This window comes from Albidovulum salinarum (genome assembly GCF_025673475.1).
GTDB lineage: Bacteria > Pseudomonadota > Alphaproteobacteria > Rhodobacterales > Rhodobacteraceae > Albidovulum > Albidovulum salinarum.
In genome coordinates this window covers 1-55,393 of the sequence record NZ_JAOVQO010000007.1, presented here as the reverse complement: position 1 = coordinate 55,393, position 55,393 = coordinate 1, and the positions used below count along the sequence as shown (strand labels likewise).

At 68.0% G+C, this 55,393-nt stretch carries 52 protein-coding genes and 1 tRNA gene (1 of these 53 cut by a window edge); 22 read left to right on the top strand and 31 right to left on the bottom strand.

Annotated features, from left to right (window positions below; genetic code table 11):
• Together OEZ60_RS08725 and xylF are read right to left on the bottom strand one after the other, a co-directional pair.
• Positions 1-1,256, bottom strand: partial view of a sugar ABC transporter permease gene (locus OEZ60_RS08725; protein ID WP_263335152.1) — the 5' portion only. It extends 97 nt beyond the left edge of the window; 1,256 of the gene's 1,353 nt are visible here — the first part of the coding sequence; its start codon is at positions 1,254-1,256; its stop codon lies beyond the left edge, outside the window.
• 77 nt (positions 1,257-1,333) lie between these two features.
• Positions 1,334-2,353, bottom strand: a complete 1,020-nt coding sequence (gene xylF, locus OEZ60_RS08720) for a D-xylose ABC transporter substrate-binding protein (RefSeq protein WP_263335151.1) — start codon at positions 2,351-2,353, stop codon at positions 1,334-1,336.
• 207 nt (positions 2,354-2,560) lie between these two features.
• On the opposite strand from xylF, the gene OEZ60_RS08715 reads away from it, so the two are divergent.
• Together OEZ60_RS08715 and OEZ60_RS08710 are read left to right on the top strand one after the other, a co-directional pair.
• Positions 2,561-3,844, top strand: a complete 1,284-nt coding sequence (locus tag OEZ60_RS08715) for an ROK family transcriptional regulator (protein WP_263335149.1) — start codon at positions 2,561-2,563, stop codon at positions 3,842-3,844.
• Positions 3,841-5,361, top strand: a complete 1,521-nt coding sequence (locus OEZ60_RS08710; protein ID WP_263335148.1) for a CRTAC1 family protein — start codon at positions 3,841-3,843, stop codon at positions 5,359-5,361. The genes OEZ60_RS08715 and OEZ60_RS08710 overlap by 4 nt, the downstream gene beginning before the upstream one ends.
• On the opposite strand, the gene OEZ60_RS08705 is transcribed toward OEZ60_RS08710, so the two are convergent.
• Complete coding sequence (locus tag OEZ60_RS08705; RefSeq protein ID WP_263335146.1) at positions 5,358-6,668, bottom strand: cytochrome-c peroxidase; 1,311 nt, start codon at positions 6,666-6,668, stop codon at positions 5,358-5,360. The two genes, OEZ60_RS08710 and OEZ60_RS08705, sit on opposite strands and share 4 nt — an antisense overlap.
• Before the next feature lie 136 nt (positions 6,669-6,804).
• Between OEZ60_RS08705 and OEZ60_RS08700 the strand changes: the two genes are divergently transcribed.
• Entirely contained in the window at positions 6,805-7,641 is an 837-nt protein-coding gene (locus tag OEZ60_RS08700) for a YihY/virulence factor BrkB family protein (RefSeq protein WP_263335145.1), read from the top strand.
• On the opposite strand, the gene OEZ60_RS08695 is transcribed toward OEZ60_RS08700, so the two are convergent.
• The 5 genes from OEZ60_RS08695 to OEZ60_RS08675 all read right to left on the bottom strand — a co-directional run bounded on the left by OEZ60_RS08695 (position 7,635) and on the right by OEZ60_RS08675 (position 16,151).
• Entirely contained in the window at positions 7,635-11,171 is a 3,537-nt protein-coding gene (locus OEZ60_RS08695) for a translocation/assembly module TamB domain-containing protein (RefSeq protein WP_263335143.1), read from the bottom strand. The genes OEZ60_RS08700 and OEZ60_RS08695 overlap by 7 nt on opposite strands.
• Positions 11,171-12,901: an autotransporter assembly complex protein TamA gene (locus OEZ60_RS08690; protein ID WP_263335142.1), complete on the bottom strand. Its 1,731-nt coding sequence runs from the start codon at positions 12,899-12,901 to the stop codon at positions 11,171-11,173. Before OEZ60_RS08690 ends, OEZ60_RS08695 begins: the two co-directional genes overlap by 1 nt.
• A gap of 216 nt (positions 12,902-13,117) precedes the next feature.
• The gene (locus OEZ60_RS08685; protein WP_263335140.1) at positions 13,118-14,152 is read right to left on the bottom strand and encodes an ABC transporter substrate-binding protein; all 1,035 of its coding nucleotides are present in this window, start codon (positions 14,150-14,152) and stop codon (positions 13,118-13,120) included.
• Entirely contained in the window at positions 14,122-15,489 is a 1,368-nt protein-coding gene (locus OEZ60_RS08680; protein ID WP_263335139.1) for a sensor histidine kinase, read from the bottom strand. The genes OEZ60_RS08685 and OEZ60_RS08680 overlap by 31 nt, the downstream gene beginning before the upstream one ends.
• Positions 15,486-16,151 (bottom strand): response regulator transcription factor, encoded by a 666-nt coding sequence (locus OEZ60_RS08675; RefSeq protein ID WP_263335137.1) that lies wholly within the window; start codon positions 16,149-16,151, stop codon positions 15,486-15,488. Before OEZ60_RS08675 ends, OEZ60_RS08680 begins: the two co-directional genes overlap by 4 nt.
• Before the next feature lie 124 nt (positions 16,152-16,275).
• Here OEZ60_RS08675 and OEZ60_RS08670 point away from each other — a divergent pair, with 124 nt between their 5' ends.
• The 5 genes from OEZ60_RS08670 to OEZ60_RS08650 are packed head-to-tail and all read left to right on the top strand — an operon-like array spanning position 16,276 to position 20,873.
• Entirely contained in the window at positions 16,276-17,244 is a 969-nt protein-coding gene (locus OEZ60_RS08670; protein WP_263335135.1) for a Bug family tripartite tricarboxylate transporter substrate binding protein, read from the top strand.
• Complete coding sequence (locus OEZ60_RS08665) at positions 17,241-17,684, top strand: tripartite tricarboxylate transporter TctB family protein (RefSeq protein WP_263335133.1); 444 nt, start codon at positions 17,241-17,243, stop codon at positions 17,682-17,684. Before OEZ60_RS08670 ends, OEZ60_RS08665 begins: the two co-directional genes overlap by 4 nt.
• Positions 17,685-17,693: 9 nt before the next feature.
• Positions 17,694-19,214 (top strand): tripartite tricarboxylate transporter permease, encoded by a 1,521-nt coding sequence (locus OEZ60_RS08660; RefSeq protein ID WP_263335132.1) that lies wholly within the window; start codon positions 17,694-17,696, stop codon positions 19,212-19,214.
• Positions 19,214-20,578 (top strand): DUF1446 domain-containing protein, encoded by a 1,365-nt coding sequence (locus OEZ60_RS08655; RefSeq protein ID WP_263335131.1) that lies wholly within the window; start codon positions 19,214-19,216, stop codon positions 20,576-20,578. Before OEZ60_RS08660 ends, OEZ60_RS08655 begins: the two co-directional genes overlap by 1 nt.
• A complete protein-coding gene (locus tag OEZ60_RS08650) occupies positions 20,571-20,873 on the top strand; it encodes a DUF4387 domain-containing protein (protein WP_263335129.1) in 303 nt (100 codons plus the stop codon). The genes OEZ60_RS08655 and OEZ60_RS08650 overlap by 8 nt, the downstream gene beginning before the upstream one ends.
• 72 nt (positions 20,874-20,945) lie before the next feature.
• Here the strand turns inward: OEZ60_RS08650 and idi are convergent, their stop codons facing one another.
• From idi to OEZ60_RS08635, 3 genes are read right to left on the bottom strand one after another with little or no spacing between them, the layout of a single operon-like run.
• Positions 20,946-21,473, bottom strand: a complete 528-nt coding sequence (gene idi, locus OEZ60_RS08645; protein ID WP_263335128.1) for an isopentenyl-diphosphate Delta-isomerase — start codon at positions 21,471-21,473, stop codon at positions 20,946-20,948.
• Positions 21,470-21,970 carry a protein-export chaperone SecB gene (gene secB / locus OEZ60_RS08640; RefSeq protein ID WP_263335126.1) on the bottom strand — a complete coding sequence of 167 codons (501 nt, stop codon included), beginning with the start codon at positions 21,968-21,970 and terminating at the stop codon, positions 21,470-21,472. The genes idi and secB overlap by 4 nt, the downstream gene beginning before the upstream one ends.
• Positions 21,971-22,029: 59 nt before the next feature.
• Complete coding sequence (locus OEZ60_RS08635) at positions 22,030-22,509, bottom strand: FxsA family protein (protein ID WP_263335125.1); 480 nt, start codon at positions 22,507-22,509, stop codon at positions 22,030-22,032.
• Between the two features lie 120 nt (positions 22,510-22,629).
• Here OEZ60_RS08635 and OEZ60_RS08630 point away from each other — a divergent pair, with 120 nt between their 5' ends.
• Genes OEZ60_RS08630 through OEZ60_RS08620 form a run of 3 tightly spaced genes read left to right on the top strand, consistent with a single transcriptional unit; the run spans position 22,630 to position 24,787 of the window.
• Positions 22,630-23,286, top strand: a complete 657-nt coding sequence (locus tag OEZ60_RS08630) for a Tim44/TimA family putative adaptor protein (protein ID WP_263335123.1) — start codon at positions 22,630-22,632, stop codon at positions 23,284-23,286.
• Positions 23,286-24,209, top strand: a complete 924-nt coding sequence (mltA, locus tag OEZ60_RS08625) for a murein transglycosylase A (RefSeq protein WP_263335122.1) — start codon at positions 23,286-23,288, stop codon at positions 24,207-24,209. The genes OEZ60_RS08630 and mltA overlap by 1 nt, the downstream gene beginning before the upstream one ends.
• Complete coding sequence (locus OEZ60_RS08620) at positions 24,206-24,787, top strand: Smr/MutS family protein (protein ID WP_263335120.1); 582 nt, start codon at positions 24,206-24,208, stop codon at positions 24,785-24,787. The genes mltA and OEZ60_RS08620 overlap by 4 nt, the downstream gene beginning before the upstream one ends.
• Here OEZ60_RS08620 and OEZ60_RS08615 read toward each other — a convergent pair.
• From OEZ60_RS08615 to regB, 12 genes are all read right to left on the bottom strand, one after another.
• Positions 24,784-25,917, bottom strand: a complete 1,134-nt coding sequence (locus OEZ60_RS08615) for an alpha/beta hydrolase (protein ID WP_263335119.1) — start codon at positions 25,915-25,917, stop codon at positions 24,784-24,786. The genes OEZ60_RS08620 and OEZ60_RS08615 overlap by 4 nt on opposite strands.
• A gap of 47 nt (positions 25,918-25,964) precedes the next feature.
• Complete coding sequence (hslU, locus tag OEZ60_RS08610) at positions 25,965-27,266, bottom strand: ATP-dependent protease ATPase subunit HslU (protein ID WP_263335117.1); 1,302 nt, start codon at positions 27,264-27,266, stop codon at positions 25,965-25,967.
• Entirely contained in the window at positions 27,263-28,354 is a 1,092-nt protein-coding gene (locus OEZ60_RS08605; protein WP_263335115.1) for a hypothetical protein, read from the bottom strand. Before OEZ60_RS08605 ends, hslU begins: the two co-directional genes overlap by 4 nt.
• Complete coding sequence (hslV, locus tag OEZ60_RS08600) at positions 28,347-28,904, bottom strand: ATP-dependent protease subunit HslV (RefSeq protein WP_263335113.1); 558 nt, start codon at positions 28,902-28,904, stop codon at positions 28,347-28,349. The genes OEZ60_RS08605 and hslV overlap by 8 nt, the downstream gene beginning before the upstream one ends.
• A gap of 110 nt (positions 28,905-29,014) precedes the next feature.
• Positions 29,015-29,335 (bottom strand): thioredoxin, encoded by a 321-nt coding sequence (gene trxA, locus OEZ60_RS08595; protein ID WP_263335112.1) that lies wholly within the window; start codon positions 29,333-29,335, stop codon positions 29,015-29,017.
• Positions 29,336-29,392: 57 nt separating this feature from the next.
• Positions 29,393-32,755 (bottom strand): double-strand break repair helicase AddA, encoded by a 3,363-nt coding sequence (addA, locus tag OEZ60_RS08590; RefSeq protein ID WP_263335110.1) that lies wholly within the window; start codon positions 32,753-32,755, stop codon positions 29,393-29,395.
• Positions 32,752-35,697 carry a double-strand break repair protein AddB gene (gene addB, locus OEZ60_RS08585; protein WP_263335109.1) on the bottom strand — a complete coding sequence of 982 codons (2,946 nt, stop codon included), beginning with the start codon at positions 35,695-35,697 and terminating at the stop codon, positions 32,752-32,754. Before addB ends, addA begins: the two co-directional genes overlap by 4 nt.
• Positions 35,690-36,391 carry a nucleotidyltransferase family protein gene (locus OEZ60_RS08580; RefSeq protein ID WP_263335108.1) on the bottom strand — a complete coding sequence of 234 codons (702 nt, stop codon included), beginning with the start codon at positions 36,389-36,391 and terminating at the stop codon, positions 35,690-35,692. The genes addB and OEZ60_RS08580 overlap by 8 nt, the downstream gene beginning before the upstream one ends.
• On the bottom strand, positions 36,367-37,386 hold the full coding sequence (locus tag OEZ60_RS08575; RefSeq protein WP_263335106.1) for an aminoglycoside phosphotransferase family protein: 1,020 nt from the start codon (positions 37,384-37,386) through the stop codon (positions 36,367-36,369). Before OEZ60_RS08575 ends, OEZ60_RS08580 begins: the two co-directional genes overlap by 25 nt.
• Complete coding sequence (gene tsaE, locus OEZ60_RS08570) at positions 37,379-37,897, bottom strand: tRNA (adenosine(37)-N6)-threonylcarbamoyltransferase complex ATPase subunit type 1 TsaE (protein ID WP_263335104.1); 519 nt, start codon at positions 37,895-37,897, stop codon at positions 37,379-37,381. The genes OEZ60_RS08575 and tsaE overlap by 8 nt, the downstream gene beginning before the upstream one ends.
• A 51-nt stretch (positions 37,898-37,948) precedes the next feature.
• Positions 37,949-39,547, bottom strand: coding sequence for a PAS-domain containing protein (locus OEZ60_RS08565; RefSeq protein WP_263335102.1), 1,599 nt, complete (start codon positions 39,545-39,547; stop codon positions 37,949-37,951).
• 107 nt (positions 39,548-39,654) lie between these two features.
• Positions 39,655-41,016: a sensor histidine kinase RegB gene (gene regB / locus OEZ60_RS08560; protein ID WP_263335401.1), complete on the bottom strand. Its 1,362-nt coding sequence runs from the start codon at positions 41,014-41,016 to the stop codon at positions 39,655-39,657.
• A gap of 141 nt (positions 41,017-41,157) precedes the next feature.
• Between regB and OEZ60_RS08555 the strand changes: the two genes are divergently transcribed.
• From OEZ60_RS08555 to OEZ60_RS08545, 3 genes are all read left to right on the top strand, one after another.
• Positions 41,158-41,790, top strand: coding sequence for an SCO family protein (locus tag OEZ60_RS08555; RefSeq protein WP_263335100.1), 633 nt, complete (start codon positions 41,158-41,160; stop codon positions 41,788-41,790).
• A 57-nt stretch (positions 41,791-41,847) separates the two neighbouring features.
• Entirely contained in the window at positions 41,848-42,402 is a 555-nt protein-coding gene (locus tag OEZ60_RS08550) for an ActR/PrrA/RegA family redox response regulator transcription factor (protein ID WP_263335098.1), read from the top strand.
• A gap of 100 nt (positions 42,403-42,502) precedes the next feature.
• Positions 42,503-42,817, top strand: a complete 315-nt coding sequence (locus tag OEZ60_RS08545; RefSeq protein WP_263335097.1) for an H-NS histone family protein — start codon at positions 42,503-42,505, stop codon at positions 42,815-42,817.
• Here the strand turns inward: OEZ60_RS08545 and OEZ60_RS08540 are convergent.
• Positions 42,814-43,695 carry a LysR family transcriptional regulator gene (locus OEZ60_RS08540; protein WP_263335095.1) on the bottom strand — a complete coding sequence of 294 codons (882 nt, stop codon included), beginning with the start codon at positions 43,693-43,695 and terminating at the stop codon, positions 42,814-42,816. The two genes, OEZ60_RS08545 and OEZ60_RS08540, sit on opposite strands and share 4 nt — an antisense overlap.
• A gap of 98 nt (positions 43,696-43,793) precedes the next feature.
• Here OEZ60_RS08540 and OEZ60_RS08535 point away from each other — a divergent pair, with 98 nt between their 5' ends.
• Entirely contained in the window at positions 43,794-43,946 is a 153-nt protein-coding gene (locus OEZ60_RS08535; RefSeq protein WP_263335093.1) for a DUF1127 domain-containing protein, read from the top strand.
• Positions 43,947-43,950: 4 nt separating this feature from the next.
• Here the strand turns inward: OEZ60_RS08535 and OEZ60_RS08530 are convergent, their stop codons facing one another.
• Positions 43,951-44,553 (bottom strand): HD domain-containing protein, encoded by a 603-nt coding sequence (locus tag OEZ60_RS08530; RefSeq protein ID WP_263335092.1) that lies wholly within the window; start codon positions 44,551-44,553, stop codon positions 43,951-43,953.
• Positions 44,554-44,720: 167 nt separating this feature from the next.
• On the opposite strand from OEZ60_RS08530, the gene OEZ60_RS08525 reads away from it, so the two are divergent.
• The 3 genes from OEZ60_RS08525 (at position 44,721) to OEZ60_RS08515 (ending at position 47,117) form a co-directional block, all read left to right on the top strand.
• Positions 44,721-45,050, top strand: coding sequence for a hypothetical protein (locus OEZ60_RS08525; protein WP_263335090.1), 330 nt, complete (start codon positions 44,721-44,723; stop codon positions 45,048-45,050).
• Between the two features lie 120 nt (positions 45,051-45,170).
• Entirely contained in the window at positions 45,171-46,565 is a 1,395-nt protein-coding gene (ahcY, locus tag OEZ60_RS08520) for an adenosylhomocysteinase (RefSeq protein ID WP_263335088.1), read from the top strand.
• Positions 46,566-46,775: 210 nt separating this feature from the next.
• On the top strand, positions 46,776-47,117 hold the full coding sequence (locus OEZ60_RS08515; protein WP_263335087.1) for a DUF2853 family protein: 342 nt from the start codon (positions 46,776-46,778) through the stop codon (positions 47,115-47,117).
• A 206-nt stretch (positions 47,118-47,323) separates the two neighbouring features.
• On the opposite strand, the gene OEZ60_RS08510 is transcribed toward OEZ60_RS08515, so the two are convergent.
• The 5 genes from OEZ60_RS08510 to tsaD are packed head-to-tail and all read right to left on the bottom strand — an operon-like array spanning position 47,324 to position 50,518.
• Entirely contained in the window at positions 47,324-47,716 is a 393-nt protein-coding gene (locus OEZ60_RS08510; protein WP_263335085.1) for a DUF1761 domain-containing protein, read from the bottom strand.
• A 60-nt stretch (positions 47,717-47,776) separates the two neighbouring features.
• On the bottom strand, positions 47,777-48,190 hold the full coding sequence (locus OEZ60_RS08505; protein ID WP_263335083.1) for an EVE domain-containing protein: 414 nt from the start codon (positions 48,188-48,190) through the stop codon (positions 47,777-47,779).
• A complete protein-coding gene (locus OEZ60_RS08500; protein WP_263335399.1) occupies positions 48,190-48,459 on the bottom strand; it encodes a YciI family protein in 270 nt (89 codons plus the stop codon). The genes OEZ60_RS08505 and OEZ60_RS08500 overlap by 1 nt, the downstream gene beginning before the upstream one ends.
• A 2-nt stretch (positions 48,460-48,461) precedes the next feature.
• The gene (locus tag OEZ60_RS08495) at positions 48,462-49,427 is read right to left on the bottom strand and encodes an NAD(P)H-dependent glycerol-3-phosphate dehydrogenase (protein WP_263335080.1); all 966 of its coding nucleotides are present in this window, start codon (positions 49,425-49,427) and stop codon (positions 48,462-48,464) included.
• Complete coding sequence (gene tsaD, locus OEZ60_RS08490) at positions 49,424-50,518, bottom strand: tRNA (adenosine(37)-N6)-threonylcarbamoyltransferase complex transferase subunit TsaD (protein ID WP_263335397.1); 1,095 nt, start codon at positions 50,516-50,518, stop codon at positions 49,424-49,426. Before tsaD ends, OEZ60_RS08495 begins: the two co-directional genes overlap by 4 nt.
• Positions 50,519-50,590: 72 nt before the next feature.
• On the opposite strand from tsaD, the gene OEZ60_RS08485 reads away from it, so the two are divergent.
• From OEZ60_RS08485 to OEZ60_RS08470, 4 genes are all read left to right on the top strand, one after another.
• Positions 50,591-51,313, top strand: a complete 723-nt coding sequence (locus tag OEZ60_RS08485; RefSeq protein WP_263335078.1) for a uroporphyrinogen-III synthase — start codon at positions 50,591-50,593, stop codon at positions 51,311-51,313.
• A gap of 87 nt (positions 51,314-51,400) precedes the next feature.
• Complete coding sequence (locus OEZ60_RS08480) at positions 51,401-52,873, top strand: COG4223 family protein (RefSeq protein WP_263335076.1); 1,473 nt, start codon at positions 51,401-51,403, stop codon at positions 52,871-52,873.
• 7 nt (positions 52,874-52,880) lie between these two features.
• Positions 52,881-54,368, top strand: a complete 1,488-nt coding sequence (locus OEZ60_RS08475; RefSeq protein ID WP_263335075.1) for a heme biosynthesis protein HemY — start codon at positions 52,881-52,883, stop codon at positions 54,366-54,368.
• Positions 54,369-54,539: 171 nt separating this feature from the next.
• Positions 54,540-54,615: transfer RNA gene (locus tag OEZ60_RS08470), tRNA-Thr, on the top strand.
• Between the two features lie 193 nt (positions 54,616-54,808).
• Here the strand turns inward: OEZ60_RS08470 and istB are convergent.
• On the bottom strand, positions 54,809-55,393 hold a 585-nt coding region (gene istB, locus OEZ60_RS08465; RefSeq protein ID WP_263335074.1), incomplete at its 5' end, for an IS21-like element helper ATPase IstB.

Genomic DNA, 55,393 nt, shown 5'->3' with positions numbered 1-55,393 from the left:
ACGCCCACCATCGCCATGCCCGATTGCAGCGACTGCATGATCAGCGCACCGAGAATGGCGCCGTAGATCGTGCCTATTCCACCCGAAAGCGCTGTGCCACCGATCACCGCAGCGGCGATGACGCGGAGCTCGTCGAGCGTGCCGATGTCGTTGGTGTGGTTCTGCAAACGCGCTTGGGCGACGATCGCCGAGAGCGCGCAGAGAAAGCCCATGAGCGCGAAGACCTTGACCGTCAGGAGCCGGGTGTTGATGCCCGAAAGCTCCGCCGCGTCGGGATTGCCGCCGGTGGCGAAGATGTAGCGCCCGAACCGGGTGCGCCGCGCGATCATGGTCATCGCGATGGCGAGAAGGATCAGGATCAGGACCGAGATCGGAAGGCCGAAGACCTCGCTGTAACCTTCCGGCATGGTCTCGCCGCGGGCCGCGAAGATGCGGCGCAGACGGCCGGCCGGGACCTCGTAGGAATTCAGGATCGCGACGAAGCCGAAGATCGCGCCGGCATAGATCGCCGACATCATCACCTCGGCCCAGATCGGCTTGACGCGGAAGTCATGCGCCAGCTTGGCCTTGCGGCCCTGGAACTGCGCCCAGATCGCGAGCGCCGCGGCGATCGCGGCAACGATCCAGGAGGCGGTCGCGCCGAGCGTGCCCTCGGAGCCGCCGAACAGCAGGAAATTCTTGTCGAGCGGCCCGAGCGTCTGGCCGGAGGTCATGTACCAGCCGACATTGCGCCAGATCAGAAGGCCGCCGAGCGTCACGATGAAGGCCGGGATGCGCTGGTAGCCGATGAACCAGCCGTTGAAGGCGCCGACCAGCGTGCCGGTGGCGAGCCCGGCGACCATTGCCATCGGCGCCACCATCGGATGGCCGAAGCCGAGCCCCATCACGGTCGGCACCAGCCAGACCTGCATCAGCCCCATCACCGCCGAACAGAGCGCGAGAAGCGCACCAACGGAAAGGTCGATGTGGCGTGTGACGATGACGAAGACCATACCGGTCGCCATGATCGCGACCGAGACCGTCTGGATCGTCAGGTTGAAGATGTTGCGCGCCGACAGGAACGCGCCGTCCGAGAGCCAGGCGAAGGGGTTCGCGGTGAACTCCGGCTGCAGCCGGAACCCGGTCCAGCCCTGGAAGCCGAGGCAGATCACCACGAAGGCGCCGATCATGCCGAGAAGTCTGGTGTCGATCTCCAGCGTTTCGAGAAGGCTGCGCTGGCGGATTTCATGGGGGGCGTGCTTGGCCACGTCGGACATGTCCGTTCCTTCTGAAGATGGGCCCGAGAGGGCGGGCCCCGGCCTCGGGGGCCGGAGCGCGCCTTTGCATCAGGGGATCAGTTGCAGGGTGCCGGACCAGCGCTCACGCCCTGGCAGAGCGCGTCCTTGCTGATCCATCCGGCATCGACCACGACCGAAAGGTTGTCCTGCGTCACCGGGATCGGCGCGAGGAAGACGGCGTTCATCTCGTTGCCGCCGGGCGTGGTGAACTTGACCGCGTTCGGGATCGCCTCCATCGCGGTGCCGCCGGCGAGCGCGACGGCGATCTCGCCCGCCGCCTTGCCAAGTTCGCGCGCGTCTTTCCAGACAGACACGGTCTGGGTCCCGGCCGCGACCCGGTTCAGCGCCGCATGATCGCCGTCCTGGCCCGAGACCGGGATTCCGGCCATGCCCTGCGCGGTCAGCGCCGACACGACGCCGCCCGCCGTGCCGTCGTTCGAGGCGACGACCGCATCGACTCCGTTCGAAGTCTCGGTGAGGATCTGCTCCATGTTCTTCTGGGCGTTCGCCGGCAGCCAGCCATCGGTATAGGCCTCGCCGGCGATGGTGATGTCGCCGCTGTCGATCGCCGCCTGCAGCACTTCCTGCTGGCCGCCCCTGAGGAAGTCGGCATTGGGATCGGTGGGCGAGCCCTTGATCATCACATAGCGGCCCTTCGGCATCTTCTCGAAGACCGCGCGTGCCTGCATCCGCCCGACCTCGATATTGTCGAAGGTCAGGTAGAAGGCGCGCGGATCCTCGATCAGCCGGTCATAGGCGACGACCGGGATGCCCTCGTCGGCCGCGGCCTGCACTGCGGGCACCACGGCCTGGGTGTCCTGGCCGAGGATGATCAGAGCGTCGACGCCCTGCGCGATCAGCGCCTCGATGTCCGAAAGCTGCTTGGCCGAGGACGATTGCGCATCGGCCGAGACATAGGTGGCTCCGGCCGCGTCGAGCGCGGCCTTCATCGCCGCCTCGTCGGTCTTCCAGCGCTCCTCCTGGAAATTCGACCAGCTCACACCGACGGTCTGCGCCCAGCCGGATGTGGCAAAGCCGGCCGTCAGGACGACGGCCGCGAGAAAGGTTTTCGTCATTGTCTCCTCCCTTGGACGGGCCTCACGCCCGGATCGGCGGGTGCGCCGAACTTCCTCAAGGCTGCCGCGAATAAATTCGCTTGTCAAATTAAAATAAGTTCGACAAAGTACATATGTGAAACAAAACTGCCAGATCCATCGCGAAATCGCCAAGAATTTGGCTGAAGGGCCGCTAATTTGGCTATTTTTAGTTAGGCGTGCTAATTAATGACCGAGGGCGACACCCGGAACAGCCAGCGCATGGGGCCTGATTCGCTCGGCTGCGGCCCGCATATCCCGGCGCTGTCGGAATCCTCGCGGCCGCTGCGCCAGCAGATCTTCGAACGGGTGCGCGCCGCGGGCTCGATCCCCCGGGTTCAGGTCGCCAAGGAGCTGGCGATCAGCCCCGCGACGGTCACCACGCTCACCTCCGAGCTGATCGAGATGGGGCTCGTCGAGGAGATCCAGGCTCCGCGCGACGGCGAATCCGGTCGTGGCCGGCCTGCCGTGGCGCTGGGCGTGCGCGCGTCGGCGCATCTCGTGGCGGGGATCAAGCTCGCGGAGCGCGAGAACACCGCCGTAATCGTCGACTTCGCCGGCAACCTCATTGCCGACCTCGCGGCTCCGCGGCAGTCGCAAGTGATGGAATTGCCAGCGCTGGTCGAAACGATCGACGATTTGCTCGCGCGGATCTGTGCCAAGGCCGGAATCACCCGCGATGCATTGAGCGCCGTCGGCCTCGGCGTGCCGGGTTTCGTCGATGCCGCAGACGGGGTGGCGCATTGGTCGCCGATCCTCGTCGCGCGGCATGTGCCGCTTGCCCGCGCGGTCGAGGCGCGGCTCGGCCTGCCGGTCCGGGTCGACAACGACGCCAACCTCGTGACGCTCGCCGAGCTCTGGTTCGGCGCCGGGCGGCGGCTCTCGGATTTTGCGGTGGTGACGATCGAGCATGGCGTCGGCATGGGCTTTGTCCTCAACCACCGGATCTATCGCGGCGCCCGCGGGCTCGGGATGGAGCTTGGCCATACCAAGGTGCAGCTCGACGGCGCGCTCTGCCGCTGCGGCCAGCGCGGGTGCCTCGAGGCTTATGTCGCCGACTACGCGCTCGCCCGCGAGGCGACGACCGCGCTGAACTGGACCAGCCGCGAGACGCAGTCGACGAACATGCTGCTCGAAAGCCTCTATGATCATGCCAAGGCGGGCAACGCTGCGGCGCGCTCGATCTTCCATCGCGCCGGGCGGTTTCTCGCGCTCGGGCTCGCCAATGTCGTGAACCTCTTCGATCCCGAGCTGATCATCCTGTCGGGTGAGCGGATGCGCTACGACTACCTCTACGCCAACGAGACTCTGGCCGAGATCCAGGCGCTGGCGCTCAACACCGGCCGTCCCGCCCCGAAGATCGAGATCCATGCCTGGGGCGATCTCCTCTGGGCACATGGCGCGGCGGCGCTCGCGCTCTCGGCGGTGACCGAGGGATTGCTGGCGCCGGGCCGCGAGATCGCGGCGCAATGAGGGCGCTGCTGACCGCGCTGGTTTTCGCCTTTCCGGCCGGTGCAGAGCCTGTTTTCGTCGACCGCGCCCTGGGCTTGCCCGCGCCGCATGTCTATGACGGCGGCTGGGAGCATTTCGTCGGCGGCGGGGTCGCGGTCCTCGACTGCAACGCCGACGCACGGCCCGATCTCTTCGCCGCCGGGGGGGCGAACCCGGCGCGGCTCTTCGTCAACAGTACGCCCGGTCCCGGGCAGCCGATCACCTTTTCTAGGGGCGCGCTGGCTGAGATGACCGGAGTAACCGGCGCCTATCCACTAGATATCGACGGCGACGGCTGGCTCGACCTCGCCGTGCTGCGGGTCGGGACTGACCAGCTTTTGCGCGGCGCGCCGGATTGCCGCTTTACCGATGCGACCGCCGACTGGGGCCTTGCGCCGCGTGACGCCTGGACCACCGCGTTCTCTGCGACCTGGGAGCCGGGGCAGGATTTGCCGACCCTCGCCTTCGGCCATTATGTGGACCGGGCCAATCCCGAGGGGCCGTTCGGAGCCTGCGATACATCCGACCTCTACCGGCCCAAAGGCCACCACTACGGCCTGCCCGAGGTGATCGCGCCCGGTTTCTGCGCGCTGTCGATGCTGATCAGCGACTGGCGGCGGATCGGTGTGCCCGAACTGAGGATCTCCAACGACCGCCACTATTATGTACGCGGCGGCTACGAGCAGATGTTCCGGCTCAACCCGCTCGTCGAGCGGCAGGAGGATTGGCCGAAGGTCTCGCTCTGGGGCATGGGAATCGCCAGCGGCGACGTGACCGGCGACGGGCTGCCGGAAGTGATGTTGACCTCGATGGGCGACCAGCTCCTGCAGATCAACACCGGCACGGGGTTCACCGACGCGCCCTATGAGATCGGCACCTATGCCCATGTCCCGTTTCTCGGCGACGACGGCAGGCCCTCGACCGGCTGGCATGCCGAGTTCGGCGATATCGACAACGACGGGCGCGCGGATCTCTTCATCGCCAAGGGCAATGTCGACCAGATGCCGTCGAATGCGATCAACGATCCGAACAACCTCCTGATGCAGGGGCCGGACGGACATTTCACCGAAGCCGCGGAGGCGGCGGGGATCGCCACGACCGAGCGCTCGCGCGGCGCGGCGCTCGCCGATCTCGATGGCGACGGGCGGCTCGACATCGTCGTCGTCAACCGCCGCGCGCCGATGGAGATCTGGCAAAACGCCACCGAAATCACCGGGCATTGGGCCGGAGTAGAGCCTGTTTTTGCCCAGAACACCCGAGCGGTCGGGGCGTGGCTGGAGGTCCGGACCGGTGACGGGGAACAGGCGCGCGAGGTGACGGTCGGCGGCGGTCACGCCGGTGGACAGGCCGGGCCGGTGCATTTCGGGCTCGGCGACGCGACCACTGCAGAGCTTCGCATCATCTGGCCGAACGGGACCCAGTCGGAGTGGGCTTCGATCCCTCTCGACCGGGTCACCCGGGTCGCGCCCGACGGACGCGGTCTTAAGCTCGGGCTCTAGCGCTCCACCGGCAAACCGCTTGGAACCGTCCCCGGTACGCCGAGCCGGCCCTTGATCGCGGCGGGATCACTGAGGGTGTCGAGAAAGGCGAGAATCGCAGCAATCTCCTCGGACGAAAGCGTCCGGCCCGGCTGCACCGCGGCTTCGATCTCAGCCACCTCGTCGGCCGAGCCGAGCACGGCCCAGTCGGGCTTCGTCGCGTCGAGACCGGGCAGAACCGCCTGACTGCGATCGTAGTCACCGAGCCCCACGGCGGGATCGGCATGATGCGCAAGGAAGGCCGCAAGGTCCGACCACGCCCCGGCATGGCCCCAGGGCCCGGTCGCGGTGACATTGCGCAGGGACGGCGTGCGGAACGCATAGGCGTCTTCGGAACGGTTCGTCACCCGCATCCGGCCGGTATCGCGGGAATGGCGCTCGAACCGTTCGGCCTTGCCGGGACCGAGTTGCGGCTCTCCCATCGCGTGAAAGCCGTGGTCGGTCTGGAACGGTCCGGAATGGCACTCGGAACACCCCGCGTCTCCGTAGAACAGCGCCATGCCCTCGGCCGCGCGTTCGGCAAGCGGCGCCCCTCCGCGCAGCATCCTGTCAAAGGCGGAATCGTCGGCCCGCCATTCGACGGCGATGAAGCCTGCGATGGCATTGGAGATATCGGTGAAGGCGATCTCTCGACCCGCCGCGATCTCCGGATAGGCAGCGGCGAACATCTCGCGATAGGCGGGAATTGCCGCGACGCGCTTCGACAGGATGTCCCAGGCACCGCCTTCCCCGGTGATCAGGCCCTCGCGCACCGCGGTCGAGACGTCGTTCTCTTGATAATGCCCCGCCATCTCGTCGGCGGACAACACCGGGAACATCGTCTGTGCCGACAGAACCGAGGCGAAGCCCGCGACCATCTCCTCCTCCAGCGGGGTCCTGAACCCGGAGGGTCGCGACGGATCGGCCTCGATCCGGCCGTCGTGAAAGAGCACGGTGAACTCGCGCGCGCCAAGATTGAAGAGCGCCGGCGCATTCCGGGGAATCCGTTGTTCCGGCGGATTCTCAGGATCGGCGCGGCGATCGGGGCCGAGGCCGATCCCGCCCTCGCCAAGTCCGAGCGAGAGCCCGTCGGAGGTCGCGAACCGCGGATGGTGGCAGGTCGCGCAGGAGATGTTGCGGTTGCCCGACAGGATCGGATCATAGAAGAGCAACTGGCCGAGCCGGGATTCCGCCTCCGGCACCAACAGGAAATCGGCATCTGACACCGGCGCCGGCATCTCGGCACGCACGGCCGTCGCGGCGAGGGCGAGTACAGCGGCAAGGCGCATGGCGAATCCTCCCGTTGCCAGTGATACCGGAGGGCGCGCGCTGGCGATACGGCCGCCAGCGGCGATCCGGCCTGCGGGTTGCCGACGGGCTCGGGACGGGCGAACATACCGGTGCGGCGGCAGAACGGGGACGACGATGGCCACCACCACGGTCTACATCATGCAGCTGATCCTCGCGGTCTGGAACGCGATGGATGATCGCCATCTCGGGCTGATCGCGGCCGGCGTCGCCTTCTACATGATGTTCGCGCTCTTCCCCGGCATGGCTGCCACGATCGCGATCTGGGGCTTCTTTTCCGACCCGGCGGTGATGCGCGAATACCTCGGTTCGGTGAGCCACCTGATCCCGGCCGCCGCCTATGGGCTGATCGAGGCGCAGCTCAATTCCTTGCTTCTCGCCACGCCGAAGACGCTTGGCTGGACCACGGCCATCTCGCTCGCCATCGCCTTTTATTCGATCCACAACGGCGTGGCGGCGCTCATCTCCGGGCTCAACGCGATCCATGTCCGCCGGCACCGGCCAGGCCTCATGCGCTGGCTGGTCTCCATCGGTATGACGTTCGCTCTGATCGCGGTCTTTCTCACCGCGCTCGCGACCGTCGTGATGGTGCCGGTGATCCTCAATTTTCTCGAACTCGGTCCGGTCGAGGGGTTCATCCTGCGCTACCTGCCCTGGACGGCGATGTTCCTCGTCGTTCTCATCGTGCTCGGCCTCTTCTACCGCTGGGGGCCGACGATGGACACGGCACCGCATTCGTGGATCACGCCTGGCGGGTTGCTCGCCGCGATCCTCTGGGCCGCGGCGTCGATGGCCTTCTCGGTCTACCTGGAGAATTTCGGCGCCTATAACCGGATCTACGGTTCGATCGGCGCGGCGATCGCGCTTCTGATGTGGCTCTATATCTCGGCCTTCATCGTGCTTCTCGGCGCGGCGGTGAACGAGGAACACGACCGGCTGAGACGCCTTCAGTAATCGCGCTCCCAGAAGACGCCGATGCCGGTTCCGCCCTTGGAATCGACCGAACCGCGCGCCTTCAGGCCTTTCCGGATCTCGAAGTTGAGGTTGATCTCGCTCTTGCCACCCGAGCCGATCTCGACATCGGTGTAGAGCCGCTCGGAGACGTATTTCCCGGCGCGAAGCGCACCGGTGCCGTCTTCCGCCGCCGTCACGTCGAGATCGTCGAGCCCGATGCCGCCGCGCAGCCGAGACACCAGGCCTTCGCCGCCACCCCCCGCCAGCGTGGCGATCGCCGAAGCGAGCTGCGCCGCCTGGAAGGGCGAGAGATTGTCGAGGCCGCGCCCGAACAGAAGCTGCGCCACGACCTCTTCCTCGGGCAGCTCGGGCGAGGAGAGGAAGTGGATCTCTGGTTCGGAGGCCTCTCCTTCGATCACGATCGTCGCGGTGATGCCGTCGCTTTCGCTCGACGCCGCGAAGCGGACATAGGGGGTCAGCGCGCCCTGCAGCTCCACCAGTCCCTCGTCGATGCTGAACCGCTTGCCGAGAATGTCGAGCCGGCCGCGGATGAGATCGAATCGCCCCGACGGCACGATATTGGCGGTGGTTCCGGTCAGCCGCAGCGTGCCGCCCAACTCGGCATCGAGTCCGCGGCCGCGCACGAAGATCCGGCCCGGGGCCGAAACCGTGAGATCGACATTGTAGACCGGCCCGCCTTCGCGGCGCTCGCTGGACGGACCAGCCATCTTCCGGGTGTCGCGCACCGCGGCGGGATCGTTGACATGGCGCAGCCCGGTAAGGGTGGGTCGGCTGCCGAAACCGGTCGAAGGGATGCGGACCTCGGTGCGGTCCAGGTTGATCGCCCCGGCGATCGTGGCGCCGCCGAGGAACGGGCCGGCGATCGAGACAGTGCCGTCGATGAAGGTCTCGTAGAGATCGGGATCGCGAAGCCGGACGCCGGCAAGCCGGAGCGCGAGATCGCCCTGGAAGGGCGGCGTCAGCGCCACCGGGCCCGAGACTTCGATCCGCCCGCCGCCGCGGACATTGGCGCCGCCCGAAAGGTTGGCGCGGCCTCCGGCGAGATCGGCGGCGACGTCGAGCCCTTCCATCTCGAACCCGAAGGTCGGGGCCACGAGCCGGGCGCCGGACAGGGCGATCCGGCCCTGGAGGGATTCAAGGCGGACCGGGCCGCTCAGGCGCAGGTCGAAGCTGACCGGCCCGTCGATGTTGCGCGGCGCGAGAAGCGGGTTGAGGATCGCCGATTGCGTACCGCCCCGAATGCCGACGTCGGCGGTGCTGAGGTCCCGCGCGATGCGCCCGGCGATCTCGGCCGACGTGGCGCCAGGACCGTTGCCGGAAAGGTCGACATCGTATCCGTCGGCGGATTCGGTGACGCGGCCCTCGAGGGTCAGGGGGCCGGGGAAGCCGGGCGCCAGAAGCGCCATGTCGTTGAGCCGTGCCGCGATGTCGACCCGCCGAACGTCATCCTCGATGCTGCCCGTCGCCTCCAGCCGGAGCTGCGGGTTGTCGAGTTCGAACGTATCGATTTCGACCCGGCCTTCCTCCTCGGCGATCGACAGGCTGAGTGTCGAGGCGCCCGCAAGAAGGCGGTCGGCAGTGGGCTCGCCGATACCGAGGCCGCTGGCCGAGGCGTCGAGCGTGATCTGGCGGCGCTTGCCGGTCCCGATGAGCCGGGCGTCCGCTTTCATCGCGCCGCGATACTTCGCCCCGAGTGCGCCAAGATCGGCGAAATCGAGTGTCGCGGTCACGTCGCTCGCCTCGCTGCCCAGATGGCCCGAGGCCGAGGCGATCAGCGTGGTGGCGGACAGGTCGAGGCTGCGTATCTCGATCCCCTCGGTGCCGCGGCTGACCGAGGCGGTGACCGTGGCGAGGCCTTCGAGCAGCCGGTCGAGCTCGGCCTGGCCGGCGCTGAGATTGCGCCCCTCGATCCGGCCTTCGAGGTCGAAGACCCCGGAAAGAAGACCGGTGGAACCCGAGACCTCGAGGTTCGCCGCCCCGCCGAGCTGACGCCCCGCGAGGCCGGAGAACCGGCCCATGTCGGCGACCTCGGCGGTGACCCGACCGCCGAGCGTGAGGCCCTTGTCGGTGGTCTCGATGTTGAAGCCGCCGCTGGCGCCGTAGCCCTGCCCCTCCACGTCGAAGGACGGGATGGAGAGAGGCTCACCCCCCTGCCAGTGAAACATGATCTTGCCGGCAAGATCCGGTCCGACGGCACTGGCGAGTGCCGGATCGGTGGGTTCGATCCCGTTGGCCGCGAACCCGACATGACCGCCGACGCGGGTCACGCCGACACCGTCCGAACCGGGCCGGCCGATCCGCCCCGATCCGTCGAGCGAGACCGCGGCAATGGTCAGGTCGGCGCGGCGAAGACCATGAAGGTCGCCAGTGAGTTTCCAGCCGTCGCCCCTTTCCGCGCTGTAGCGCAGGCTGAGTTCGGCGGCGCGCAGATATGTCTTCTGGCCCGGCAGCGGCAGCAGCACCTCGCTGCCGTCGGTAAGGCCGATCCGGGTGGTCAGCGCCATCTGCAACGGCAGACCCGAGGGGGCGAGCGAGAGCCGGCCGCTGACATCGACACCGCGTGAACCGATCACCAGCCGCGTCAGGTCAAGCTGGCCGGAGGGTGCGCGCCTTCCCTCGGCTTCGAGTGTGACATCGGGGCCGAAGAAGTCCTGGTATTCCGGCAGGAGCAGCGGCGCGATGTCGCCGCCGAGTGCGGCCCGGAACCGCCGCTCGGCAACGCCGTCTTCCGTGGCCACGGCAAGCAGCTCCACCTGGCCCTTGAGGCGCGGCGCACCGTCGGTCGAGAGCGTGATGTCGGTGCGGAAATCGTCGATGATGCCATCGCCGGCGATCGCAAGCTCGATCGAGGGCTTGCCCGGGAGCCCGATCAGGTTGGCGGCGATCCCGTCCGCGGCCTCGGCGACGAGCAGGTCGAGCGTCGCCTTGCGGGTCTCGTTGGCATAGCTGCCGGTCAGCGAGACCCTGCCCTCGCGCCCGTCGATCCGGGTGACGTTCAGATCAGCCGAGTCTTCGCCGCCAGCAAGCTGCATCGTCCCGTCGAGCGAGACTTCGGCGGCGGCGCCGAACAGCGCCTCGCCGAGCACCACGCGGTCGGCGTGGAGCTTGCCGATCGACACGCTGACCGGCAGTTCCGGCAGCGCGAAGCCCGAGGCCTCGGTCCGGCTCTTGCCCGACGAGGGCCGACGCGGCAGCTCGATCACCTCGGCGGTCATCTCGCTGATCTCGACCCGGCCCCGCAGGAGGGCGGACCGTTTCCAGCCGATCGCGCCGCCACGGATCGTCAGCCACACGCCATCGGCATCGGCGATCGTCATCTGATCGAACGTCGCGCGCGAGGACAGCGCGCCGGCGAAACCGTCGATCCGCACGGTGCGGCCGAGGCCGGAGAGGTTGTCCTCAAGAAAGCCGGTCAGGAAGTCGCGGTCGCGCTCGGGGCTCTCTTCCTCCTGTGCCGGGGCGGCCAGAGGCAGGAGCGCGACCAGAAGGGAAAGAAGAAGCCGCCGCATCAGAAGGCCTGCCCGATGCCGACGTAAAGCTGAACACCGCCACCCGTGCCGCCCGAGACCGGCAGGCCGACATCGAACCGGATCGGCCCGATGCCGGTGTCGTAGCGCACGCCGAGACCGGCGCCGGCATGCCAGTTGCCGGTGCCGCCAAAAAGCCCGTCGTCGCTGATGTAGCCGGCATCGTAGAAGGCCACGCCGCCGATCTTCTCGGTGATGCCGGCGCGCACCTCTCCCGAGAGGCCGGCGAAGCTCAAGCCGCCGGTCTCGATCGTCGTGGTGGGCGAGGTCGGTACCGACACGCCGAGCGACTGGTAGGGCTGGCCGCGTACGGTGCCGCCGCCGCCAGAGAAGAACAGGTAGCCAGGAGGCGTCTCGGCGAGCGCTGAACCAACCACGGTGCCGAGCTGAACCCGGCCGGCAAGCACGACCCGGTCCTTGGCGCCGAAACCGCGATAGGTGCGCGCGTCACCCAGGAAATAGGCGCCCGAGCCGGTGCTGCCCATGCCGTAGAACGGGGCGAGATCCGCATCGAAAAAGTAGCCCTTGCGCGGGTCGAGCGGTTCGTCGCGATTGTCCCAGGTGAGTGAGAGCGGCAGAGCGAACGCGCTGAAATCCAACTTGTTGCCGAAGGGATCGGTCACGCGCGAGGCGATATAGGACAGCCCGGCCTCGGCGCTCAGCCTGTCGCTCAGCACGCGCGTCAGGCCGAAGGTCACTTCAAGAGTATCGACGTCGAGGTCGAGAAGCTCGGTGCGTTCCGCGCGTGCTTCGAAGAACGCGGTGGCATCTGTCACCGGGGTCGCGGGCCGGTCGATGCGGACGCCGAGATTGTAGCCGGGGCTGACGTCCTGGCCGCCGATCTGATCGACTGCGCCTTCGAGGCGCAGCCGCTCGCCGCCGCCGAAAAGGTTGCGGTGCAGCCAGTAGCCAGAGAGATTGAGGCCGTCGCTCGTGGAGGCTTCGGCACCGAAGCCGAAACGGCGCAACGGCGCCTCGGCGACGACCAACGCCGCGTCGAGCGTGTCTCCGGGGCCAAGCGTTTCGGCTTCGGTCAGGGCGACGGTGCGGAAGACACCAGTCCGGCGCAGCCGCGTCGCGACGGTGTTCATCTCTGCGGGGTCGTAGACCTCGCCGGTCGGGAAGCCGGCGATCCTTTCGATCCGGCGGGGATTCATCCGCTCGTAGCCCGATATCGTCATCTTGCCGAAACGGACGCGCGGTCCGGGGGCAAGCAGGATCTCGGAGTCGACCGACGCTTCGCGGTGGTCGGCGATGACGGTCTGGTCTGCGACCCCGGCCTTGGCGTGGCCGACGTTGCGCCAGCCTTCGACGCCGGCCTCTGCGGCGGCGACGATGGCGGTGGAGCGGGCGGGCTCTCCGTCACGATAATCGGGCGGAAGCTTGGTGCCCGGCGCATAGGGGCGCATCCGCGCCTTGGCAAAGCGGAACTGCGGGCCGGGTTCCACGGTGATGCGGATCTCGCGGATCGTCTCGGGCGCGTCGAGCGGCGCGATCCTGGCGGCCTCCTGGCCGTCGACGGCGATCCGGATCACGCCGGAATAGCGTCCCTCGGCGTAGAGCGTGCCGAGAAGCCGACCGTAATCGGCGCGCGCGGCGGCGAAGAGCGCCTGGGCGTCGCCCTGCTTTTCGCGCTCGGCCTGCAAGACAAGCGATGCCGCGCGGAGCGCGTCGGTCAGGCTCTCGTCGGCGCCCGGCGCGGCAAATACCACGCGGTCAAGCGCGTGCGCCGGAAGGGAGGCAGTCAGAAGTGCCAGCCCGCCGATCGCCCATCGGCCATTCCGCAAGAGCCGCCCTGCCTGTCGCCTCACCCGTTTCCCCACACCCGAAAGCCTTACCTGCACATTCCTTGCAGCAATCATCGGCGATTTCCAGCGCAGTCCGACAACGCGCGCGTCTTTTGGCGCATCCGCTGCCACTGTGCGCGGTCAGTTCTGCTGAAGCGCCGCAGCCCATTCGTCCAGGAACGCCTGCCGCTTGATCGCGTCGAGGAAGACCAGAAGGCCGGGGTCGAGGCGCATCGGCCGGAGATGCGGGCCACGCGACAGCGCGACCTCGTCGATCGGCGGCAGGCCGGCCTCCTCGCCGACGAGCCGCCGGCCCTCGGCGCCGAGAAGGAAATCGAGAAACCCGCCGCCCAGCGCGGGATCGGGCGCGCCGACCGGGATGAGCCCGGTGCGCAGGAGCGTCAGCGTGTAGTCCTCCAGCTCGACCACCGCCGCGTCGTCGTCGCTGGCGAGCCGCGGCCCGGCATAACTGCCGAGCACATTGTAGGCGAGCGCGAGCCGGCCCTGTTCCAGGTCCGTGATCATCGCGTTCGACGAGGTGTAAAGCCGTGGCGCGAGGCCGCCCATCACCTCGGCGAGGCGCCAGAAACTGTCGGACTGCCGCGCGTCCTGCGTGGCGAAAAGGTAGCCCGCACCGGAGAGTTCGGGATCGTAGGTTCCGATCCGGCCGCGGAACCGCTCGGGATCGTCGCGCAGCATGTCGATCAGGTCGCGCCGAGTCTGCGGCAGGGAAAGGCCGCCGATCGCCCGGCGCGAGGCGATCAGCACGACGTTTTCCTGTGCGAAGGCAAAGAGCCGGTCCTGCCAGTGCGCCCAGCCCGGCAACGCATCGGTGGCGGCAGAGCGGTAGGGAGCAGCGAAGCCGTCATTGGCAAGTTTCATCTGCAGATCCATTGCCGAGGAGATGACGAGGTCGAAGGCCGCGCTCTCGTCATGGATCGCGGCGAAGACCTCCTGCGAATTGGCGACCGTGTAGTGGACTTCGACATCCGGAAAACGCTTCTGGAACGCCGCGATCACCGGTTTCAGGACGCCCGTGTCGGTGGTCGACAGGATTGCCAGCTCGCGTCGTTCGGTGCCGGGCGCGGGAAAGCGTACCTCTTCCTCGACGGTGAATCCGGCGGCCGAGCCGGCGATGCCGAGGATCAGGCCGAGGGCAAGTAGAGCCGCGCGCATGTGCCGCCTCCTTCGCGTTCGGTGAGGTCAAAACGCCCGCCATGGGCTGCGGCGACCTCGGCGACGATGGTCAGGCCGAGGCCAGATCCGATCACGTCGCGCGCGTTCTCTCCTCGCGCGAAGCGCTTGGTGAGCCGCCCCGGTTTCTGGCCCGACAGTCCGCGGCCCCGGTCGGCGACCTCGATCAGCACCGGATCGCCCGGGCGGAGCGCCAGATCGATCATGGTTTCCGGGGGCGAATACTTGATCGCGTTGTCGATGAGATTGCGAAGCGCCGCCTCGATCAGGGCGCGGTCGCCCTGCACACGCGCCGGTTCGGCGGTGACGCGCAGAGTCAGGTCTTTGAGGTCGGCCGTGGGCAGGAACGCATCGGCCTGGGCGGCGAGGAGCTTCGCGAGATCCACGCTTTCGTCCGCGAGCCGGTCGGAGCGGGCGACGACGGTGGCATGGTCGAGAAGTTGGCCCGCTGAACGGCTGCTTTCCTCGACCGCGCGGATCACCGCGCGGAGCGACTCGCGCATCTCCTCCGACTGGCTCTGGCGCAGGGCGATCTCGGCCCGGGCGCGGACCGTGGCCAAGGGCGTGCGGATATGGTGGGCCGCCTCGGCGATGAAGGTCTCGGTCCGGGCAAGCGCGCCGCGCAGCCGGGCGATGAAGCCGTTCAGCGCGGTGATGAGCGGCCTGAGCTCCACCGGTGTCGGATGATCGACGGCGCGCAGGTCCTGCGGGCCCCGCCGCGCCACTGCGGCGGCAAGCCGGTTGATCGGGCCGAGCACGCTGCCCGCTGTGAGCAGCGACAGAGCTGCCGCCAGTACGAAGGATCCGAGCCCGATCGCGGCGGCGCGCTGGGCGACGCGCTGGGCGATCGCCTCCTGCCCCTGCCGGGTCTGGGCGACCATGACGAGCACCGGCACCGGCTTGCGCGCCACCAGCACCATGCGGGCGACCGCGGCGACGCGGACCTCGGTGTCGCGATAGGGCGAGGTGTAGAAGACCGGCGCCACCGCCGCGCCAGCCTCGGGCGGTAGCGGCAGGTCGTCATACCCGGTCAGTGTGAGCCCGCGTGCGTCGATCCGGTAGAACACCCGGTCGGCCGAGATCGAGCCGAGGATCGAGAAGGCCTCGTAGGGCAGATCGACGCTGACCCCGTCATCCCCGCCTTGCAGGCTCTCGGCGATGGCCAGTGTCGCCGCGCCGAGCACGCCGTCCTGGCTCGCCTCGGCTGCCTGGTCGGCGACCGTGCGGACGGTGAAATAGAGAACGATGGCAAGCACGGCGGCGATGCCCAGAAGCTGCAGGACCAGCCTGAGGCGTAGGGAAAGCGGTGCGCGCCTCATTCCGCGGTCAACCGGTAGCCGAGGCCGCGCACCGTCTCGATCCGCGCGCCGGAGCCTTCGAGCTTCTTTCTCAACCGCGCGACATAGACCTCGATCGCGTTGTCGGTGACGCTTTCGGCGTAGGAAAACAGCCGGTCGCAGATCTGCGATTTCGAAAATATGCGCTCTGGCGCGGCGAGAAGGATTTCGAGAAGCCGGAGTTCGCGGTTCCTAAGTTCCCGCATCTCGCCGCTGACGACGAGGCTTGCGTTGAGCGGGTTGAAGGTGAGCCCGGCATAGTGCTGCACGGTTTGCAGCGCATTGCCGCGCCGCCGCAGCACGGCTCGGCAGCGGGCCTCAAGCTCGGCGAAATCGAAGGGCTTGGTGACGTAGTCGTCCGCCCCGAGGTCGAGCACGTCGACCCGGTCCGACACCTCCGCGCGCGCGGTCATCACGATGATCGGCGTATCGCGCCCCGAGCGGCGCTCGCGGCGCAGGAAGTCGCGGCCGTCGCCGTCGGGCAGCGAGATGTCGAGCAGGATGAGGTCGTAGGATGCCGCCGCGAGGCAGTCGCCCGCCTCGGCGAGCGAGGCGGCGGGATCGACCGCATGGCCGTCAAGCCGGAGCCGCTCGGCAACCGACTGTGCCAGATCGGGATTGTCCTCGACGAGAAGGAAGCGCAAGGCACCCACCCCCTGGTGACAGGTTGCTGTCAGCTTTTCAGCGAATCGTGGGTCTTGCAAGGGGATCGGCACCGCGCCGCTTTGGCGTGCGTGTCCGGAAAGAAAACACACACGGGAGGAATACATGACATTCAGGGCAATGAAGGTGTTCGGCACGAGCGCCGCGATCGGTCTCATGGCGGCCTCGTCGGTCTGGGCGACCGAATGCATCGCGCCGGCCAATCCGGGCGGCGGCTGGGACTTCACCTGCCGCCAGGTCGGCAAGATCCTGTTCGACATCGGTCAAGTCGACCAGCCGGTGCAGGTTACCAACATGGCCGGTGCGGGCGGCGGGCTCGCCTTCTCGACCGTGGTCAACGAGCGCAACACCGACGAGGACCTCATCATCGCCGCATCTTCTGCAACGACGACGCGGCTCGCGCAGAACGCCTATGGCGGGGCGACCGCCGATCAGGTGCGCTTCGTCGGCGCGATCGGCGCCGATCCCGGCGTGATCGTGGTCGCGGCCGACAGCCCGTTCCAGACGCTCGGCGATCTCGTCGAGGCGGTCAAGGCCGATCCGGGCTCGGTCGCCTTCGCGGGCGGATCGGCGGCGGGCGGCTTCGACCACATGAAGCCCCTGCAGGTGCTGAAGGCCGGCGGCTTCACCGACATCACCAAGGTCAAGTATATCGGCGTCGATGGCGGCGCCGACGCGATCACCCAGACCGTCGGCGGCTTCACCCAGGCGATGACCGGCGACATGTCCGAGATCGTCGGCTTCATCAAGTCGGGCGAGGTCCGGGCGCTCGCGGTCCTGACCGAGGAGCGGGTGCCGGGCTTCGAGGACATCCCGACCGCGAAGGAGCAGGGCTTCGACGTCGTCGCGGTGAACTGGCGCGGACTCTATGTGCCGAAGGGCATTTCTGACGAGGCCTTCGCCAAATGGGCCGGGCGGCTTCAGGCCGTGGCCGACAGCGCCGAGTGGAAAGAGGCGATGGCGGCGAACGGACTCGCGCCCTTCACCAAGGTCGGCGACGATTTCCAGAGCTGGATCGATCAGGTCGTGGCCGACACGACCGAGCTTTCCAAGGAAATCGGAGTGATCCAGTGATCACCGGCGACCGGATCTTCGGTCTGGTCGTGATCCTCGTGGCGCTGGCCTATGTCGCCAGCGCCACGCAGATCCAGGTCAGCTTCCTTGCCGACCCGGTGGGATCGAAGACCTTCCCCTACATCATCGGCACGATTGGCGCGATCTGCGGCCTCTACATGGTGATCCGTCCCGATCCGGACCCGGAATGGCCCGACCTGCCGACGCTCGGCCGGCTCGGCTTCGCGCTCCTGGCGCTCGTCGCCTATGCCTACATGCTGAAGCCCCTGGGCTTCCTCATCCCGACAGCCATCGTCGCGGCGATCCTGAGCTACCAGATCAGTCCGCGACCCCTGCCCGCGATCCTCTCCGGCCTCGGCCTCTCGGCCGGGCTCTACGTGGTCTTCAAATTCCTCCTTGGGCTCAGCCTCACCGGCCTGCCCAAGGTCATCATGGGCTGAGACAACGTCATGGACCTTATCTCCAACCTCGCGCTCGGCTTCTCGATCGCGCTGTCGCCTTGGACGCTGATGCTTGCCGTGATCGGCGCCTTCGTCGGTACCATCATCGGCGCCTTGCCGGGCCTCGGCCCGTCGAACGGCGTGGCGATCCTCATTCCCCTGGCCTTCACAATGGGCCTTGATGCGACCTCGGCGCTGGTGCTGCTGACGAGCGTCTATTACGGCGCGATGTATGGCGGGCGGATCTCCTCGATCCTGCTCAACATCCCCGGCGACGAGCCGGCGCTGATGACCACGCTCGACGGCTATCCGATGGCCAAACAGGGGCGCGCCGGCGATGCGCTGGTGATCTCGGGCGTGGCGTCCTTCGTCGGCGCCTTCATCGCTACGATCGGGCTGGCGATCATGGCGCCGATGCTGGCGCGGGTGGCCTATCTCTTTGGCCCGGCGGAGTATTTCGCGCTCTATCTCCTCGCCTTCTGTACCCTCGGCGGCATCGCCTCGAAGAACCAGGCCAAGGCGGCGCTCGCCTCCTGCATCGGGCTCGGCATCGCGATGATCGGGCTCGACAACACGTCCGGCATGCCGCGCTTCACCTATGGCAACCTGCACCTGATGGACGGGGTGGACTTCCTCGTCGCCATCGTCGGGCTTTTCGCCATCGCAGAGGTGTTCTTCTTCATCGAGAGCCACGGCAAGGAAAGCGCCATCGGTGTCAAGCTGGAGAAGATCACCATCCCGGTGAAGGACATCGTCGGTTCGACCGGCGCGATGCTGCGCTCGACCGTAATCGGTTTCTTCGCGGGCGTGCTGCCCGGCGCGGGCGCCTCGCTCGGCTCCTTTATGGCCTATGTGGCGCAGAAGGCGGCCGACCCCGACAAGGCAAGCTACGGCAAGGGCAATCCAAAGGGCGTTGCCGCGCCCGAGGCCGGCAACAACGCCGCGGCCGGCGGCGCGCTGGTGCCGATGCTGACGCTCGGTGTGCCGGGGTCGGGGACGACGGCGGTGCTCCTGGCGCTCCTGATGACGCTGAACATCACGCCGGGGCCGACGCTCTTCACCGACCGGCCCGAGGTGGTCTGGGGTCTCATCGCCTCGCTCCTCATCGCCAATATCGTGCTTCTGGTGATGAACGTGCCGATGGTGAAGATCTTCGTGAAGGTCCTGACCGTGCCGGCCTGGGTGCTTCTGCCGGGCGTCACGATGGTCTCTTTCGTCGGCATCTACTCGCTGACCGGAAGCTACTTCGACCTCGTCCTGATGATCGCCTTCGGCGCCCTTGGCTACGTGCTGCGCAAGCTCGACATCCCGACCGTGCCGGTGATCCTCGGCATCCTTCTCGGCAACCACATGGAGGACAGCCTGCGCCGCGCGATGGTGATCTCGGACGGCGACTGGACCTTCCTCTTCTCCTCGCCGATCTCGATCGGCCTCTGGATTGCCGCCATTGCCGGGTTTGTCGCACCGATCTTCCTGCGCGGGATACTGAAGAAGCCCGAGATCCGCGACGCCGACGAGCTGGTGGACTGATGCAAGAGACACGCGTCCTGATCCCGACCGGCGCCCTGGGCCTCGGCTATGACCGAGCGGCGCTGGCGCGCGGGATCGCGGCGAAGCCGCATATCATCGCCGTCGACGGCGGCTCGACCGACAGTGGCCCGGCCTATCTCGGCCGGGCCGCGTCGAAATACTCCCGCGCCACGACGCGGGCGGAGTGGCGCGACCTGATGCAGGCGCGCGCCGAGGCAGGTGTGCCCCTGATCATCGGCACGGCGGGCACCTGCGGGGCCGATGCCACCGTCGACTGGCTTTTTGACATCACCCGGGACCTGGCGGCGGAGCTGGGCCAGAAACTCACCGTGACCCGGCTCTATTCCGGCCAGAACCCCGCCGAGATCGCCGCCGCCTTCGACGCAGGCCGGATCACCGACCTGCCCGCCGCGCCCGGGATCGACGCCGACACCATCCGCGCCTGCAGCAATATCGTCGCCCTCGCCGGCGCCGAGCAGGTGGCCGCCGCACTCGCCACCGGCGCCGACATCGTCATTGCCGGCCGGACCACCGACACGGCGATCATCGCCGCCCTGCCGATCGCGCGGGGCTGTCATGGGGGCGCCGCCTGGCACGGCGCGAAGATCGGGGAATGCGGGGCGCTTGCCACCACTCACCCCGCCTCGGGCACGATCCTGATCACCTTCGACGGCACCGGCTTCACCGTCGACCCCATGGCCCCTTCCGCCCGTGCCACGCCCTACACGGTCTCGGCGCATATGCTCTACGAGAATTCCGACCCGTTCCTCCTCTACGAACCGGGCGGCGTTCTCGACGTCACTGATGCGACCTATGCCGCGCTCGACGACCGTAGGGTGCGGGTCGAGGGCTCGGTCTGGCGGCCGGGACCCTATACCGTGAAACTCGAAGGCGCCCGCATCGCCGGATACCAGACCGTCAGCCTGACGCTCCTGCGCGACCGCCGCTATGTCGCGAACGCGACTGGCTGGGCGGCCGAAGTCGCGGCCCGCGCGCGCGCGGATGTGGGCGCGCGGATGGGTCTTGCCGCCGACGCCTTCGAGATCGAACTCAGGCTCATCGGCCGCGACGCCACGCTCGGCCCCCTGGAACCCCCCGGTCCGGTCCCCGCCGAAATCGGCGTCCTCGCCATCGCCACCGCGCCCTCCGAAGCCGAGGCCGCCGAGATCGGCAAGATCCTCAATCCCTATCTCCTGCACCATGCGTTGACCGAGGACGAGCCGATGCCCACCTTCGCCTTCCCCTTCTCGCCCGCCGAGATGAGCCGCGGCGCCCTCTACGAGTTCTGCCTGCACCATGTCATGGCGCTCGACGACCCGATGGCGCCGTTCCGCATCGTCACCGACGAGGTCGGCCATGGTTGAGATCGGCCAGATCGCCGCGAAGGTACGCTCCAAGAATGCCGGCCCGTTCTGGCTGACGATCGACATTTTCTGCCGGAACAGGGTCGATTTCGAACGGATCTCGACCGGCCTTGAAACAGACAGGATCGCCGCCCGCTTCCGCGCCGATCCCGCACTGATCAAGCGCTTCGACATCGCCGAACTGAACGTCGTCAAGCTCTCGCTGCCGCGCCCCGCCGTGCAGGGCACGCGCCCCGACCGCGACATGCACGGCGCCGCCTGGGCCGTGCTCGTCGAGGAGATGGAGGTCGACTGACCCCACTTTCTGTCTGCAAATACTCCGCAGGGGGTCCGGGGGACGCGACGTCCCCCGGCCGCCGGGGCCAGGTCAGGCGCCGAAGATCCGGGCGCGATGCTCGGCCAGGTAGATGCGCAGCCAGGGCGTGAAGCGATCCGGCGACGCCGCAACCTCGGCGACGAGATCGGCGAGGGTGATCCAGCGCACCTCCATCACCTCGTCGCGGTTAGGGGTGACGGTCAGCCCCTTCGGCGCCCGCGCGGTGAAGATGTCGACCACCTCGTGTTCGGTCATGCCGCCGCCGACATCGGCGCGGTACTCGACCTGATCGGCGAAGATCGGCGCCACGCCCTCGATGCCGAGTTCCTCGCGCAGCCTGCGGCTGGCGCAGTCCACCGGCGCCTCGTCCCAATGCGGATGGGTGCAGCAGGTGTTCGCCCAGAGCCCCGGCGTGTGGTACTTGCCGAGCGCCCGGCGCTGGATCAGCACGCGGTCGCCCTCCATCAGGAACACCGACACCGCCTTGTGCCGCAGCCCCCGAAGATGCGCGCCGAGCTTGTCGAAGGGCGCGAGCCGCCCCTCGATCCAGGTCGGGATGAGATCGGCCGCCGCCGTCACGACGGCTGTTCAGCCGCCTTCTGCGCCGCCGCGCGGCGCGCGAGCTCCTGGCGGTAGAGCGCGAGGAAATCGACCGTGTCGATGTTCAGCGGCGGGAAACCGCCATCGCGCGTCACGTCCGAGACGATGCGGCGGACGTAAGGAAACACCATGCGCGGGCATTCGATCAGGAGGAACGGGTGCAACTGCTCCTCCGGCACGCCCTCGACATGGAAGATCGCGCCGTAATCGAGCTCCATCAGGAAGAGCGGCGACTTGTCGGACTTGTTGGTCGAGGTCACCTTGAACTTGGAGACCACCTCATACTGGTTCTCGACCGCGCGCTTGCGGGCGTCGAGGCTGACTTGGACCTGGATCTCGGGCGTCACCTCGCTGGCGCTGATCCCCTTCTGGGCCACGATGTTCTCGAAGGACATGTCGCGGATGAACTGCCCCAGCACGCTCATCTTCACCTGCGGCGCTTCCGTCGTTGCAGCCCCGTTGCCGTTCTCGGCCATGTTCAATTCTCCCAAGGAAATCCGGTTGGCCGCTGGTGTAGCACCTTGGCCCGCGGGCCTCAATGCCGGGTCCAGCCCGAGGGACGGTCCGATATCGGCCGCTCGGAGTCGATCTCGTGATACTCGCCGTCGATCACGTCGGGCCGGTGCGGCTCGCGCCGGGGCGGCATGCCGCCGACGGTGAACCGCTCCACCCGCACACGCGCGGCAAGATAGCGCAGCACCGCCGCCCGTACCGACGGGATCAGGAGCAGGATGCCGACCGTGTCGGTGAAAAAGCCCGGCGTGAGCAAAAGCGCGCCGGCGAAAAGGATCAATGCGCCGTGGGCGATGGGTTCGGTCGGGTCGCGCAGCTCGCCGAGCGCGCCGCGCAGCTGCGCGAGCGCCAGCGCGCCCTGCATCCGCACGAGAAAGCTGCCCGCGATCGCGGTTGCGAGCACAATGGCGAGCGTCCACCAGATGCCGATGATGCCGCCGACCTGAATGAACAGGCCGATCTCGATCATGGGTACCGCGAGGAACGCGATCAGCAGCCACATGGGCCTCTCCTTTCCGGTCCGTGGAGTGGACTTGACCCCACCCGTGACTTACATAGGGGGAACGAAGCAAATATACCAACCCTGCCGCAGTCCGTGCTGCGGCATCAGAGGCGCAGCGAAATGTCCAATGCCCTTATCCAGCTCCTAGTCCTTGCCGGGATCGCGATCTTCCTGATCCTGCGGTTGCGGAGTGTGCTGGGCACCCGCGAGGGCTTCGAGAAGCCGCCGTCGACCGCGCCGTTGCCCGGTGCCCGCAAGGGCAAGTTCGAGGTGATCGAGGGCGGCCCGGACCGCGACATCACCGACCATGTCGAGGAAGGCAGCGATGCCGCGCGCGCACTCGCCGCGATGAAGCAGGTCGAGCCCAGCTTCTCGGTGTCGGAGTTCCTCACCGGCGCCCGTGGCGCCTACGAGATGATTCTTATGGCCTTCGAGAAGGGCGACCTGTCGAAGGTGCAGCCGTTCCTCTCCGAGGAAGTCTATGACACTTTGGCCGAAGTCGTCGCCACGCGCGCCTCGCGCGGGCTGACGGTGACGGCCGAGTTCATGGGCACCCGCGAGGTGTCGGTGCAGCGGGCGGAGTTTGACCGCCGTACCGGCGAGGCCGAGGTGACGGTGCGCTTCGCGAGCGAGCTCATTTCGGCGGCGCGCGACGCGTCCGGCGAGATCGTCGAGGGCAATCCGAACGAGGTGCGCCGCCAGCGCGACGTCTGGACCTTCGCCCGCAAGATGGGTCAAAACGATCCCAACTGGCAACTCGTCGCCACCGGCGAGTGATGCGCGCGGCAAGTCTGCTCGACTTCTCCGGCCTTCCCGGCTGGGCGGCGGACGACCATGCCGCGGCCCTCGCCGCCTATGCCGCGACGGCCGACCTCATCGGCGCCGACTGGCCCACGCCCGCGAGTGGCGATGCCCGCGCCTTCTTCGAGGCCTCTTTCACGCCGGTCGAGATCGGCGCGCTGCCGGGCCTCCTGACCGGTTACTACGAGCCCGAGATCGAGGGCCGCGCCCGAAGGGGTGAAGGCTTCGACCATCCGCTCTACGCGCCGCCCGCCGATCTGCCCGCCAACCAACCCTGGTTCAACCGGGCCGAAATCGAGGCGGGCGATCTTCTGGCCGGGCGCGAGTTGGTGTGGCTCGCCGATCGGGTCGAAGCTTTCCTTGCCCAGGTTCAGGGCTCGGTGCGGGTGCGACTTGAGGACGGATCCGTGCGCCGCTTCGGCTTCGCCGCCAAGAACGGCCAACCCTACCGCTCCATCGGGCAGGAGCTGACCCGCCGCGGCGCGGGCGGGCCGGATGATGGCATCACCGCCGACGGCATTCGCGCCTGGTGCCGGGCGCATCCGGACGAAACCCCGGCGCTGCTGCGCCACAACCCCTCCTTCGTCTTCTTCCGCGAACTTGACCTGCCGCCCGACAGCGGCCCGATCGGTGCGATGGGGCGGCCGGTCACGGCGCTCCGCAGCCTCGCCGTCGATCCCGAGCATATTACGCTCGGGGCCCCGGTCTGGGTCGAGGGTGGCGACTTCGCGACGCTGATGGTGGCGCAGGACACCGGCAGCGCCATCAAGGGCGCGCAGCGCGGCGACATCTTCTGCGGCACCGGTATCGAGGCCGGGCACCGGGCCGGCGACATGCGGATTTCAGGCAGGTTAGTGACGCTTTTGCCGCGTAAAATGGCCGAAAGGCTTGCCCGGTGAGCCGCCGCCCGCGCGGGCTCAGCCCGGAGGAGAAGGAGCTTTGGAGCCGCGTCGCCGCCTCGGCCCGCGCGATGCGGCCCGGCAAGGTGAGACCGGACGAGGCCGAGGCGAAGCCGAAGCCGCGAAAGCCGCATCCGACCCCTCTGGATTTCCGCATCGGCGAGACGGCGCGACCTCTCTCGGTGGCGCATGACCTCGTTCCCGCGCTTGAAGAGCGGCTCGCGGCGCAGCCCTTGCGGATGGACCGGCGCACGCACCAGCAGATGCTGCGTGGCAAGCTGCAGCCCGAGGCACGGATCGACCTCCACGGCATGACGCTGGCCGAGGCTCATCCCGAGCTGATCCGTTTCATCCTCAACGCGCAGGCGGCGGGCAAGCGGATGGTGCTGGTGATCACAGGCAAGGGCAAGATGCGCGACGATCCCGGTCCGATCCCGCAGCGGATGGGCGTACTGCGTCACCAGCTGCCGACTTGGCTGACCCAACCGCCCCTTGGCGCGGTTGTGCTGCAAATCGCTCCCGCGCATCTGAAGCACGGCGGCGGCGGCGCCTTTTACGTCTACCTGCGCCGCTTCTAGGGCTGGATCTGCGAGATCGCGGTCACCGGGGACAGCACAACCTGTGTCGCGTTCTGCACCGTCAGCACCGCGCCGGGCAGCAGCCCCGTCCGGCCCGTCCGGTCCTGCGCGAAGGCGCTGTCGACATCGGCGAGCTGGCCGAGAATCGCGATGAGCGCCGGAGATTCGCCGGGGTTGAAATGGCCCGATCCCTCGGAGAACGCGGTGGTGTCGAGCAGCGTCACCTTGAGATCCGCAAGCTCCGCAACATCTCCGACATTGCCGAGCCGGTCGCGCTGCCCAGTGAGCCGTGCCGAGAGGGCCAGAGCCTTGTCCCGCTTTGAGGTGAAGATCACGAAGGGCTGCGGCAGTTCGCCGATCCGTTGAGCCTGCGCGCGGAACACGTCGACGTCGATGTCGGGTGAGACGAGCATCACGCCCGACACCCGGTCGAGCAGCTTGCCCTCGTCCTTGAGCGCGAGCTGGCGCAGCGTCTCCATCGTCAGCGACGAACCCATGGAATGCGCGACGATCACGATGCGCTCCGCGCCTGCTGCCGCAACCTCGCGCAGCAGCGTTTCGAGCCCGTCACGCGCGAAGAGCGCGCTGTCCCGGTCGTAGGCATAGCCGAGCGGATTGGCCCGCGATGGCCAGGAGTAATGGACGAGCGTGCCCTCGATGCCGATGTCGGCGCCGATCTGTGCGAGGCGATAGGCGCCCTCGGCGAAGTTGTTGTTAAAGCCGTGGACGAAGACGACCGCCTCGCGCTGTTCGCGCCGGTTGCGGGCAAGTGCGGCGCCGAGATCCGCGCGGAAGCTCCCCGCGTCCGGATAGATCTCTTGCTGGACCGCCACAAAATCCGTCGCCGGATCGGCGGGGCGGTTCGGCTTGGGCCAGGAGATTTCTCCGGCGACATGTTGCGGCGGAATGGCCACGTCGAGCCGGACGAACCGTGTCTCCGGGCTGCGAACCTTGCCGAACGCCTCACCGGTTGCCGGGTCGGCGCCGCGGGTCGTGCCGATAAAAAGCGTCTCTATCCTGCCTGAACTCGCCGCGGCTTGGTTGACCACGACACTGCCGCGCGGCTCGCAGGCCGCGAGCGCCAGGACGACCAGAATAGACGTTACGATCCGCACCTTGCCCGCCTGCATCTGCCACGCGAAATCAATAGTCAAAGCCGCCGGGTCCCGCCAGCGGTTCAGAGCACATAGCGGCTGAGATCGGCCGAGCGGGCGAGGTCGCCGAGGTTCTTCTCGACGAAATCGCCATCGACCGTGACCTTGTCCCCGGCCCGGTCCGGCGCGGTGAACGACAGCTCCTCGAAAACCCGCTCCATCACCGTATAGAGCCGCCGCGCGCCGATGTTCTCGACGCTGCGGTTGACCTCGGCGGCAATGTGCGCGAGCGACCGGATGCCGTCCTCGGAGAAGTCCACCGTGACCTCCTCGGTCGCCATCAGCGCCGAATACTGCCGGGTCAGCGCATTGTCGGTCTCGGTGAGGATCCGGACGAAATCCTCTTCCGTCAGCGCGCGAAGCTCCACCCGGATCGGCAGCCGGCCCTGCAGTTCGGGCAGGAGGTCCGAGGGCTTGGCGATATGGAAGGCGCCGGAGGCGATGAAGAGAATGTGGTCGGTCTTCACGGCCCCGTATTTCGTGCTGACGGTGGTGCCCTCGATCAGGGGCAGGAGGTCGCGCTGCACACCCTCGCGGCTGACATCGGCGCCGCGGGTCTCGGCGCGGGCGCAGACCTTGTCGATCTCGTCGAGAAAGACGATGCCGTTTTCCTGCACAGCCTCGAGCGCCGCAAGCTTGACCGCCTCGTCATCGAGAAGCTTGTCGGCCTCCTCGGAGATCAGCAGATCGTAGCTTTCGGCCACGGTCAGCTTCTTGCGGGTACGTCGTCCGCCGAAGGCCTTGCCGAAGATGTCGCCGAGATTCATCATCCCCATGCCCTGCTGGCCCGGCAGGTCCAGCATCGGCATCTGCGGCGCGGCCTCGGCAACCTCGAGCTCGATCACGGTGTTGTCGAGCTCGCCCTTCTTCAGCCGTGTCCGGAACATCTCGCGCGTCTTCTCGCGGGCGTCCGCGCCGGCGATCGCCTCGATCACCCGCTCCTCGGCGGCCTGGTGGGCGCGGGCCTTGACCTCCTCGCGCATCCGCTCGCGGGTCTCGATCATCGCGGTGTCCATCAGGTCGCGGATGATCTGCTCGACATCGCGGCCGACATAGCCCACCTCGGTGAACTTCGTCGCCTCGACCTTGAGGAAGGGCGCCCTGGCGAGCTTCGCGAGCCGCCGCGAGATCTCGGTCTTGCCGACGCCCGTGGGGCCGATCATCAGGATGTTCTTCGGATAGACCTCCTCGCGCAGGTCGTCCGAAAGCTGCTTGCGGCGCCAGCGGTTCCGGAGCGCCACCGCGACGGCGCGCTTGGCGTCCTTCTGGCCGATGATGAAACGGTCGAGTTCCGAGACGATCTCGCGGGGGGTGAGGTTGGTCATGGGGTCTCCGAGTAAGGCGGCAGCCGGTCCTTGCCGGGAAATGCGGGAAGCGCGCGCATCAGCGCGGCGCGGAGCGGCACCCACCAGGTGCCGAGCACGGTAAAGAAGGAGCCGAGGATGATCAGGATCTTGGCCCAGTCCATCGCATCTGCGAAGCCGTCGCCCGCCACCGCCCAGTAGATCACCGCGCCGATATAGACGATGCCGGCCGTCAGCATCGAGCGGCGGTCGATGACGAGCGCGATCAATGCGAAGACCAGAAGTGCCGCAGATGTGGGCAGGATCGACCCGGGGCCGCCCGCGCCCCAGATATTGCCGGCGATCGAGTTCACCAGCGCAGCGCCCGCCAGAAGGTGCAGCCAGAACGCGGTCGCGGAATGCCGCCCGATCCGGTGCGGGTCCTTCATGTCGAACCACATCGCGCCCAGGAAGGCGCCGATGCCGAAGACGAGCGACGCGGCGGTGAGGTTCGCCCGCGGCAAGAAGCTCTGAGCCCAGGCGTCGAGGTTGCCGAAGCCGCCGCCGGGGTTGTAGCGGGTGAAGAGCGCGTAGGTCGCCATGAGGGCGAAGGCGCCGAAGACGAACATCGCAAAGGGCAGCTTGAAGCGGCGGAACCAAAGCGCCGCGGCGCCCGCCGCGATGGCGGCCGAGGCGAAGGCCACGCCCTTCAGCCCAAAGTCCATCTGGCCGAGAAGCGTCAGGGCCGAGACATAGATTCCGCCGGAATAGGCACTGATCAGCACCATCGACGGCAGGTTCATCCGCCGCTTCAGCGTGAAATACCGGGCCATCCACCAGGCCACTGCGGCGATGATCGCCGGGATCAGGATCAGGATCGTCACGCCGCCGATCACGCCGAGAAGCAGCCCGAGGCCGCCGAGCAGGATCGCAAGGCCGGAGGCGACGAAGATCTCGGCGAAGCCCTTGAAGAACTCGAAGGGCTCGTCCTCCGCCGGCAGCGCCCTGCGCTTGCCCGCCCGGCCATGCGCGAGCGCGGTCACGGCCGCCGCCTGCGCCTCGGTCACGATCCCGGCGGCGACGGCCGCGCGCAGGTCGGTCGGGCCGAAGGTCTTCGGCTCCTCAGCCACGGATCGTCTCCACGGTGAGGTTGCCGTTGGTGTAGACGCAGATATCTGCGGCGATCGCCATCGCCTTCCGCGCGATCTCCTCGGCGGAAAGATCAGTCTCCATCAGCCCCCGCGCGGCGGCGAGCGCGAAGTTGCCGCCCGAGCCGATGGCGGCGACGTCATGTTCCGGCTCCAGCACGTCGCCCGCGCCGGTGACGACGAGAAGCGTCGTGCCGTCGGTGACGATCAGCATCGCCTCGAGCTTCTGAAGGTACTTGTCGGTGCGCCAGTCCTTGGCCAGCTCGACGCAAGCCCGCGTGAGCTGCCCGGGCGCGGCTTCGAGCTTCTTCTCCAGCCGCTCCAGCAGCGTGAAAGCATCTGCGGTGGAGCCGGCGAAGCCCACGACCACGTCGCGGCCGCCGGGGCTGAGGCGCCGCACCTTGCGCGCGGTGCCCTTGATCACGGTCTGGCCGAGGCTCACCTGCCCGTCGCCCGCGACAACGACCTCGCCGCCCCTGCGCACGCCGATGATCGTCGTGCCGTGCCAGCCGGGGAATTTCTCGTCCGCCATCGAAGCCCTCCGTTCGTCCGGTCCTATATGGCGGCACGGCCCGCCGCCCGCAACCGGCGCAACGAAAAGGGCGCCCGAAGGCGCCCCCGTGATCCGTCCCGGTGACGGGATCAGATCGCGGATTCGATCCAGTTCTGCAGCGCCGCCTTCGGGGCCGCGCCGACCTTGTTCGAGATGATCTGGCCGTCCTTGAACATGAACAGCGCCGGAATCCCCCGCACGCCCATCTGGGCCGGCGAATCAGGGTTCTCGTCCACGTTCACCTTCACGATCTTGACCTTGCCGGCGTAATGCTCCGACAGCTCCTCGAGCGCCGGGCCGATCTGCTTGCAGGGGCCGCACCATTCCGCCCAGAAATCGACGACGACGGGGATGGCGGACTGCCGGACTTCGGAGTCAAAGGTGGCGTCGGTGACGGCGACGGTGGCCATATTCAGTCTCCAATTCGGAATGCGTTCGCAAGAAAGTATGGGCGCCTATGGAGCGCGTCAAGGGATGGTAGTCGCGAGCAGCGCCTCCCTCACGATCTCGGGAGGCAGCGGCATCACCTGCCCGGTCCGCGTCCAGAGGATCGCGGTCTCGATCCGCCGGTCGGGATAGATCTGGCCGAGCATCGCGGCATAGGCGCCCATCTGGCGCAGGATTCCGTCGGGAACAAGATCCGGCGCGCCGGGCACGACGGCGTTCGACTTGTAATCGACCGCGAGCACCCGGTCGGGCTCGATGAGCAGCCGGTCGATCGTGCCATGCACGACGCGGCCGCCGAGCTCTGCCAGGCGCGCCGTCACCTCGACCTCGGCGAGCGCGCCCGCGGCGAGCAGGGGCGCCATGCCGGGGGCGGCGAGAACCCCGCTCGCTTCGGCCATAAGCGTCTCTGTTTCACCCGGATCGCCCGGTTCCTCACCCGAGACGAGAAGCGCGGCGGCGATCTCCGGCCAGTCGGCCTCGGGCCAGAGCGGCAGGTGTTCGAGCAGGAGGTGTAGGAAGGTGCCACGGCGCTTCGCCGCCTCCTCGTCGAGCCCCGCCTCGCCGGGAAGCGCCTTGGCGCCACCGAGCCCGGAGGGCGAGAGCGGCTTCTCCGCCTCGGCCGGAACCGGCGCGGGATCGCGTGCCCAGCCGGGGATTACAGGGCGCAGCTCGGCCTCGGCCGCGTCAGGTGCCGCATTCGCGGGCCAAGTGCCATGCTCGAACCGCTTCACCCCACCCGGCAGGACCGCACCGCCAGCCTTCTCCACCGCATCGGCGATGAGCCCGTACCAGCTCTCGGCCCCCTGCCCGACATCGCCGGCGCCGCAGGCGATGAGCCAGTTCTCCGCCCGCGTCATCGCGACATAGAGAAGCCGCATCCGCTCCTCGCGCTGGCGTTCGATCAGGCGCGCCCGTTCCGCGCCGATCGCCGCCGGGCTTTCGGCGTCGCGGGTCTTCCAGACCGGGCTGCCGTCGAGGATCAGGATCTCGTCGCGCAGTTCGTCACGGCGTTTCGCGGTGTCGGGCAGGATCACGATCGGCGCTTCGAGCCCCTTGGCGCCATGCACCGTCATCACCCGGATCGCCTTCGAGGCGGTGTCGAGCCGCCGCTTGATCTCCACCTCGTCGACCTCGAGCCAGACGAGGAAGCCGGTGAGGCTCGGCGCCTCGGCCTGTTCGAAGGTGAGCGCCTGGTTGAGGAGCGCGTCGATCCCGTCCTCGGCCTCGACCCCGAGCCGGGCGAGCAGCTTCCGCCGCCCGTCATGCCGGGTCAGGATCCGCTCGACGAGATCGTAGGGCCGCAGGAAGTCGGTCCGCTTGCGCAGATCATCGAGCACCGCGAGCGTTTCGGGAAAATCGCCGCCGCGCTCGCGGAGCGCGGTCCAGAGAAAGACGCGCTCGCCCCTTCCATGCGCGAGGTCGTAAAGCTCGGCTTCCGACCAGCCGAAGAGCGGCGAGCGCAGGGCGGCGGCGAGCGACAGGTCGTCCTCGGGGGTGGCGAGGAAGCGCAGGAGCGCGGAGAGATCCTTGACCGCAAGCTCGCCGCCGATCTTCAGCCGGTCGGCGCCGGCGATGTCGAGACCCTCGGCCTTGCAGGCGCGGATGACCTCGTGAAAGAGGTCCGAGCGACGCTGGACGAGGATCAGGAAGTCGCCGGCATGGACTGGCCGCGCGGCACCCTTCGTGACGATCTGCACCCCGGTCTCGATCATCCGCCGGATCTCGGCGGCGATGCGGCGGGCGAGGATCACCGTCTCGTGGTCCTCGGGCAGGATGTCGGTCGGGTCGTACCAGTGCTCGGGCTCGGGCTTTTCCGCCTTCGGCACCGGCGGCCAGAGGTCGACCCGGCCCGGCAGGCCGCTGTTGAAGGCGATATGCTTCGCGAACCCGCCGAGCCCGCGGTTGACGCGCTCGTCGAACGTAAGGTCGACGACCCTCAGGATCGCGTCCGAGGAGCGGAAGGAATGCATCAGTTCCTGCTGCTGGAAGCCGACGGAAACGGCGGCGTACTTGGCCGCGAAATGCGCTTTCATCGCGTCGAAGGCGGTGAGATCGGCGCCCTGGAAGGAGTAGATCGACTGCTTCTTGTCGCCGACGACGAAGATCGTCCGCGCGGCACCCCGCGCGCCCTCGCCGGCGGTGAACTCCTCGGCCAGCCGCTCGATCACCTGCCACTGGCCGGGGCTGGTGTCCTGCGCCTCGTCGACGAGGATGTGGTCGATGCCGCCGTCGAGCCGGAACAGCACCCAGGCCGCGACCGAGCGGTCGGAGAGCAGGGAGGCGGCGCGCGTGATGAGGTCGTCGAAGTCGAGCCAGCCGGCGGCGGCCTTGCGCTGGGCATAGCGCGGCAGGAAGGCGGCGGCGAACCGGTGGAGTGCCGCGGTCTTCTCGGCCGCCAGAAGGGCTATCCGGCGGTCGCGCCCGGCCTCGATGCGCCGCATCAGCGCCTCGATCCGCGGCATCAGCGCGGCCGCCGGGCCCTCGCGCAGGCCCTTGGTCGGGAAATCGCCGATCTTCGCGGCGAAGGCGCCAGCCTTGGCGTCCTTGCCGTAAAGCAGCACGCCTTCCAGCCCTTCGATCGTCGCGAGACCCGGCGGATCGAACGACAGGCCCGCGAGCTTCAGCCCCGCCTTCGCGTCCTTCGGCCCGCTGGCGGCGAGCAGCGGCACGAGCGCGGCGATGACCTCGGCCTCGCCGCCCATAAAGGCCTCGGCCACGAGGTCGGCAGCCGCGAATTCCGTCGGCAGACCGAAAAGCGCGAGCGCCCCATCGCGGGCGAGCGGGGAAGAAAAAGCGTCACTGTTCCGACACAAATCGGCGAGAAAGCCCGCGAGGTCGTCGCCCGAGAAATGCGCGGTGATCGCATCGACAGCCCCGACATCCGCGCCGGCGGCAAGCTCTTCAAGGATCTCCTCGCGGATCAACTTTGCCGCCCGATCGTCAAGCTCGGCGAAGCCCGGCGAGATCCGCGCCTCGAGCGGGAAGCGGCGCAGAAGCGCGGCGCAGAAGGAGTGGATCGTCTGGATCTTCAGACCGCCCGGCGTCTCGATCGCGCGCGCGAAAAGCCGGCGCGCGCGGGCCAGCGTCTCGGCGTCGATCCTGTCATCGACACCGAGCTCGCCAAGTGCTTCACGCAGCTCCGGCTCGGGCAGCATCGCCCAGCCGCCAAGCCGCTGGAAAAGCCGGTTCTGCATCTCGCTCGCCGCCGCCTTGGTATAGGTGAGGCAGAGGATCTTCTGCGGCTCGGTGCCCCCGAGCAGGAGCCGCGCCACCCTGTCGATCAGCACCCGCGTCTTGCCGGAGCCGGCATTGGCTGAAAGCCAGGTCGATTGCGCCGGATCGGCGGCCCGGACCTGGGCCTCGCTCGCGTCGTTGCGCCTCATCCGACATCCTCCGGTTCCGGCCCGTCGCCCATCTCCCATTCGCCGAACCGCGCGAGGTGGTCGTAGTCGCCGTCGCGCCGCGCCTCGAACACCGCCCGGCGCGAGGCGTATCCGGTCTCGCGGCGGCGGTAGGAGGCGATGAGCCTTTCAAGTTCGGCCCAGGCCCGGGCAATCACCGCGTCGTCGATCTTCGAGGGCTTCTCGCCGCCATCGCCGCCGAGCCAGATGTAGGTCGCCCCCTCGACCGCGCGCGGGCCGAGATCGGCGAAGCCGCCGCGTTCGGCCATTGCCGCTTCGAGCAGGAGCTGCTTCTCGAACGCCTCCTCCTGCTTGTCGCTCGGTGGGCGACCGGTCTTGTAGTCGTAGATATGCACGCTTCCGTCATCGAGTAGGTCGATCCGGTCAGGCTTGGCGCTGAGCGTGAAGCGGCCGGATTCGAGCGGAACAGAGCCTTTCTTCTCAAGGATCACCGGCACGCCCCGCGCCTCGCGGCGGGACTCGGCGGCGACGAAGCTGTCGGCGACGCGGCCGAGCTTGGCGAGCCAGATCCGCTGCGCGCTGGGCCAGGGGATCTCCTCGCCGAGGATCGTCTCGGCGAGCGCCATCAGCCGGGCGCGGGCGGCCACTTCGGTTTCACCCTCGGGCCGGCTGCGGATGAACTCCTCGACGATCCGGTGCAGCACCTGGCCGCGCTGGCGGGCATCGGGCGTGGCGCGCAGCGGGTCGAGCGGTTTCAGCCGGAGCATGTAGCGGGCATAGATCGCGTAGGGATCGCGGATGAGCGTGCGGATCCCGGTCACCGCGAGTTCACGCGGCCGGTCGTCGACCGGCGGGCGCGGTGCCGGGCGACGGGCGGGGTCCGTCGCGGTCTCGGGCGCCTCGAGCGCGGCGGCAAGGCCAAGCCAGCCCGCGCCACGCGCCCGCATATCGGCCAAGGCCTCCTTCCCGCCCTGCTCCGGCAGGCCGTCGAGCAGGTTCGTCAGCCGCGCCAGCCAGCGCGAGGGTACGGTTTCGGCCTCGTCGTCGCGGATCGACCGCGACAGGATCACCTCGGGCGCGCCCACCGCCTGCTGGAAGTCGTGCGCCGAGAGACCGACCTGACGTTCGGGCAACAGAAGCCCGGCCTTCAGCCGCATCTGCCGCGACAGCCACGGATCGGGCGCGGGCAGTGCCGGCCAGATGCCCTCGTTGAGCCCGGCGAGGATCACCAGATCGGCGCCCTGCACCCGCGCCTCGAGCGTGCCCCAGATCGCGATCAGGGGATGCGTGCCCTCGATGCGGCGGACCGTGCCCTGACCGAGGAGCGCGGCGATCAGGTCGGCGAACTCGGCCGGCCCGTAGTCGCCGCCATGCCTGGCCTCCCGCCGCAACTCCTCCATCGCCGCGAGGGCGACCCGGCCCGCCTCCTCGCGCCAGAGCTCGCTGTCGCCGATGCTTCCGCCCGGACCGGCCGCGATCTTGCCCGCGAGCGCCAGAAACGTCTCTGTCCATGCCGAAAGCGGGCGTTTTCTGCCCGCGTCTAGCCCGGCGATCCAGCCGCCGATCCAGTCGGCCCAGGCGATCCGCTCGGCCTCGCCGCGCGCCTCCGCCCAAGAGCGAAGATCGGCGCCTTCGGGAAAGGGCGGCCCGCTGCGACGCAGCTTCAGTTCCAGATCGCGGGTGAAGCGCAGGTGGTCGCCGCGCAGATGCGAGCCGGTCGCGGTCAGGGGGTGCTTGAGCAGGATCAGCAGCGCCTCGGCCGAGAGCCGCCGCCCGAGAAGCCCCGCGACATGGCGCAGGAACCGGCCCGGCGCGGATTGCGCGAGCGGCTGGCCGGCGCTGTCGTCGGGCAGGATCCCCCAGCGGTCGAGCGCCGCCGCGACGCGCCGGGTTAGCATCCGGTCGGGCGAGATCAGCGCCGCCCGCTGGCCCTCCTCCGCCGCCCTGCGCAGGCGGAGCGCGATCGCCACCGCCTCGGCCCGCGGCGAGGGCGCCTCGATCAGCGAGAGCCTTTCCACTGTGGGCGCGAGGGGGCCGAGGTTCGCGCCTTCCGCCATCCACTGGTCGGTGACCGGCGCGGGCCGCAGCGCGAGCGAGATCAGCCGGTTGCGCGCAGGATCCGGTGCGGCGCCGGGCCAGGAACGGATCGCGCCGGGGGGCAGGCCGAGCGTTTCAACGAGTTTCAGGAACCGGTATTGTGGATGGTCCTCGGCCGGAATTCGGCCGTAAGAGAGACTGTTCCAGGCCGCGTCCGTCATGTCGAAATCGACGCCGGGCAGCACCACCGCGCCCTGCGGCAGCCGCGCCACCGCCGCCATCAGCGCGAGCGTCGCGCCGCGCGAGCCGGTCGATCCCGCGATCAGGACCGGGTCCTCGGGCGGCGCCTTCGCCCAGCGTTCGGCCAGCGCCTCCACGATACGGCGTTGCCGCGCCTCTGCGTCCGGCACCGCGTCATCGGCGAAATAGCGCGCGACGATGCGGATGAAGGCGAGGCTCCGTTCCCAGTGCGCGGCATGGTTTTCGGCGAGGTCCGGCGCTTCCAAAACAGCGGGCGCGACGCCCTCGCCCTGCATCTCCGCCATCAGCCGGGCGAGGCTGTCGGCGAGGTCGATCGCGGCGGTGCCGGAGGCGAAGTCGGGTTGCCGCGCGAGGAGGCCCGCGACGAGCTGCGCCAGCTCCAGCCGCCGCCGCAGCGCCGGAACCGGCGGCGGCAGCCCGGCGAGGGGATCGCGGCCGAGATCGGTGACGAGCCGCAGCCGCGGCAGGAACCGGGCGCCGTGGCGGTCGAACTCGGCCCGGACCCGGCGCAGCATCCGCCCGGTGTTGAGGTAGAGCGTGACCCGCGCCATCGCCGCAGGCGGCTGATCCGCCATCTTCGCGACGAGGCCGGAGACGAGGGCCGCGGGAAAGTCGGCACCGGGCGGCAGGCCGAAGAGGCGCGGTGTGGCGGAAGGCTCAAACATCGCGTGCCACCTCGTTGAGAAGCGCCTCGGCAAGCGGGATCGCCTCTGGCCGCCCTACATCGCACCAGCCGCCATCATGGACTGCACCGTAGAGCCGGCCTTCGGCGAGCATCCGGTCCCAGAGCCGGTTCAGAGAGAACACCTGGTCCGGGATTTCCGCGAGGCCGTCGGGCTTGAGGATCTGCGCCCCGGTATAGACGAAGCCCTGGCCGCGGCTGAGCCGCCCCTCGGCATCGAGGCCGAAGTCGCCGGGTCCGGTATGGCCCGTCGCCCGCTCCCGCGACACGACCAGCAGGAGCCCGTCCATCTGCCCCGGATCCCAGCCTGCACGAAGCCGGGCGAGCGCGTTCGGCCCGGTCCAGACCGCATCGGTATTGAGCGTGAAGACCGCGCCGGGACCGAGCAGCGGCAGCGCGTGACGAAGCCCGCCGCCGGTCTCCAGGATCGTCTCTGTTTCGTCCGAAAACCGCAAATCCGGCCGGTGGGCGAGATGGGCGCGGATCTGGCCGGGTAGGTAATGGAGATTTGCGACAATGCGCCCGATCCCGGCGCCGTCGGCCTGCGCGAGCGCATGGTCGACGAGCGCCCGTCCGGCGACCTCGATCAGAGGCTTCGGCCGGGTCGTGGTCAGCGCGCGCATCCGCGTGCCAAGGCCGGCGGTGAAGAGCATCAGGGCGTCGGGTAGCTGCCGCATTGGTCCTTGATCCTTTGCACACGCTCCGGGGTCGGTTCGGGCAGCGCCTCGGCCACCGTCCGAGCGAGGTCCGCCAGCGCGGGATGGGCGAGGTTGCGCTGCAGGTAGCCCCAGACGCGGGGCAGGTAGCCGAGGTAATGCGGCTTGCCGAAATGCAGCGTCAGCCGGGCGAAGACGCCGACGATCCTGAGCGCGCGCTGGGCGCCAAGAAGGGCGTAGACGGCGGCGAACTGGTCGGCGTCGCGCCCGGTCGCGGAGGTGTAGCGGGTGAGCATCGCCGTCTCAGTCTCGGGCGACACATCGCGGCGGGCGTCCTGCAGCAGCGAGACGAGATCGTAGGCCGGATGCGCCGCGACCGCGTCCTGGAAGTCGAGGAGGCCGAGCCGGGCGTGGCCCTGCCTCTCGGGCAGCCAGATCAGGTTCTCGGCGTGGAAGTCGCGGAGCGCGGTGACCAAGGCAGGGTCGGCGAGGCGGCGGTACGTTTCCGCGATCTGCTCCGGCAGCGCCAACGCGGCCGGCGTCTCGGCCGCGCCGATGCCGGGCAGATACCAGCGCGGGGTGAGCGTCACCAGTGCCGCCAGCGCCGGGCCGTCGAGCGGCGCGACGAAGTCCGGCGGGGCGTGGCGGTGGAGGTCGGTGAGGAAATCGGTCGCCGCCGTGTAGAGCGGGCGCTCCCGCGCCGGATCTTCCGCCACGAGCCGCGCCACGAGCGCGTCGCCGAGATCTTCGAGGAGCAGGAACCCAGCGCCGTGATCGGCTGCGAGGATTACCGGGGCGGAATAACCTTGACCCGAAAGCCAGTCCGCCATCCGCGCAAAGCGCTCGGTGCCTTCGCCGCGCTCGGGCGGCGCGTCCATCAGCACGGCGGGGCGGCCGTCCAGCCGCAACCGTTCATAGCGCCGGGCCGAGGCGTCGCCGGCGAGGGCGGATCGGTCCGCGCCATCCCAGCCTGCGGCGGCGAGGAACCGTTGGGTGAGATCCGCGCGGTCAGCCATGCCGGTCTGCCTTGGCCAGCGCGAGCCGAGCCAGAACCGGAGCCCATCGCGGACCGGATGCCGAGAGGCATGCCCGTCGGGTCTCTCCTTCGGGCAAGGGTGAAAGCCGCAGGGTCAGGGCACTGCCGGGACGATAATCGCCCAGCCGGTCGGGCCATTCGACGAGGCAGATCGCGGTCTCGAACGCCTCGTCAAGCCCGAGTTCCGCAACCTCCTCCGGCGCGGTCAGGCGATAGAGGTCGGCGTGCCAGATTTCGGTGCCGTCCACCTCGTAGACCTGGACGAGCGTGTAGGTCGGTGACGGAACATCCTCGATCCGTCCGGCAGCGCGCAGGCGCGCCTGGATCAGGCTGCGGGCGAAATGGGATTTTCCGGCGCCGATCGGCCCCTCGATCAGGATCACGTCGCCGGGTCCGAGCTGCTTGCCCAGCGATTCGGCAAGCGCGGTCGTCGCCTCCGGTGTCGGCAGGATCATGGTCGCAGCTGCGGGATCGGGTCGGGCATCGGTCATGCGCCGACTTTTACCGGCTGGCGGCCGGCCCGCAAGGCGATTGCGGCGGCGTCAGAGCGTGGCGAGATCGAGCGCCGCGACCGAGGCCCTGCCGCCCTCGCGCGGTCGTCCTCCCGCCCCGTCGTCCTCCCTGCGCACGAAGCCGACAAGCGTCGCGCCGCCGGCGAGCGGCACGCAGCGGCAGCCGAGCAGCGCTCCTCCGGCAAGGCTAATCTCCGCCGACCAGACGGTGCGTTCGCCGATCGCGCCGACGAAGTCGCGGATCTCGCCCCAGACCGGCGTCGGCTCCGAGCGTCCCTGCCAGATCCGTCTCGAGTCCGCGATCGTGGGGGTGCCGAGCGTCGAACCGGTTTCGACGCCCCAGAGCCGATCGTAGGCGGCATTCGACAGGATCAGCTCACCGGCTGTCGAAAAGACCGCGATCGCCTCGCGCAGAGTGTCGACGACCGATTGGCCGAGCGCCACCTCGGATCGGAAGTGGCGCGTCAGAGCGATCTCGGAGCTGATATCCTCGATCTGGAAGGCAACGGCGCCGTCGGGATGCGGACGACCGGTAACCCGGTAGGTCTGGCCCGAAGGCAGGGTCCAGGTGTCCTCGTACAGCCCGGATTCGGCAGCTTTCTCCAGTTCCGACATCTGTTGGCGCCAGCCGTGGTAGTCCTTCGGCTCGGGAATCACGCGCGCTTCGCGCAGGCGGTCGAGGAAGGAGACGAGCGACGGTCGCGCCGACAGGAAGTCGACGCCGAGCGAGGTCAGGTCCACGAGCGCCGGGTTGAAGAGCGCGAGCTGGCGCTTGCGGTCAAAAACCGCGAGGCCGATCGGAAGATGCGCGAAGGTCTTGGTGAGGGTTTGCAGGAACTCCCGCAGGGAAGATTCAGCCCTCACCTCGCGATCGGCAGGAAGGGCGAAGTTCAGCGTGCCGGTCGCGGCCGGAACGCTGTGGCACTCGTACCAGCGCATGGATTTTCCGGTGCCGGTGGACAGCTTATGACGCCTCGGTTCGTGCGTCTCCGCCGTGGCGGCGGCGAAGAGCGGCGGCAGCGGCCAGGTCAGGCCGCCTTTCTCGACCCCGCGCTGCTCGGTGATCCGGTCGAGATAGGCCGGGTTAGCCCAGTTGACCGCGCCCTCGGCTGTCGTGCGCCAGACCGGCATTGGCGCGGCCGCGAGAGTCTCGCGCAGAGCCTCCAGTTCCTGGCGCTCCGCGCGATGGCTCAACGCATCCACGACGACATTTTGGCCTTCGGCGGAAAGATCGGTGATCGTCACGCGCGTCACCCCGTCAAGCCATTCCGCAGAGACGCGGATCTCGGCTTCGCCACGGCTCTCGAGTTCGACCTCCCCTCGGTCAGGCAGGCTGGCGAAAGCGTCGTCGATGCCGTCGACCCGCTGCGAGAGGAATGTGTGCAGGCGCTGCCATTCCGTGCCTGAACCCGGAATCGCCTTCAGCAGATCGCGCGCGGACCGGGTCGAATCGATCAGTTCGTCATCGGCAAACAGGAACACCGCCTGCTCGAGCGCGCGGATATTCCCGGACAGGCTGGACGCCGGGTTGCGGCGCTGAGGAAGAAACGACAACAAGAGCAACGCGGCGACGGCCGAACCGAGTGATGTTGCAAAGAGGATGGCAGCCTGGGCAAACAGTTCAATCATCACCAACTCGCTTCTTCCCCGGAGAACCTTTCTCTCTTGGTTACACTTCGCCTAATGCGTCAAAGAGGCGTTAATACTGCAACCATTGGGCGAATTGGTGGCGAGTGTTAGGTATCGATCCGCCGGTTCTCCCCGAGCCCGCCGGAGCGGGCCGCCTCGATTCGCGATCGGGGCCAGGTCACCTCGATGACGGCGCCGCTCCGGGCCGGGCGCTCGTCCTCCGACAGGAACGGATCGGCGCCGTTGGCGAAGCGCAGCCGGGCGCCGGTCCGTTCGAGCAGTGTCTTGGCGATGAAGAGCCCGAGGCCCATCCCGTCGTATTCCGGCCGCTGGGCCCGGATCTCGTCGCGCCGATGGCGCATGAAGGGATCGCCGATGCGGCCGATGAGATGGGGCGGAAAGCCGTCGCCGTCGTCGGCGATCCGCACGGTCACGGTCTGATCGGTCCAAGACGCGTCGACCCAGACGCGCTCGCGCGCGAAATCGACCGCGTTCTGGATCAGGTTGCGCAGGCCGTGAATGATCTCGGGCCGGCGCGCGATCACCGGTTGGTGCGGGTCCGCCTGCGGGTCGTCGCCGATGTCGAACGCCAGGGTCTTGCCCCGGCCGAGATGCGGCTCGGCGGCCTCGCGCAGCACCGCGGCGAGCGGCGCGCTGCGCAGATGCAGGTCATCCTTCCCGGCCCGGCCCATCGACCGCAGGATGTCGCGGCAGCGGTCCGCCTGTTGGCGGATCAGCTCGGCATCCGAACGCAGTTCCGGCCTGTCGGCGAGTTCTTCCGCAAGCTCGGTGCTGACGAGCTTGATCGTGGCGAGCGGTGTGCCCAGTTCGTGCGCGGCCGCGGCGACGACTCCGCCGAGATCGGTCAGCTTCTGCTCCCGGGCCAGTGCCATCTGGGCGGCAAGCAGCGCATCGCCCATCGAATGGATCTCGGAGGCGATGCGGCGCGCGTAGAGGCCGAGGAACACCACGCCGATGACGATGGCGAGCCAGAAGCCGAAGCCGAAGATCGGCGGAACCACGACCGGGCTGCCGTAGATCGTCCGAAGCGGCATGTGCACGAAGGCGATCAGGGTCACGAGCGCGATCGTGACGATCCCGATGAAGACCGTCGCGCGGGTCTGCAGCGCCGTCGCCGCGATCGTCGCCGGTGCGAGGATCAGGAGCGCGAAGGGATTGTTGAGCCCGCCGGTGAGAAACAGCAGCAGCGCGAGTTGCGAGGTGTCGAACAGGAGCGTCAGCGCCGCCTCGGTTTCGGTCAGGCGCTTGTTGCGCGGATAGATCGAGATCGCCGCGAGGTTGACGACGACGGCCGAGCCGACCACCGCGAAGCAAAGCCCGAGGTCGAGGTCGATGCTGTAGTATTTCCACGCGACCAGCAGCGCCGCGGCCTGGCCGAAGACCGCGGTCCAGCGCAGGAGGACGAGGGTGGTGAGCCGAACCCAGTCGCTGTGGGCAATGCGCTCCATGCGGTCGGGTCCGGGACTTTGCGTCGGGGTGCCGGGGTCCGGCTGGGTCATCACGGGTCCTGTTGTCGCATTCCGACGCTACCGATTGATAGTCGGCGCCGGATGCGCGATCAATGGCGCCGCTCAAACCGGGGGAACGAGATGCCGATATCGACCAGAACCTACGCCGCAGCGGCGGTCTCTGCCGTGGCGATCGGATTGGTCGCGATCTATGCGGTCACCGTGAATGGCACCGATCGGTTCGAGGCCTGCCGGGAGAGCCGGATCTCCGGCGGCGCCGCGGCGATCGGTGGAGCGTTCACCCTGACCGACGAGGACGGGCGCAGCGTGACCGAGCGCGATGTTCTCACGAAACCGAGCCTCGTCTATTTCGGATATACCTTCTGCCCGGATATCTGCCCGGCCGATACCGGGCGAAATGCCGAAGCCGTCGATATCCTCGAGGAGATGGGATACGAGGTCACCCCGGTCATGATCTCCGTCGACCCGAAGCGCGACACGCCCGAGGTTCTGAAGGAATGGACCGATTATATTCATCCGCGAATGATTGGCCTTACCGGAACCGATGAACAAATCAACACGGTCGCCAAGAGCTACCGTACTTATTTCAAGGTTCCCGACAGTACCGGCGACGACTTTTATCTGGTCGATCATATGACCCAGACCTATCTGATGCTGCCGGAAATCGGCTTTGTCGACTTTTTCTCGCGCGACGATACGCCCGAGGACATCGCGAGCCGGACCACCTGCTTCATCGAGGCCGCGCGGGAGTGAAATTGACCACCGCCGCCGGACACCCTAGAACCGGGTGAAACCGAATGCGGGGAAACCATGGCCGAAGACGACCTTGACGAACTTGGACCCGACCGGACGCTGCTCCTGGTCGACGATGATGCGCCCTTCGTCAGCCGCTTGGCGCGCGCGATGGAGAAGCGTGGTTTTCGACCCGAAACCGCCGAAAGCGTTGCCGAGGGCCGTGCCATCGCCCAGTCCCGCCCGCCGGCCTTCGCGGTCGTCGATCTGAGGCTCGGTGATGGCAACGGGCTCGACGTCGTGGAAGTCCTGCGCGAGCGGCGGCCCGATTGCCGGGTCGTGGTGCTGACCGGATATGGCGCGATCGCGACGGCGGTCGCTGCGGTGAAGATCGGCGCGGTCGATTACCTGTCGAAACCCGCCGACGCCAATGACATTACCAACGCGCTGCTGTCGCGCAGCGAGAGCCATCCGCCGCCGCCGGAAAATCCGATGTCCGCGGACCGCGTCCGCTGGGAACATATTCAACGCGTTTACGAGCTTTGCGACCGCAATATCTCCGAAACCGCGCGGCGGCTGAGCATGCATCGGCGCACGCTTCAGAGGATATTGGCGAAACGCAGCCCTAAATAAACTGGAAACGCAACGAATAAGGCGCTAGTACCGATCAAGGTATATCGGGGATCCATCCCATCTGGCCCGAATACGTGAATAGAAACTAGGGAGCGTCTCCGTGAAAACTGATCTCGATACAATGTCGCTGAAAGAGCTCAAGGCCCTTCAGGCGCAGGTCACGAAAAAGATCGACGATTACGAGGAGCGCAAGAAGCGCGAGGCGCTTGCCGCGATCAAGGAACAGGCCCAGGCCATGGGCTTCTCGCTTTCCGAATTGGTCGAGGTGGAGCCGGTCAAGAAAAGAAAACCCGCCCAGCCGAAATACGCCAATCCGGAAAACCGTTCGGAAACCTGGACCGGACGCGGACGCCGGCCGCGCTGGGTCGAAGCCGCGCTCAAGGCCGGCAAATCGCTCGATGATCTCGCGATTTAAACATTCGCCAGCAACCAGCGCATGAAAATCCGTGCCGGGCGCCGCAGCGGGCCCGGCGGCGTCACGATGTAATAGCCCGGATTGTCGTCCTCCGTCTCGACGGCGATCCGCATCTCGCCGGCGCGCAGATCGGATTCGACAAGTGCCGCGCTCGTTATATGCAGCCCGTATCCCTGTCGTGCCGCCGAGAGGGCAAGCTCCTCGGTGGCGAATTCGGTGATGTTCAGCCGGTCGGGATCGAGCCCGGTGCAGCAGGCGATCCACTGCCGCTGTTCCGGCCAGTCCGGTTCGAGGATCCACGGTAGCCGCGACATCTCCTCAAGGCTCAGCGGCCCGGGGCCGCGAAACAGCCTGCTCGCCCCGACGACGATGTAGCGCGCCGAGGTGAGGTAGGTCGCCTCGACACCGGGCCAGCTGCCCTCGCCGAAACGGATGCCGAAGTCGATCCGCTCGCGCCGGAGGTCGAGAACACGCGGATCGGGGCGGAGCGAGACCGCGACCTCAGGGTGCTCGGACCAGAACCGACCGAGCCGCGGCATCAGCCAGTTGCTCGCGAAGGTCGGGGTGAGCGTCACCGTCACCGGGCGATCCGCCCCGCCTTCGCGCAGTTCTTCCAGGACGGCCTGGATCGCGCCGAACCCCTCCGACAGCGAAGCGGCCAGCCGGGCGCCGTCCTCGGTCAGCGCGACCGCCCGCCCGTCGCGGCGCAGGAGGGCAAGGTCGAGATGCGCCTCAAGCGCGCGCACCTGCTGGGCCACCGCGGCATGGGTGACGTTGAGTGCCCGCGCCGCCGCGCTGAAACCGCCGAGCCGGGCGGTCGCCTCGAAGGCGCGAAGCGCCGGAAGCGGCGGGAAATGAAGCCAGTCCAGATCAGGCATATGATAGCTCTACTAACAGATCAGAAATCCTTCTGACTCGCTGTTTTCCCTCATAATAGCTATTTTCTCTCCATCAAATCCAGTCGGAGGACAAAAAAATGTTAACCGTTCTTGCAGATACCTTCCGCATCGCTACGTTCCAGAACCGCGGCCCGTCGACTCGTGACCGCGATGCCGAGCGCCGCCGTCTGCGCCGGGAACTCGCCGATCTCGACGACCACCTGATGCGCGACATCGGGCTTTGGCGGTGAGGTGTCAGGCAAACACTTCCTTCATCAAGGCCGCGTGCCGGGCGATGAACTCGGCACGCACCTCGACCGGCGGGCGGAGCCGGATCGACAGGCCCCGCACCGTCATCGCATCGGGCACGCCAAAGAAACGGTCGGCCTCGGCGCGGGAAAAGCCGGCTATCTGCACGGCTTCGAGCCAGGCCGAGAGTCGGTCGGCATGCTTGATCGCCGTCTTTATCGCGGCGGGAAGCTCGCCCGGCAGGCCGAACCGCAGATGCACGGCGACGGACAGCCGCTCGTCCAGCGCCTCGTAACCGGGCCCGACGGCGGCCTTCACCGGGCTGATCATGTCGCCGATGACATATTCCGGCGCATCATGCAAAAGCGCCGCCAGCCGCCAGCGCGCCGCGATGCCGGGATTCGCACGGGCGAAGATCTCCTCGACCAGCAGCGAATGCTCGGCCACCGAATAGGGAAAATCGCCGACCGTCTGGCCGTTCCAGCGCGCGACGAAGGCGAGGCCATGCGCGATGTCCTCGATCTCCACGTCGAGCGGCGTCGGGTCGAGAAGGTCGAGCCGGCGGCCCGACAGCATGCGTTGCCAGGCACGGGCGGGTTTCGGGGGCATCGGTCTTCGGTCCTTGTCGGTCGGGCCCGCTCGCGCGGGGTCGCGGAATTGTGTCGCGTCGTTAATGGCGACGACGGTGCATCACCCATATCTCTCCTTCACAGCATTCTGCAACGCGGGCGGCGCCGCCCGGCATGGCGGACCGCCGGAAACGGAAAGGAAACGCCATGTTCAAACGCATCTTCACCTCGGCCATGATCCTCGGCGCCGCCGCGATGGCGCCCCCGGCCCTCGCGCAGTCGCAGCTCTCCTGCGCCGACCGCGACGAGATGACGGAAACCCTGTCGCGCAAATACAGCGAGAGCCTGACAGGCGCCGGGCTGCAGAGCTCCAAGCGGCTCGTCGAATTGTGGAGTTCGGCCGAGACCGGCACCTTTTCGATCATCATTACGCGCCCGAACGGCATGAGCTGTCTCGTTGCCTCAGGAGAGTACTGGCAACTCACGCCACCCTCCGCCGCCGATGCGGCCGACGACGCCGAACCGGCGTCGGGCTGACGGCGCAAACCTCTCCGCGGCCATTCCGGGATTGTGGGCGCACGGGTCAGGGCATTGATTGCCGCCCGGCCCGCGCGGTGCTATCTGACCGCCAACTCGAATTTTCCCGGAGAAACGCGCATGGCCAAGGATTACATCATCAGGGACATCTCGCTTGCCGGCTACGGCCGCAAGGAGCTCGACATCGCCGAGACCGAAATGCCGGGCCTGATGGCTTTGCGCGAGGAATTCGGCGCCGCGAAGCCGCTCGCCGGCGCGCGGATCGCCGGCAGCCTGCACATGACCGTGCAGACCGCGGTGCTGATCGAGACGCTGACCGCGCTCGGCGCCGAGGTGCGCTGGGCCTCGTGCAACATCTTCTCGACCCAGGACCACGCCGCCGCGGCAATCGCCGAAAGCGGCGTGCCGGTCTTCGCGGTCAAGGGCGAGACGCTGGAGGACTACTGGGCCTATACCGACCAGATCTTCCGGTTCCCGGACGGCACAGCCAACATGATCCTCGACGACGGCGGCGACGCGACGCTCTACATCCTGATGGGCGCGCGGGTCGAGAACGGTGAGACCCACCTGATCGAGACGCCCGGATCGGAGGAGGAGGTCTGCCTCTTCAACCAGATCCGCAAGCGGCTCGAGGAAAGCCCCGGCTGGTTCACCAAGCAGCGCGACGCGATCAAGGGCGTGAGCGAGGAGACGACGACCGGCGTCCACCGGCTCTATGACCTGCACAAGAAGGGCCTCCTGCCCTTCGCGGCGATCAACGTCAACGACAGCGTCACCAAGTCGAAGTTCGACAACAAGTACGGCTGCAAGGAATCGCTGGTGGACGGTATCCGCCGCGCCACCGACACGATGATGGCCGGAAAGGTCGCGGTCGTTTGCGGCTACGGCGACGTCGGCAAGGGCTCGGCCGCCTCGCTTCGCGGCGCCGGGGCTCGGGTGAAGGTGACCGAGATCGACCCGATCTGCGCCCTGCAGGCGGCGATGGACGGCTACGAGGTGGTGCTGCTGGAGGATGTCGTCTCGACCGCCGACATCTTCATCACCACGACCGGCAACCGCGACGTGATCCGCATCGAGCACATGCGCGAGATGAAGGACATGGCGATCGTCGGCAACATCGGCCATTTCGACAACGAGATCCAGGTGGCAAGCCTGAAGAACCACAAGTGGACCAACATCAAGGACCAGGTGGACCTGATCGAGATGCCCTCGGGCAATCGGATCATCCTTCTCTCCGAGGGGCGGCTCCTCAACCTCGGCAACGCCACCGGACATCCGAGCTTCGTGATGTCGGCGAGCTTCACCAACCAGGTGCTGGCGCAGATCGAGCTCTGGACCAAGGGCAAGGACTACAAGCCCGGCGTCTACATCCTGCCCAAGCACCTCGACGAGAAGGTCGCGCGGCTGCATCTGGCCAAGATCGGCGTCAAGCTGACCGAGTTGCGTCCGGAGCAGGCCGACTATATCGGCGTCACCGTCGCTGGCCCGTTCAAATCGGACCATTACCGCTACTGACCACCGAAGGGGGCCGGTTCCGGCCCCCTTTCCTCCCGTGACATTGTTCCGGTTTTCGCGTCTCTGACCGAAGTTCCGTTCCGTCATTTCGCGATTCGGGAAAATTTCTTTGCCCGCACGGCCCATTCGACGCTAACCTCCGCGCGGGCGGCTTCCCCGGGGGGCCATGACCCGGAATATCATACCGGATTTGCAAGAGCGGAGATGGCCATGGGCAGACGCGACGAGTTGATTGCCACGTATGCGGAAGATCTGAAGACCAAGTGCGGCATGGTGCCGGACATGGCGCTTCTCGAACAGGTCACCATCGGGTGCGGACCCGCGATCTACGATGCCGATGCCTCGACCGTGGCCGCTACACAGGCGGGTGAGCTGGAAACCGTCAAGAACAACTTCCTGGTCAAGAAGCTCGGGCTGGGCGACGGGCCGCATCTCATGGATGCGATCAACGCCGTGATCGACACCTATGGGCGTTCGGAGACCAACAAGTACCGGGCCGTCGTCTACTACATGCTCGTCAAGCACTTCGGCAAGGAAGCCGTCTACGCCTGACGCGCGCCGATCCGTTAAGCGAACCTGACCGTAACGCGCTGGTTTTGAACGATATTGTCGACATTCGGAACTTGCCCGAATCCGCGACGCCATCTAGGGTCTCAACTACAGGCCAGGACGGCCGAGACCTTTTCAGTTTCGCACGGTGCAGGGGTGCACTGGGGTGGAGGAGGGTCCCGGTCGGGTGGCCGGGGCCCTTCGTCGTTTCAGAACAGGCCGAGCACCGCGCCGATGATGGTCGAGCCGATCACCGCATAGCCGCCATCGATATAGATCAGCTGCCGCGGCCGGTCGGCATAGGCGTAGTTCACGACGATCCAGGGCAGCGCTACGAAGGTGCCGAGCCCGAAACCAGAGACCAGGCCCTTGATGAGCGTGTCGATCCCGGCCATTCCGAACATGTGCCGCATCATGCCCGCGACGGCCAGCATCGCGATGCCGGCGATGATATAGGGCACGACGCTCTTGTTGCGCGGCCTGCCGTCGGCATCGACGCTGATCCCGGTCGCGGCCACCCACTGGCTCGACCATTTCATGTACCAGAAGGCGCCGAACGCATAGGCCGCGGCCGCCGCGACGATCACACTGAAGAAAGCCATCCCTTTGACCTTTCGCGCATTTTCCCCTGCCCGCATGATGCCGGGGAAAACGCCCGCGGTCTATAGCCCGCCAAGCTCGCAGATCACCTTCCACTCCGCCTCGGCCACCGGCTGAACCGAGAGCCGCGTGTTGTTCACCAGCACCATCTCGGCCAGCCGCGGCTCGACCTTCGCCTGCTCCAGCGTGACCGGCCGGGCCAGCGGCTTCACCGCGCGGATGTCGACGCAGTCCCAGCGAGGATCGTCGGTGGTGCTGTCGGGATGGCTCTCGGCCGAGACCTCGACGATGCCGACGATCTCCTTGCCCTGGTTGGAGTGGTAGAAGAACCCGAGATCGCCGAGTTTCATCGCCCGCATGTTGTTGCGGGCCTGATAGTTGCGCACGCCGTTCCATTCCTCGCCGGCAGCGCCCTTGGCGACCTGCTGGTCCCAGCTCCAGGTGTCGGGCTCGGACTTGAAGAGCCAGTAGGCCATCAGCCGATCACCTTCTTCCACTCGATCACGTCGACGCTGTCGAAGAGCCCCGCCGCCTTGTAGGGGTCGCCCGCGGCCCAGGCCTCTGCTGCCGCGAGGTTGTCGGTCTCCAGAACGATCAGCGAACCGCGCATCTCCCCCGCCTCGATGAGCGGTCCGGCCATCTTCACGATGCCGGTCTGCTCGATATAGCCGAGATGCGCGGTGCGGGTATCGAGGCGGGTCTGCAGGTGGCCGGGCTTGTCGCGGCAGATCACGGCAAAGAGCATGGTCATTCCTTCTTGAGGGGACGGGAGAGCAGGGCGGAAACGGCGTCGGGCACCGAGATCCGGTTGTCGACGAGGGCCGCGACCATGGCCGCGACCGGGAGGTCGAGTCGGTGCTTTTCGGCGAGAACAGACACTGCTTTGGCCGTCGCGGCGCCTTCGACGGTGGTCGCGGCGTCGAAGGCCTCGCCCGCGCCGAGCGCATGGCCGAAGCGGAAGTTGCGCGACTGCGTCGAGGTGCAGGTCAGCACCAGGTCGCCGAAACCCGAGAGCCCGGCAAGCGTCTCGGCCTGTGCCCCGAGCGCCAGCGCGAGCCGGTTCATCTCGGCGAAGCCGCGGGTCATCAGCGCCGCGCGGGCGCTGTCGCCGAGCCCGGCGCCGATCACCACGCCGGCGGCGATGGCGATGACGTTCTTGAGCGCACCGCCCAGCTCGGCGCCCGTGCAGTCGGTGCTGCGGTAGAGCCTGAGCACCGGCGTCGCCAGCGCCGCCTGCAATACCGCGCCGCGCGCGTCGTCGGCGCAGGCGAGCGTCAGCGCTGTTGGCAGGCCGCGGGCGATATCGGCGGCGAAACTCGGCCCGGTCAGCACGGCGGGAAGCGCCGAAGGGCAGGTCTCGGCGATGATCGCGGTCGGACCCCGCCCCGAGACGAGGTCGATCCCCTTGGCGCAGGCGACAAGCGCGCGGCCGTCGAGCCGTCGCGCCTCGGCGGCAAGAAGCCCGGCGGTCTGCTGCATCGGCACTGCGAGGAGCACGATATCGGCCGCTTCGGTCGCCGCCAGATCGGCGGTCACCTCCAGTGGCTTCGGAAAGCTCACACCGGGCAGGCGGCGGGCGTTCATCCGGTCCGCCTGCATCCGCGCGACCTGATCCGCATCGCGCGCCCAGAGCATGACCCTGGCGCCATGGCGCGCCAGCGCGACCGCAAGTGCCGTGCCGAAAGCACCGGCTCCTAGAACCGCGATCGTCATGCCTTCGCCCCCTTCTTTCCCGAACCGATCAGCGCAGGCTGACTCTGATCGAGCGGCCAGCGCGGCCGCGCCACCAGATCGGCATCGTCGATGAGCCCGAGCCGGAACCGCTCGATCCCCGCCCAGGCGATCATTGCCGCATTGTCGGTGCAAAGCGCCAGGGGCGGGGCCGTGAAGCGCAGCCCGCTTTTCGCCGAAACAGTCTCTAATGCAGCCCGAATCGCGCCATTCGCGGCGACGCCGCCCGCCACCGCCAAGACCGGCTCGGCCGGATCCAGCGCCAGGTACTCCGCGATGGCGCGGCGCGATTTCTCGGCCAGAACCTCGGACACCGCAGCCTGAAACCCGGCGCAGAGATCGGCGCGGTCCTGCTCGGTCAGACCGCCCTTCTCGGCGACCACCGCGTCGCGGGCGCGCAGGAGCGCAGTCTTCAGCCCGGAAAACGACAGATCGCAGCCCGGCCGGTCAAGGAGCGGCCGCGGAAAGGTGAAGCGCGCGGGATCGCCCGCGCGCGCCGCTGCCTCGACCGCCGGGCCACCGGGCTGCGGCAGGCCGAGGAGCTTCGCGGTCTTGTCGAAGGCCTCGCCTGGCGCGTCGTCGATCGTGCCGCCGAGCCGGGTGAACCGGTCGGGCGCATGGGCGATCAGGAACTGGCAGTGGCCGCCCGAGACGAGGAGCATCAGGTAGGGAAAGGACAGCCCGTCGGTGAGCCGCGGCGTCAGCGCATGACCGGCAAGGTGGTTGACGCCGACGAGCGGCAGACCCGTCCCCGCCGCGATCCCCTTGGCGCACATCACGCCGGCCAGCACGCCGCCGATCAGCCCCGGCCCAGCCGTCACCGCGACCGCGTCGATGGCGCCAAGGGCCACGCCCGCCGCCTCCAGCGCGTCCTCGACGCAGAGGTCGATCTTCTCGGCATGGGCGCGGGCCGCGATCTCGGGCACGACGCCGCCGAAATCGGCATGGAGCGCGGTCTGGCCATAGACGACCGAGGACAGGATCTCCGGCTTTCCGCCGGACAACCGGACCACGGCGGCGGCGGTGTCGTCGCAGCTGCTTTCCAGGCCCAGGATCGTGATCGGTTCGCGCATCGTGCCATCGGTTGCGTGAGGCATAGCAGGCAGGTAACACCGGCAGGAGAGCCGCACAATCCCGAGGGCGCCTTGGAATCACACCGGCCGATCCTGCTCCTGACCCGGCCCGAAGCGCAGTCGCGGCGCTTTTCGGACGCCTTTCGCGACCGGTTCGGGGCCGACTGGCCGGTTATCGTCTCGCCGCTGACCGAAATTCGGTTCCTCGATCCCGGTCCTTTGCCCGACGACGGCCGCGACCTCGTCTTCACCTCGGAGAACGCCGTCGCGGCTTTCGCACGGCTGACGCCGGGAGGCCGGGGCAGGGCCTGGTGCGTCGGGACGAGGACGGAGGCTGCGGCCCGCGCCGCAGGGTTTTCCACGCGCGCCGGCCCGGGAGACGCCGAGGGACTGGCACGGGCCATCGCGACCTCCGGCGAAGCGGCGAGGTTGCTCTGGCCGCGTCCGGTCCATGTCGCCCGGGACATGGCGAAAAGCCTCAACTCCGCCGGAATAGACACTGTATCGGTGCTGGTCTACGATCAGATTTCCTGCCCGGCTACGGATGCCGCCACGACGGCTCTGCGGGAAACGACCCCGGTACTTCTTCCCCTGTTCTCGCCGCGCTCGGCACGGCTTGCCGCCGCCGCCATTGCTGGCACTGCCGCGCCGCTCTGGGTGGCGGCGATGAGCCCCGCGATCGCCGAAGCCGCCGCGGCGCTGTCGCCGCAGGGTCTGCACACGGCGGAAACACCCGATGCAGCGGCGATGCTCGACGCGCTCGATGCGCTCATTGCCGCAGCCAAGACGGGTTGAGGGGCCCGCCCTTGCCCTCTAGATTGACGTAAGTGGGCGGTGCAGACTTTGGCCCGTTTCCGTCATAATCGCGAAGGGGGATTGCCGGTGGCCAGAGCGCGCAAGAAAACCAGCGGAAACGACGCCAAGCCGGCCGAGACCGAGGGTCAGGCAGAAGCGTCGACCGAAAGCAGCGCCGAAGAGACGACCGCGCCACTTGAACCGGCGGCGGAAGAAGCGCCGCAGGCCGACATTTCGGAGCCTCCGGCATTAGACGAGGAGACCGCTGTCGAAAACGCACCCGAAGTCGAGGCCGAGTCGGAACCGGAGACGGATACCGCTCCGGACAAGGACGAGACCGACCCGCCCAAAGAGCCGGCGGTGACTTCCGATTACGACGAGACCGGATTTGACGCGTCCGATACGCGCGCTGAAGCATCCACGGACACGACGGCGGAGGTCGAGCCGGAGCGGACCGCCGCAGCCATTACGCCCTCGGGGAGCGAGTCGGCATCGACGCCGGCGCGCGGCGGCTTTTTGCCCCTTGTTCTCGGCGGCGTCGTCGCCGCCGGCCTCGGATTCGGCGCCGCGACCTATGTGTTGCCGCAATTCCTGACCGCCCCACAGTCCGGCGAGGAACTCGCCGCGCTCACCGAACTGCTCCGCCAGCAGGAGGCGCGCATCTCGGCGCTGTCCGACGAGATCACCGCGATCGCTTCCGATCCCGCTGCGGCGCAGGCCGCCGAGGCGCAGGCGGCCCGCGCCGCCAAGCTCGCGCAGGATTTCGACGCCTTCCGCCAGACGGTCAGCGCGCTCGATGACCGGTTGGTGAACGAGGCGCAGCGGATCGGCGCGCTCGACACGCGGCTCGCCGCGATCGAGAAACGCCCGGTGGCAAGCGGCGCCGCCTCCGCGACCGCGCTTGAGGCCTTCGATCGCGACATGGCGCAGATGCGCTCGGAGATCGAGGCGCAGCGCAAGGCGAACGAGGCGGCGCGCGAGGAAATCGCCGCGGCCGCGGAAGCTGCCGCCGCCCGCTTCGCCGCCGCCGAGGAAGACGCCAGGCGGTTGCGTGAGGAGGCCGAGACGGTCGCCCTGCAGGCCTCCGCCCGGGCTGCCCTGAGCCGGATCCAGACCGCGCTCGACACCGGCGCAACCCTGAACGGCAGCCTGTCCGAACTCGCGGCTGCCGGGGTCGAGGTGCCGCAGGAACTGACCGACCAGTCCCAGGGCGTCCCGACGCTCGCCGCGCTGCGCGACGCTTTCCCGCCCGCCGCGCGCGATGCGCTGGCCGTGTCGATCAAGGCGACCGCCGGCGGCGGAACAATGGACCGTATCGGCGCCTTCCTGCGTAGCCAGTCCGGCGCGCGGTCGCTGTCGCCGCGGGCCGGCGACGATCCCGATGCGGTCCTGTCGCGCGCCGAGGCCGCCCTTGGAGCCGGCGATCTGGCCGCGGCGATCGGCGAGCTCAAGGGTCTGCCCGAGGACGGGCTCGCGCGCATGGCCGAATGGATCGCCCGTGCCGAGCGGCGGATCGCGGCGGAGGCTGCGGTGACGAGTATCGGAAACGCGTTGGAGTGAGGCTGCGATGATCTGGTCCTTCATCAAGATCGTAATCTTCGTCGCGGTTGTCGCGGCACTGACCCTGGGCGCGGGCTATCTTGCCGAGACCGGCAGCGGCATCCGCATCACGCTCGCCAACATGGAATTCACCCTCGGGCCGGTCCAGGCGGTGATTGGGGTTCTCCTGCTGGTCCTGCTGCTCTGGTTGGCGCTTAAGATCGCCGGCCTTCTGGTCGCGATCCTGCGCTTCCTCAACGGCGACGAGACCGCGGTGAGCCGCTATTTCGACCGCAACCGCGAGCGCAAGGGCTACCAGGCGCTGGCCGACGGGCTGATGGCGGTCGCCTCGGGCGAAGGCCGGCTGGCGACGTCGCAGGCGGCGCGGGCCGAGAAGTTCCTCCGCCGGCCGGAACTGACCAACCTGATCGCGGCGCAGGCCGCCGAACTCACCGGCGATACGAAACGTGCGGCGGAGGTCTACAAGCGCCTCCTGGCCGACGACCGCACCCGGTTTGTCGGGGTGCGCGGGCTGATGAAGCAGAAGCTCGCCGAGGGCGATACCGAGACCGCGCTGAAGCTGGCCGAGAAGGCCTATGCGCTGAAGCCGAAGCACGAGGATGTGCAGGACACGCTCCTGCAACTTCAGGCCGCGAAAGGCGACTGGAAGGGCGCGCGCCAGGTGCTCGGCACCAAGCTCAAGCAGGGGCTGCTGCCGCGCGACGTGCACCGCCGGCGCGACGCGGTTCTCGCGCTGCAGGAGGCCAAGGAGGTCTTTTCCGACGACGCGCCGATCGAGGTACGCGAGGCGGCGATCGAGGCCAATCGCCTGTCGCCCGACCTCATCCCCGCCGCGGTTCTTGCCGCGCAGGGTTACGTCCAGGCCGGCAAGCCCAAATACGCGACGCGGGTGCTGAAGAAGGCCTGGGACGCGCAGCCCCATCCCGACCTCGCCGCCGCCTTCGCGGCGATCGAGCCGGAAGAGAACCCGGCCGAGCGGCTGAAGCGATTCGGCACGCTGCTGTCGCTGCATCCCGACCACGAGGAAACCCGACTTCTCAGGGCTGAGCTTCTGATCGCGGCCGAGGATTTCCCGGCCGCTCGCCGCGCGCTCGGCGACCTGACCGAGGCCCATCCGACCGCGCGGAGCCTGACCATTCGCGCCGCGATCGCCCGTGGTGAGGGCGAGGACGACGCCTTCGTGCGCGGCTGGCTGACGCGGGCGCTGACCGCGAGCCGCGGCCCGCAATGGGTCTGCGACAAGTGCCACAACATCCAGGCCGACTGGGCGCCGACCTGCGACAACTGCGGCGGCTTCGACACGCTGAGCTGGCGCGAGCCGCCGAAGAGCGCGGTGCAGATGCCGAACGGCTCCGAGATGCTGCCGCTGATCGTCGGCAGCCCGGCCGAAGCAGAGGTGAAGCCGTCCGATGGGGCGGAAAGAGACAACAGCGAAGACCGCGCGGAGGACGCGCTGATCCTCGACGAGGAAGTTGGCCGGAAAGCGCAAATTTAGGGCTACACACCCGCCTGCGATGATGCTATCAGCCCGCCACCAACCCGGTGCAGATCGGTTGGGCGAGCGCGTCAGACGCAACGGCCGAAAGGCCCGCCGGGACACGCGAGGCCAGGAGAACCTGCGCGGGATTGAAGGTACGGTCGCCTCGTGGCCGTGACCGAGAAGGATGCCGGTGTAGCTCAGCTGGTAGAGCACGTCATTCGTAATGATGGGGTCGGGGGTTCGAGTCCCTTCACCGGCACCACCACCTCGCCGAGGTGGTTGGGAAAAAACGCCGCCCTTCGGGGCGGCGTTTTGTGTTCCAGAGTGTCAATCCGCATCCAATCGTGACCCCGTATCGGCGTCCAAGATTGACCCCCTTTGTGCTGAGCTGGCCCGGCGCTGCGTAGTCCTCATGTAACGCAGCGGCGGCGGGCCTGCGTGGTTGCGGCTTGCTGTTACGCCCGGTTTTTGAAGCGCCAGCTTTCGTTGCCGGTCTCGACGATCTCGCAATGATGTGTGAGCCGGTCGAGGAGTGAGGTGGTCATTTTTGCGTCGCCGAAGACGGTGGGCCATTCGCCGAACGCCAGGTTGGTCGTGACGATGATCGAGGTCCGCTCGTAGAGCTTGCTGATCAGATGGAACAGGAGCTGGCCGCCGGTCTGGGCGAACGGAAGATAGCCGAGTTCGTCCAGGATCAGGAAGCCCAGGCGGGAGATCAGGTCTGCGGTGCGGCCCTGCCGTTCGGCCCGGGCTTCCGCGTCGAGCTTATTGACCAGATCGACGACGTTGAAGAACCTTCCCCGTCTGCCGTTTATGATGCAGGCACGTGCGATGCTGACCGCGAGATGGGTCTTTCCGGTTCCGGTGCCGCCGATCAGCACGAGGTTGCGCTGATGATCGAGGAAGTCGCCGATGGCGAGATCACGGATCAGGGTCTCGTTGACCTCGGCCGCCTCGAAGTCGAACTCCTTGATCTCCTTGGCCAGCGGTAGTTTGGCGATGGTCATCTGGTATTTGATCGAGCGCGCCTGCTTCTCACT

Excerpts from the sequence above, each read along its gene's own strand:
- regB (WP_263335401.1), bottom strand. The coding sequence starts at position 41,016 with ATGGAGCGCATTGCCCACAGCGACTGGGTTCGGCTCACCACCCTCGTC.
- OEZ60_RS08670 (WP_263335135.1), top strand. The coding sequence starts at position 16,276 with ATGACATTCAGGGCAATGAAGGTGTTCGGCACGAGCGCCGCGATCGGT.
- OEZ60_RS08710 (WP_263335148.1), top strand. The coding sequence starts at position 3,841 with ATGAGGGCGCTGCTGACCGCGCTGGTTTTCGCCTTTCCGGCCGGTGCA.
- OEZ60_RS08550 (WP_263335098.1), top strand. The coding sequence starts at position 41,848 with ATGGCCGAAGACGACCTTGACGAACTTGGACCCGACCGGACGCTGCTC.
- OEZ60_RS08635 (WP_263335125.1), bottom strand. The coding sequence starts at position 22,509 with ATGTGGCTGCTGATCGCGTTCCTCGCGGTACCCATGATCGAGATCGGC.
- trxA (WP_263335112.1), bottom strand. The coding sequence starts at position 29,335 with ATGGCCACCGTCGCCGTCACCGACGCCACCTTTGACTCCGAAGTCCGG.
- OEZ60_RS08695 (WP_263335143.1), bottom strand. The coding sequence starts at position 11,171 with ATGCGGCGGCTTCTTCTTTCCCTTCTGGTCGCGCTCCTGCCTCTGGCC.
- OEZ60_RS08700 (WP_263335145.1), top strand. The coding sequence starts at position 6,805 with ATGGCCACCACCACGGTCTACATCATGCAGCTGATCCTCGCGGTCTGG.
- OEZ60_RS08525 (WP_263335090.1), top strand. The coding sequence starts at position 44,721 with ATGTTCAAACGCATCTTCACCTCGGCCATGATCCTCGGCGCCGCCGCG.
- OEZ60_RS08515 (WP_263335087.1), top strand. The coding sequence starts at position 46,776 with ATGGGCAGACGCGACGAGTTGATTGCCACGTATGCGGAAGATCTGAAG.
- secB (WP_263335126.1), bottom strand. The coding sequence starts at position 21,970 with ATGGCCGAGAACGGCAACGGGGCTGCAACGACGGAAGCGCCGCAGGTG.
- OEZ60_RS08530 (WP_263335092.1), bottom strand. The coding sequence starts at position 44,553 with ATGCCCCCGAAACCCGCCCGTGCCTGGCAACGCATGCTGTCGGGCCGC.
- OEZ60_RS08575 (WP_263335106.1), bottom strand. The coding sequence starts at position 37,386 with ATGGCTGACCGCGCGGATCTCACCCAACGGTTCCTCGCCGCCGCAGGC.
- OEZ60_RS08630 (WP_263335123.1), top strand. The coding sequence starts at position 22,630 with ATGTCCAATGCCCTTATCCAGCTCCTAGTCCTTGCCGGGATCGCGATC.
- OEZ60_RS08555 (WP_263335100.1), top strand. The coding sequence starts at position 41,158 with ATGCCGATATCGACCAGAACCTACGCCGCAGCGGCGGTCTCTGCCGTG.
- tsaE (WP_263335104.1), bottom strand. The coding sequence starts at position 37,897 with ATGACCGATGCCCGACCCGATCCCGCAGCTGCGACCATGATCCTGCCG.
- OEZ60_RS08540 (WP_263335095.1), bottom strand. The coding sequence starts at position 43,695 with ATGCCTGATCTGGACTGGCTTCATTTCCCGCCGCTTCCGGCGCTTCGC.
- OEZ60_RS08660 (WP_263335132.1), top strand. The coding sequence starts at position 17,694 with ATGGACCTTATCTCCAACCTCGCGCTCGGCTTCTCGATCGCGCTGTCG.
- OEZ60_RS08615 (WP_263335119.1), bottom strand. The coding sequence starts at position 25,917 with ATGCAGGCGGGCAAGGTGCGGATCGTAACGTCTATTCTGGTCGTCCTG.
- OEZ60_RS08655 (WP_263335131.1), top strand. The coding sequence starts at position 19,214 with ATGCAAGAGACACGCGTCCTGATCCCGACCGGCGCCCTGGGCCTCGGC.
- OEZ60_RS08680 (WP_263335139.1), bottom strand. The coding sequence starts at position 15,489 with ATGAGGCGCGCACCGCTTTCCCTACGCCTCAGGCTGGTCCTGCAGCTT.
- hslU (WP_263335117.1), bottom strand. The coding sequence starts at position 27,266 with ATGACCAACCTCACCCCCCGCGAGATCGTCTCGGAACTCGACCGTTTC.
- addA (WP_263335110.1), bottom strand. The coding sequence starts at position 32,755 with ATGAGGCGCAACGACGCGAGCGAGGCCCAGGTCCGGGCCGCCGATCCG.
- OEZ60_RS08500 (WP_263335399.1), bottom strand. The coding sequence starts at position 48,459 with ATGCTCTTTGCCGTGATCTGCCGCGACAAGCCCGGCCACCTGCAGACC.
- addB (WP_263335109.1), bottom strand. The coding sequence starts at position 35,697 with ATGTTTGAGCCTTCCGCCACACCGCGCCTCTTCGGCCTGCCGCCCGGT.
- tsaD (WP_263335397.1), bottom strand. The coding sequence starts at position 50,518 with ATGCGCGAACCGATCACGATCCTGGGCCTGGAAAGCAGCTGCGACGAC.
- OEZ60_RS08650 (WP_263335129.1), top strand. The coding sequence starts at position 20,571 with ATGGTTGAGATCGGCCAGATCGCCGCGAAGGTACGCTCCAAGAATGCC.
- OEZ60_RS08705 (WP_263335146.1), bottom strand. The coding sequence starts at position 6,668 with ATGCGCCTTGCCGCTGTACTCGCCCTCGCCGCGACGGCCGTGCGTGCC.
- OEZ60_RS08535 (WP_263335093.1), top strand. The coding sequence starts at position 43,794 with ATGTTAACCGTTCTTGCAGATACCTTCCGCATCGCTACGTTCCAGAAC.
- OEZ60_RS08505 (WP_263335083.1), bottom strand. The coding sequence starts at position 48,190 with ATGGCCTACTGGCTCTTCAAGTCCGAGCCCGACACCTGGAGCTGGGAC.
- OEZ60_RS08495 (WP_263335080.1), bottom strand. The coding sequence starts at position 49,427 with ATGACGATCGCGGTTCTAGGAGCCGGTGCTTTCGGCACGGCACTTGCG.
- OEZ60_RS08715 (WP_263335149.1), top strand. The coding sequence starts at position 2,561 with ATGACCGAGGGCGACACCCGGAACAGCCAGCGCATGGGGCCTGATTCG.
- ahcY (WP_263335088.1), top strand. The coding sequence starts at position 45,171 with ATGGCCAAGGATTACATCATCAGGGACATCTCGCTTGCCGGCTACGGC.
- hslV (WP_263335113.1), bottom strand. The coding sequence starts at position 28,904 with ATGGCGGACGAGAAATTCCCCGGCTGGCACGGCACGACGATCATCGGC.
- OEZ60_RS08510 (WP_263335085.1), bottom strand. The coding sequence starts at position 47,716 with ATGGCTTTCTTCAGTGTGATCGTCGCGGCGGCCGCGGCCTATGCGTTC.
- OEZ60_RS08475 (WP_263335075.1), top strand. The coding sequence starts at position 52,881 with ATGATCTGGTCCTTCATCAAGATCGTAATCTTCGTCGCGGTTGTCGCG.
- mltA (WP_263335122.1), top strand. The coding sequence starts at position 23,286 with ATGCGCGCGGCAAGTCTGCTCGACTTCTCCGGCCTTCCCGGCTGGGCG.
- OEZ60_RS08685 (WP_263335140.1), bottom strand. The coding sequence starts at position 14,152 with ATGCGCGCGGCTCTACTTGCCCTCGGCCTGATCCTCGGCATCGCCGGC.
- OEZ60_RS08580 (WP_263335108.1), bottom strand. The coding sequence starts at position 36,391 with ATGCGGCAGCTACCCGACGCCCTGATGCTCTTCACCGCCGGCCTTGGC.
- xylF (WP_263335151.1), bottom strand. The coding sequence starts at position 2,353 with ATGACGAAAACCTTTCTCGCGGCCGTCGTCCTGACGGCCGGCTTTGCC.
- OEZ60_RS08565 (WP_263335102.1), bottom strand. The coding sequence starts at position 39,547 with ATGATTGAACTGTTTGCCCAGGCTGCCATCCTCTTTGCAACATCACTC.